Consider the following 55,381-nt stretch of genomic DNA (forward strand, 5'->3'; position numbering starts at 1 on the left):
CCAGGATCAAACTCTCCGTTGAAAAATATGACAAACCAGCAAAGCTGGAGAGCCGACAATCGAAAAGCGATCCTTTGAATCAGAAACAAAACCATTAACTGGCTTGTCATCCGTAATAATTTCAAAGGAATCCACCCACAGACAAACAACAACCCACACCCAAGATCAAAGACCCAGGGCTAGGAGAAGTCATTCAACGCCTGTGGACAGGGTTAATGCATCTTTCGGCATTGACTTTCGGCACGCTGTTGAGTTCTCAAGAATCGGACGCACACCGCAGTCTGACCTCTCGGCCAGGCTCCCGGGGCAACCTACGTTACTATACCGGAGCAGATCCACCGAGACAAGTCCCAGTTTTTCTGACCCTCCACCCGCATCCAAGCTACCGCCCCGAGTCAGACGACCCGGTTCGGCTCAGCTAGCCTTGGGGGGTTCGGAGCGACCGGCCGCTTTCGCGTCCCGCGCCTCGCTCCAACGAAGAGAACATTACGTGGCCCGCAGGTGGACGGTCAAATCGGTTCCCGGTGCGCTGAATCACAGGCCTGTAATTTGCCGTCGGCAACCCCGATGTGGGAGTGGAGCCCACTCCCACGCCGGCACCGTCAGCCCTGCGTCCGCGCGGCCAGAACCCCTGCGAACGAACGCTTCCCGCGACGCAGCACCAGCACGCCACCAGGCAGCAGGTCCTCCGCCGCCGGCACGTACTCCGCGTCCTTCACCTTCTCGTTGTTCAGGTACGCACCGCCTTCGGCGACCGTGCGCCGCGCAGCCGACTTGCTGGCCACCAGCCCCGACTTCACCAGCAGGTCGCCGTACGTCGGCATCGGCTCGCCGGCGCCCAGCTCCACATGCGGTGCTTCGCGCAGCGCCGCCACCAGGGTCGAGCCGTCCAGCGACCCCAACTCCCCTTGGCCGAACAACGCCTTTGACGCCTCCTGCACGCGCAGGGTCTCGTCGGCCCCGTGCACCAGGGTCGTCAGCTCCTCCGCCAGTGCTCGCTGCGCTTCTCGGGCCTGAGGACGTTCCGCGGTCGCCTGTTCGAGGGCGGCCAGCTCCTCCGGCGTACGGAACGTGTAGAAGCGCACGAGCTGCATCACGTCCCGGTCGTCGCTGTTGAACCAGAACTGGTAGAACGCGTACGGCGTTGTCAGCTCCCGGTCCAGCCACACCGTGCCGGACTCCGTCTTCCCGAACTTCGTGCCGTCGGCCTTGGTCACCAGCGGTGTCGCCAGCGCGTGCGCCTTGCCGGCCTCCGTACGGCGGATGAGCTCGACGCCCGCGGTCAGGTTCCCCCACTGGTCGCTGCCACCGGTCTGCAGCGTGCAGTTGTGCCGCCTGTACAGCTCCAGGAAGTCGAGGGACTGCAGCAGCACGTAGCTGAACTCCGTGTAGCTGATCCCCTGCTCCAGCCGGGCCTTCACCACTTCCCGGCCGAGCATCCGGTTCACCGGGAAGTGCTTCCCGATGTCCCGCAGGAAGTCGAGGGTGTTGAGATCCTTGGTCCACTCGTAGTTGTTGACGATCCGGGCCGGGTTCGGCAGGGACGGATCGAAGTCGACGAACTTCTCCACCTGGGCGCGGACCTTCTCGACCCACTCGTGCACGACGTCCTTCGGGTTCAGCACCCGCTCGGACGTCTCCTTGGGGTCACCGATCAGCCCGGTGGCGCCGCCGACGAGCCCGATCGGGTTGTGGCCGGCCAGCTGGAGCCGCCGCAGCGTCAGCAGTTGCAGCAGGTTGCCCATGTGCAGGCTGGGCGCGGTGGGGTCGAACCCGACATAGGAGGTGATCGGTCCTGCCGCCATCGAGGCCCGGAGAGCGTCCGGGTCGGTGGAGTGGGCGATCAGGCCACGGCTCTGCAGGTCGTCGAGCACCTGAGTGCGGCGTTCGGTCACTAGTTCTCTCCTCGAGTACGTCGGGTCGGTACCAGTGTCCTGTACGGCGGCGTACCGCGACTCAGGTGGGTTCGGGACGTGTCAGCACCGACCGGAGCTGTGGGCGCAGCGCGTGTCCGTCCGGTCCCTGCACCGTGACCGCGGTCGGTCTGTGCGGGTCATGGGCGCCGGGGTCCGTGTTCGGGACCGGGAGGCCGTGGGACAGGACCTGCTCGGCCGGTGTCAGCTGGCGGATCCCGATGGCCAGCACATGGTCCGGATGCGTCTGCGCGAAGTCGCCGTACAACTGGGGGTCGTGCTGGCCGTCGTCACCGACCAGCACCCACCGCACGGTGGGGAACTCGCGGGCCAGCCGGCGCAGTGCGGTCCGCTTGTGTTCCTGGCCGCTTCGGAACCAGCCGGTGTTCGTCGGTCCCCAGTCCGTCATCAGCAACGGGCCCAGCGGGTACCCGTGCCGGGCCAGGAAACGGGTGAGCGTCGGCGCGGTGTTCCACGCCCCGGTGGACAGGTAGAACATCGGCGCACCGGGGTGGTCCGCCAGCAGCTCCTCGTACAGACCGGCCATTCCCGGTACGACGCGGCGCGCCTGCTCGTCGCGGACGAACGTGTTCCACGCCGCGATCAGCGGACGCGGCAGCATCGTCAGGATCACCGTGTCGTCGATGTCGCTGACGAGTCCGAACGTGGCCTCGGGGTCCGGAACGAAGATCCGCGCCCGCGCCTGCCGGTCGCCGCGCACCCCCAGCACGACCTCGTGCCACCCCGGGGGCAGCACCACCGGCACGTTCAGGTCGATGAAGCCGCCGCGATCGGTCACGGTCTCGAACGTCTGCCCGCTGACCGTGACGGTGACCGGCACCTTGGTCGCCGGCGCCGTCACGAACACGCGCCAGCCGCGCACCACCTGGTCCTCGTCGTACCGCGGCTGGTTGCGTGGATCGCGGCCGAGCACCACACGGGCCAGCACCCGGACGAACTCGGTGTTGCCGTAGCCGACCTGCGGGATGATCCGCTCCTGCCAGCCACGACGCCGAAGCACCGCCTGCACCCCGAGGTTGAACCAGTCCTCGAGACGGGACGAGTAGTGCGGACGGGCCATACCAGAAACCTACCCGTCGCACGGGCCGCTAGTCGTCCTGCCTCGCGGTCCGCGGACAGCTTTCACACGTCCTTCACGAACTGTCGGTCGCGTCGCCTACCGTCTCTCCATGACCGCTCTCGGAATGTGCTTCCCGCGTACCTATCCGGCCGCGCTCGTCACCGACGTGGCGCGGCGGCTCGACCGCGGCGGCGCGGACGAGCTGTGGATCATCGAGGACTGCTTCTTCACCGCCGGCCCGTCGCTGGTGTCGGCCGCGCTGACGTCGACCGAGCGGCTGACCGTCGGGCTCGGGATCGTGCCGGCCGTCGCGCGCACGGCCGCGGTGACCGCGATGGAGTTCGCGACGCTGGAAGCCCTCGGGCCCGGGCGGTTCCTGCCGGGCATCGGTCACGGCGTGCAGGCGTGGATGGGGCAGATGGGCGTCCGGCCCAAGTCGCCGTTGACGGCGCTCGACGAGGTGACGACCAGTGTGACCCGGTTGCTGCGCGGCGAGGAGGTCAGCTTCGAGGGGACGACGGTCCACCTCGACAGGGTGAAGCTGGACGCGCCGCCGGCCGACGTACCGCCGATCCTGCTCGGGGTGCAGGGCCCGAAGTCGATGGCGCTGGCCGGGCGGGTGGCCGACGGGGTCGTCCTGGCCGAGCCCGCCACCGCGGCGTATGTGCGTCAGTCGGTGGAGCAGGCCGGATCGCCCGATGGGTTCGTGGTCGCGGTGTTCACGTCGATGTGCGTCCGCAAGGACCGCAAGACGGCGTACGAGTGGACCGCGCCGTGGCTCGGTTCGCGGATCGGCGACCGGCCGCCGCAGCTGACCGCGCTGCCGTTCTTCGACGAGATGAAGGCGCTGTACGACGCGTCCGGCGAGGCGGGGCTGGTCGGGATGCCGGCTGACTGGTGGACCGCGATCGGCGCGATCGGCACGGTCGACGACGCAGCCGAACACATCGCCGGGCTGGAGGCGGCCGGGGTGCACCATGTGGGGCTGTTCCCGGATCCGGAGGTCGAGCACGGGTTGCCGCAGCTGGACCACGTGCTCGAGCTGGCGAACCGCTAGGCGCGCTTCTTCGGGACGTGCGGGCGGTACGGCGAGACCGTCGGGTCGTTCGGGATCCAGAAGCGCCACGGGTGGTCGGGTGCTTCGCGGAGGCCGACGCGCGGGCCGGTGGCGGGTACGCCGTCGAAGCCGGGGCCGTCGAGGAGCTGGATGGACGACGTCTTCGCCAGCAGGTCGGCGCCGTTGCCCTCGCGTCCGATGCCCAGGGCAACACAGAGGCGGGCCGGGCCACGGGCGAGGTCGCGGTCCGGGTTGTTGGCGGGGCGTTTGGGGAGCGGGCCTTTGCGGACGCCGACTGATTGGTTGACGACCACCTTTTGCGGCGCTGTCTGACGGCGGCGGGCGCGGGCGAGGTCGACTCCTTCGATGACCTCGCCGGCGCGGAGCAGGACTGCCGATGGGACGCCTTCGGGGCCGGCGACGACGTTCATGCAGAAGTGCATTCCGTAGGTGAAGTACACGTACAGGAAGCCGGGCGGACCGAACATGACCGCGTTGCGCGGTGTCTCACCCCGGTAGGCATGCGAGCCGGGGTCGTTCGGCCCGTCGTACGCCTCGACCTCGGTCACCCGGACCGCAACCGTGCCCTCGTCGGTGGTGCTGCGCAGCACCATCCCCAACAGCCGCGGCGCCACCTCCAACACAGGACCCGCCAGCTGAGAACGACGCATGCGCAGCACCTTAGGCGACAGCTAGGCAGGCCGGCCCCTCGGCCGGGTCTCCCGAATCGCCGGCGAACCGCCGGTGCCTGCCGTCAGGCCAGGCGGGTGGTGTGTTCGGTGGTGCGGGCGCGGAGTTCTTTCAGTTGTTCGGCTACGCGGGGTTGGGCGGTGCCGCCTCGGGTGTTGCGGGACGCGAGGGAGCCGTCGACGGTGAGGACCGTGCGGACTTCGGGGGTCAGGTGCGGGGAAATGCCGGCCAGGTCGTCGTCGGTGAGGTCCCAGAGTTCGATGCCGCGCTTCTCGCATTCCTGGACGCAGGCGCCGGCCAGTTCGTGGGCGACGCGGAACGGGACCTTCTGGCGGACCAGCCATTCGGCGATGTCGGTGGCCAGTGAGAAGCCCTGAGGGGCGAGTTCTGCGAGGCGGTCGGCGTTGAAGCGCACCGTGCGGATCATGCCGGTGAAAGCGGGCAGCAGCACCTCGAGGGTGTCGATGGAGTCGAAGACCGGCTCCTTGTCCTCCTGCAGGTCCCGGTTGTACGCGAGCGGCTGCGCCTTCAGCGTGGCCAGCAGACCGCTCAGGTTCCCGATCAGGCGGCCGGCCTTGCCGCGGGCGAGTTCCGCGATGTCCGGGTTCTTCTTCTGCGGCATGATGCTCGACCCGGTCGAGAACGCGTCGTCCAGCTCGACGAAACCGAACTCCTTCGTCGCCCAGATGATCACCTCTTCGGCCTGCCGGGACAGGTCGACACCGATCTGCGCGGTGACGAACGCGAACTCGGCGACGAAGTCCCGCGCCGACGTACCGTCGATCGAGTTCGCCGACGAGTTCGTGAAGCCCAGCTCGTGCGCGACGAAGACCGGGTCGAGCCCGAGTGAGCTGCCGGCCAGCGCGCCCGAGCCGTACGGCGAATCCGCCGCCACTCGGGCGTCCCAGTCGGCCAGCCGGTCCAGGTCCCGGATCAACGGCCAGGCGTGGGCGAGCAGGTGGTGTGAGAGCAGCACCGGCTGCGCGTGCTGCAGATGCGTCCGCCCGGGCATCGCGACACCCAGGTGCCGCTCGGCCTGCTCTGCGAGCGTGTTGACCTGCTCCAGCAGCAACCGCCCGATGATCCGGCCGTGGTCACGCAGGTAGCTCTTGAACAGCGTGGCGACCTGGTCGTTCCGCGACCGTCCCGCACGCAGCCGTCCGCCCAGCTCAGGCCCGAGCCGGACGAGCAGACCGTGCTCCAGCGCCGTGTGCACGTCCTCGTCCTCGGCAGCGGGCTGGAACTCGCCGGACAGTACGTCGGCCAGCAGCCCGTCGAGACCCGCGAGCATCGCGTCCAGGTCCTCGTCCGTCAGCAGCCCCGCGCGGTGCAGCACCTTCGCATGCGCCTTCGACCCGGCGATGTCGTACGGCGCCAGCCGCCAGTCGAAATCCGTCGACTTGCTCAACGCCGCCAACGCCTCCGCCGGTCCGCCCGAGAACCGGGCCCCCCACAACGCGGAGTCCCGGGCGCCGCTCTCTCCAGTGCTCACAAAGTCATCCTCTCAGTCACTTGCTCAACAGCGTGCGCCAGGTCGCGGCATCGCCCGGCGCGTACGCCCGGCTGAAGCCACACCCGAACGCGTAAGGGTCTTTCAGCGGATCGGCCCCGCCCCACTGCGGTTCGCCGGCGATGAGCAGCCGGCGGCCGACGGTGTAGTCGGGGAAGTCGACGGAGACCTGGTACCCGGATCCCTGCGGTGGGGTGGCAGTCCGCACCGTCACGGTCCGGCCACCGCCGACCGGTTTGAACCACTCGTGGACCGTGAAGGTCAGCAAGTAGCTCGGGAACGCCGCGTCCGGAGCACGCACAGCCTTCTCGACAGTGCCGTCGAAGGCGAAGGCGCGCTTCTTCAGCTCCGCCGGCGAATACCCGACTGCGCAGGAGCCGGCGATCCCTTGACTCGGCCGGGGCGACGTAGCGCTCGACCGCGGCGACGTAGTGCTCGGCCGCGGCGACGTAGTGCTCGGCCGCGGAGCGCTGGATGTTGGGCCGGGGACCGCGACCGGGTCCGGTTCCGAGGTGCCACGGTGGATCGCGACGCCACCGATGACAGCGGCTGCGGTGGCCGTCGCGGCCAGAGTGGGCACGAACACCCGGCGGCGAACGGTGCGCGTACGGCGTGATCGTACGGCGGCCTCGTCAAGCTGACGGCGGGCGTGAGCGAGGACCTCCGCGGACGGCGGTGGAACCGCGCCGGCGGACTTCAGGTCGTCCCAGTGATCGGTGGGGTTCATCGGTCAGCCTCCTGTCGGGTCCTTGCGGGGTCGGTGAGGTGCTCGTCCATGCGTTGGCGGGCTCGGTGCAACCGCGAGCGGGCGGTGCCGGGTGGGATGCCGAGCACCTGCGCAGCTTCCGTCGGGGTCAGGTTCTCCCAGGCGACCAGGAGCAGCAGTTCGCGCTCGACGGCCGGCAGACCGTGCAACGCCGTACGCAGAGCCGGTCCGAGGGCAGCGGCATCCAGCCGAGCGTCGACCGCATCCGTCTCGTCCACCGGCCGCTCGAAGCCGAGGAGCCTTGGTACGCGGAGCCGGCGTTTGCGGTAGTAGCCGTGCAGCACATGCCGAGCCACTCCGAACAGCCAGGCGCGCGGGGAGCCCAGGTCGGGGTCGAACGACGAGCGACCGGCGTACGCCGCGACCCACACCTCACCGAGCAGATCGTCCGCGACCCCGCCTGCCGTACGGCGGCTCAGGTACGCGTGGATGTCACCGCCGTGCGTATCGACCTGCGCCACGAACCATTCGTCCATCGCCGCTCCCCTCCACCCACCTCACCTCGTACTTGGCGATGGTCGGCGTCAGCGTTCGCTACTTCGGTTCGCGGGCGGCGAGGGACAGGAAACGGGCGGCGAGGTCGGGGCCGCCGGTGGGGTTGCGGGAGACGACCATGACGGTGTCGTCGCCGGCGATGGTGCCGAGGACGTCGTCCAGGCCGACGTGGTCGATCGCGGACGCGAAGTACTGGGCGGCTCCCGGCGGGGTTCGCAGGATGACGAGGTTGGCGCTGCCCTCGGCGGAGACGAGCAGCTCGGACGCGACCCGGGCCAGGCGGGCCTCGAAAGCAGCCGCCTCGCCGGCGCGCGGCGTGCGGTCGCCGCCTTCGCCCGGTACGGCGTACACGAGCTGGCCGGAGGCGTCGCGGACCTTCACCGCGCCGATCTCGACCAGGTCGCGGGACAGCGTCGCCTGCCCGACGACCAGCCCGGACGCGGCGAGCAGGTCGGCCAGCTCGGTCTGCGACCGGACCGGCTGCCGGCCGAGCAGGTCGACGATCCGCTGCTGGCGGGCCGTCTTGGTGGTGGGAACCGCAACGCTCACGACGAGAAACTCCTTGCCAGCAGCCACGACAGCAGCGCCTTCTGCGCGTGCAGCCGGTTCTCGGCTTCGTCCCAGACGACCGACTGCGGTCCGTCGATCACGGCCGCCTCGATCTCCTTGCCACGATAGGCGGGGAGGCAGTGCAACACGATCGCATCGGGCTTCGCCTTGGCGAGAAGTTCCTCGGTCACGGCGTACGGCACGAACGGCGCCTCGCGCTCGGCCGCCTCGGCCTCCTGGCCCATCGACACCCAGGTGTCGGTGGCGAGCACATCGGCTCCGTCCGCGGCCGCGATCGGGTCCTCGGTCCAGGCGACCGATCCCCCGGTCGCCTCGGCGATCGCCGCCGCGCGCACAAGCACGTCCGGATCCGGCTGGTAGTCCGCGGGCGAGCCGATCACGACGTGCATGCCGGCAGTCGCGCCACCGAGCAGGTACGAGTGCGCCATGTTGTTGGCGCCGTCGCCGAGGTACACCAGCTTCAGCCCGGAGGTCCAGCCCTTGTGCTGCCGCACGGTCTGCAGGTCGGCCAGGATCTGGCACGGGTGGAACTCGTCGGTCAGTGCGTTGATCACCGGCACCGACGACGCGGCGGCCATCTCCTCGATCCGCGACTGGGCGGAGGTCCGCCAGACGATCGCCTCGACCTGCCGGTCCAGCACCCGGGCGGTGTCGGCGATCGGCTCGCCGCGGCCGAGCTGCGAGGTCTGCGCGTCGATGACCAGCGGTACGCCGCCGAGCTCGGAGATCCCGACCGCGAAAGAGATCCGCGTCCGGGTCGACGACTTGTCGAAGATCACCGCGACGGTCTTCGGACCCGCGAGCGGCTGGTGCCCGTGCCGGTCCCCCGCCAGCTGCGCGGCCAGCGTCAGTACTTCGTCCTGCTCGACCGGCGACAGGTCGTCGTCCCGCAAGAAGTGCCGGATCGTCACGGAACCTCCACCTGGTCGAGCAGCCCCGGCAGGGCCGCGACGAAACTGTCGGCATCAGCCTTGCCGAGGATGTACGGCGGCGCCAGCCGCAACGCGTCCGGGACCGGGTTGTTGATCACGAAGCCGGCGTCCAGCGCGAGTGCCGCCACCTGGTCCGACACCGGCGCGGTCAGCTGGATCGCGAGCAGCATCCCGCGGCCCCGGACGCCCGCGATCAGCGGGTGGTCGAGCGCGATGATCGACGACGCGAGGTGGTTGCCGACGGCATTCACCTGCGCGAGCAAGCCGTCCCGCTCGATCACGGTCAGCACCGCCAGCCCGGCGATCGCCGCGACCGGATTGCCACCGAACGTCGTGCCGTGGTTGCCCGGCTGGAGCAGGTCGGCCGCCGGGCCGAGCCCGACACACGCACCGATCGGGATCCCGGCGCCGAGGCCCTTCGCCACCGTCACCAGGTCCGGCGTGATGCCGTCGGTCTCGTACGCGAACCAGGTCCCGGTCCGGCCGATCCCGGTCTGGATCTCGTCGATCCACAGCAGAGCGCCGTGCTCGGACGTGATCCGCCGCGCCGCCTGCAGGTAGCCGGCCGGCGGTACGACGACGCCGTTCTCGCCCTGGATCGGCTCGAGCACCACCGCCGCCGTCTGGTCGTCGACCGCCGCGGCCAGCGCGTCCGCATCGCCGTACGGGACGAACTCGACGTCGCCCGGCAGCGGCGCGAAGGCCTCCCGGTACGCCGGCTTCCAGGTCACCGCGAGCGCACCCATCGACCGGCCGTGGAACGCCCCGACCGTCGAGACGATCTTGGTCCGGCCGGTACGCCGGGTGATCTTGAACGCCGCCTCGTTCGCCTCGGTGCCGGAGTTGGTGAAGAACACCTTGCCCGGCACGTCGAACAGGCCGAGCAGCTTCTCGGCGAGCGCGATCTGCGGCGCGGAGGCGAAGAAGTTCGAGACGTGGCCGAGCGTGGCGAGCTGCGACGTCACCGCGGACACCACGAACGGGTGCGCGTGGCCGAGACAGTTCACCGCGAGTCCGCCGAGCAGGTCGAGGTACTTGTTGCCGTCGGCATCCCACAGGTACGCGCCCTCGCCGCGGACCAGGACCCGCTTCGGCGCGCCGAAGGTGTTCATCAGGGCGCCGGAGTAGCGCGACGTCAGCGCCGCCTGGGTGCCGTCGACAGTGAGGAGTTCGGTCATGACGGGATCACCTGGGTTCCACTTCCGGCGTCGGTGAAGATCTCGAGCAGCAAGGAGTGCGGCACGCGGCCGTCGATCACGGTCGCCCGGGAGACCCCGGACTCGACGGCGCGCAGGCACGCTTCCATCTTCGGCACCATGCCGGACGCCAGCGACGGCAGCAACCGGGCCAGCTCGGCGGTGTCGATCTGGGTGATGATCTCGTCGCTGTCCGGCCAGTTCCGGTACAACCCGGCGACGTCGGTCAGGACGACGAGCTTCTCCGCGCCGAGCGCCGACGCGAGCGCCGCGGCCGCGGTGTCCGCGTTCACGTTGTGCGCCTGACCGTCCTCGTCCGGGGCGATCGTCGACACCACCGGGATCCGGCCGGCGTCGATCAGATCGATCACCGCCTCCGGGCGGACCCCGACCACGTCGCCGACCAGGCCGATGTCGACCTGCTCGCCGTCCACCAGCGCCGTCCGGCGTTCCGCGGTGAACAGGCCCGCGTCCTCACCGGACATGCCGACCGCGAACGGGCCGTGCGCGTTCAGCAGCCCGACCAGCTCCCGGCCGACCTTGCCGACCAGCACCATCCCGACGACGTCCATGGCCTCGGGCGTGGTGACCCGGAGCCCACCGCGGAACTCGCTGTCGATGCCGAGCCGGCCGAGCATGTCGCTGATCTGCGGCCCGCCGCCGTGCACGACGACGACCCGCACCCCGGCGTACCGCAGGAACACGATGTCCTCGGCGAAGGCGCGCTTGAGCTTCTCGTCGACCATCGCGTTCCCGCCGTACTTCACCACGACGGTCTTGCCGTGGAACTGCTTCAGCCACGGCAGCGCCTCGGTCAGTACGGCGGCCTTCTCGATCGCATCCGCCTGGATCATGACGAGTACGCCGAGTTCTCTTCGACGTACGCGTGCGACAGGTCCGTGGTGAGGACCGTCGCGGACGCCGGGCCGGCGTGCAGGTCGATGACCACGTCGATCTCGAGACCGCTGAGGTCCGCCTCGGACCTGTCCACGCCCTTGCCGCCCGCAACGCAGATGGCCGCGCCGTTCAGGGTGATGTCGAGCAGCGACGGGTCGAACGCCGTGGGCGCGTTGCCGACCGCCATCGCGATCCGTCCCCAGTTCGGATCGGAGGCGAAGAACGCCGTCTTGCACAGGTTGTCTTCGGCAACGATCTTGGCGGCGGCCAGCGCCTCCGCCTCGGTCGCGGCGCCCTGCACCGTGATGCTCACGTGCTTGGTGACACCCTCGGCGTCGGCCTGCAGCTGCTTCACCAGGTCAGCAGCCAGGTCCGTGAGCGCCGCCTCGAACGCCTCGGGCGTGACCGGCACGCCGGACGCGCCCGAGCTGAGCAGCAGGACGGTGTCGTTGGTCGAGGTGCCGCCGTCGACGTCGAGCCGGTTGAAGGTCTTGGCGACCGCGTTCCGCAGCGCGTGGTCGAGGTGCGGCTGGTCGAGGACGGCGTCGGTGGTGATCACGCTCAGCATCGTCGCCATGTTCGGCGCGCACATCCCCGCGCCCTTGGCGAACCCGCCGATGCTCCAGCCGTCGGCGTGCTTCAGCGCGGCCTGCTTCGGCACGTTGTCGGTCGTCATCACCGCGGTCGCGGCCGCGAGACCGGCCTCGGGCCCGTCGCCCAGAGCATCGACCGCCGCGGAGATCCCGGGAAGCACCTTGTCCATCGGAAGCCGCTCGCCGATCAGGCCGGTCGAGCAGACCCCGATCTGGGCCGCGCCGACGCCGAGCACCTCGGCCAGCGTCTCGGCGGTCGTGTGGGTGTCCTGGAAGCCTTCCGGCCCGGTGCACGCGTTGGCCCCACCCGAGTTCAGCACGACAGCCTTCAGCGCGCCGGCCGACAGCACCTGCTGTGACCACAGCACCGGCGCGGCCTTCACCTTGTTGGTGGTGAAGACGCCGGCGGCGACGTCGTGCGGCCCGTCGTTGACCACGACGGTGAGGTCCGGCGTACCGGCTGGTTTGATCCCGGCGATCACTCCGGCCGCTCGGAAGCCGGCCGGCGCGGTCACTCCGGCGCTCCGATCGACTCCAAAATTCAGCGCAGCGTCCGGTGTGATACCTACGGTCACGGGGCTACTCCTACGAGGGGCAGGGCCGTGGTCTCGTCGAGACCGGTGGCCAGGTTCATGCACTGCACGGCGGCGCCGGCGGTGCCCTTGGTGAGGTTGTCCATCGCGGCCACGACGACGGCGCGGCCGGTGCGCTGGTCGAGGGCGACCTGCAGCTGCACGGTGTTCGCGCCGAGGGTGGCCTGCGTCTGCGGCCACTGCCCCTCGGGCAGCAGGTGGATGAAGGGCTCGTCGGCGTACGCGTCCGCGTAGGCCTTCCGGAGCGTCGCGTAGTCGGTGCCGTCGGCGACCGGTGCGCTGCAGGTGGCGAGGATGCCGCGGGCCATCGGGGCGAGCACCGGCGTGAACGAGACGCTCACCGGCTGGTCGGCGTACGGCGTGAGGTTCTGCTCGATCTCCGGCGTGTGCCGGTGGACGCCGCCGACGCCGTACGCCGACGCGGATCCCATCACCTCGGCGCCGAGGAGGTGCGTCTTCGGCGCCTTGCCCGCGCCCGACGTACCGCTGACGGCGACCACGACCAGCTGGGTCGGGTCGACGAGCTTGCTCTGCACGGCCGGCAGCATCGCCAGCGTGGAGACGGTGGGATAACAGCCCGGCACGGCGACCCGGTTCGACCCGCGGAGCTTGTCCCGTTGCCCGGGGAGCTCCGGGAGCCCGTACGGCCACGAGCCGGCGTGCTCGCCGCCGTAGAACTCGGTCCACACCTCGGCCTCCGTCAGCCGGAAGTCCGCGCCGCAGTCGATCACGGTGACGTCAGCGCCGAGCTGCTCGGCGATGGCGGCGGACTGTCCGTGCGGAAGGGCCAGGAACACCACGTCGTGACCGGCGAGGTTCTCCGCCGTGGTCTCGACCAGGATGCGCCCGGCCAGCGGCACGAGGTGCGGATGGTGCACGCCGAGCGCCGTACCGGCGTTTCCTCCGGCGGTCAGGGCGCCGATCTCGACGTCCGGGTGGCCACTCAGCAACCGGAGCAGCTCACCCCCGGCATACCCACTGGCCCCGGCCACCGCCACCGTCACGCTCATGTGAATGAGTATGCCACGAACCGCATGAATATCCAACAGGTTCGGATTGAGTTGATCCACTCGCGCGCCACAGCTCATACCCCGCCACACTGAACTCCATGCGCCCAGATGTGAGCCAGGTCATGTCACAGCGCGCGGGGCGGCGCGTGTCCCCCGGGTGACGACGACTTTCGGAGGTTGGGATGGCTCGGGTTGGGATGGTGCATCGGCGAGGGCTGGTGGTGCGGCTGGTGGAGTGGGGCAGCCGGCGGAAGTTCCGGAAGGTGCCGGATCCGGTGAAGGTGGCGTTGCACAACCGGCCGGTGCTGCTGTCGACGGCGCTGCTGGAAGGTACGGCGGCGCGCTGGAAGGCGCTCGCCCCGGAGCTGAAGGCGCTCGCGGTGATGGTGGCGTCGGCGCGGATCGGGTGCAGCTGGTGCATGGACTTCGGCTACTGGGAGTTCCACCACCAGGGTGTCGACCCGGCGAAGCTGCACGATGTGCCAAGGTGGCGCGACAGCGACGTCTACACGGATCTGGAGCGCGCGGTGATGGACTACACCGAGGCGATGACGGCCACTCCACCGGAAGTCACCGACGAGCAGGTCGAGCGGCTGCGGCAGGACCTGAGCGAGGAGCAGCTCGTCGAGCTCACCGCGATCGTCGCGCTGGAGAACTACCGCTCCCGGATCAACTCCGCCCTCGGACTCACCAGCCAGGGCTTCAAGGAGTTCTGCGAACTGAGGCCGGTCCGATGACCGACGACCAACTCGCCCGCGAGTTCGCCGAGCACCGGGCGGTGCTGGTCGGCGCGGCGTACCGGGTCGTCGGCAGCGTGTCCGACGCCGAGGACGTGGTCCAGGAGGCGTGGCTGCGCTGGTCCGCGATCGAGCACGACGACATCCGCGACGTGCGGGCGTACCTGATCCGGATCACCACCCGGCTCGCGCTGAACCGGCTGCGGGAGCAGAAGGCGCGCCGCGAGCAGTACGTCGGCCCGTGGTTGCCCGAGCCGCTGGCGACCGGCGAGGACGACCCGGCGGCCGCGGCCGAGCTCGCGGACTCGGTCAGCATGGCGATGCTCGTCGTCCTCGAGACGCTGTCGCCGCTCGAGCGCGCCACGTTCGTGCTGCGCGAGGTCTTCGATCTGCCGTACGACGAGATCGCGGACACGCTCGGCCGCTCGGAGGCCGCCGTCCGGCAGCTCGCGCACCGGGCCCGCAGCCATGTGCACGCGCGGCAGCCGCGGCACCACGTCGACAAGGCGAGCCACGACGAGCTGACGATGCGGTTCATGCAGGCCGCCGGGTCGGGCGACTTCGACCAGGTGGTTGCGCTGCTCGCACCGGACGCGGTCCTGATCAGCGACGGCGGCGGCAAGAAGCGCGCCGCGCTGCGGCCGATCCAGGGCGCGGAGAAGATCGCCCGCTGGCTGTTCGCGGTGATCGCGGACAACCCGGGGTTCGAGATCCGGATGGGCACGCTGAACGGCGAGGTCGCCTACATCGCCTACGACGGCGACGAGCCGGACACGGTCGCGTTCCTGGAGGTCAGCGACGGCCTGATCAGCGACCTGTACCTGATTCGCAACCCGGACAAGCTGCGCCAGGTGAAGTGACCGCGCCGTAGACTATCTGCAACTCAGTCGCAGATGGAGGTGCGGTGAAATACCTGGTGGCGACCCCGGACGACGCGCTCGAGCCGGGCCTGCGAGCAGATCTGCTGGACACGTGGGCGGCGGCGACGAACGCGGGCGGCGCGGTCGGGTACACCGCGCCGGCTCCGGTCGGCAAGATCGCGGAGAACCTCGACGGCGCGCTCGGGCGGGTCGCGGCCGGCCTGGACCTGCTCGGCGTCCTCCATGACGGCGAGCGGTACGTCGGGATGGGCATGCTGGTCAGCCGCGGCAGCGAGCTGCAGGCGCACTGGCGCACTGTGCTGCGCGTCATGGTGCACCCCGGCAGCCAGGGCACCGGTGCGGGCCGGGTGCTGATGGAGGGGCTGCGCGGGTCCGCCGTCGATCTCGGCCTCGAGCAGTTGCAGCTGACGATCCGCGACGGCCTCGGCCTCGAGAAGTTCTACGGTCCGCTCGGCTACCGCGTCGTCGGCCGCCACCCGCGCGCCGTCCGCGTCGCCCCCGACGACTACCGCGACGAGATCATGCTCGTCAGGGATCTGTAGGCCATCACAATCGCCGGCGGCGGGCACGGGCACGCGGCGACGGCCGCCTGCGGCGCGATTGTGATGGCCTGGCGGTTCACCTGCGGGTGCGTGACAGCAGCACGAGGGTCATGCCCAGTGCGGCGAGCAGGGCGCCGAGCGTGAGGATGATGGGCGGCGATCCGCCGGTCGGTGGGAGCTCGGCGCGGTTGACGGTGCGGAGGTCCTGGGCGGGCTCGGCGCCGACGGTGAGCCTGACCGGCGCGGCGAGCGTCGCGCCGGTCTCATCGGTCCGCTCGTAGGTCACCTTCGCCGTACCGGTGAAGGCGGCCGCCGGCTTGAGCGTGACCGTGCCGTCGGTCGCGACCGACCAGGTGCCCGCGCGGTCGGTGACCTTCTTCGCACAACTGCCGGTCGCGGTGCGGAGACAGACCGAGCTCGGCTGGATCGTGCCGCTGTCGTTGAGCAGCGGGTTCACCGCGACTGGGTTGCCCGGCGTACCGGTGGCCGTGTCAGGGGCCGCCTTGGCGAGCAGGGGACCGGCGACCGCGACGTCGATGAGTGCGGTGCCCGACGTGCCGTTCGCATCCGTAACTCGGTAGACCAATGCGGTCGTCGTACCGGCGAAGCCCCGCGCCGGGGTGTACGTGACGGCGTCCGCGCCGACGACGAAGGTGCCCTCGTGCGGCACGGTCACGGTCTTCTTCTCGTGGCCGTCGGCCGGATCCCGCAGGACGACCGATCCCGGGCGGAGCGGTGCGGACGGGTCACCGGCCTTGTCGTTGGCGAGCACGTTCACGGTGACCGCCGTGCCGAACGCCGTCTTCGCGCTGTCGTCGGCGACGACCGGGCGCACCGGCAGCACCGTGACGGTGACGGTGGACCGCGCCGAGTTGCGATTGCTGTCCTTCACGTCGTACGCCGCCGGTCGCGCGGTGCCCGTGAACGCCGACTCCGGCGTGAACGTGACCTTGCCGCCGGCAACGACGTATGCACCTTGCGCGGGGATCGCCACGTGGTCGACCAGCGCACCGCCCGGCCCGACCAGCAGCACCGACGCCGGATCGAGGGTCGCGTCCGGCCCCGGCTTGTCGTTGACGAGCGGGTCGACCGTCACCGCGACGTGCTGCTTGGTCCGGGCCTCGTCCGGTACGGCGACCGGGCGCGCCTGCACCGTGATCGTCAGCGCGCCGGATCCGACCGTGCCGTTGCGGTCGGCCACCTGATACCCGACCGGGACCGCCGCCCCGGCGAACCCGTCCGCCGGCGCGAACCGGATCGCCCCGGAAGGCTGAACCGTGAACGTGCCCTCCCCCGGCACGACCAGAGCCGCCAACGGACTCCCGTTCACCGGATCGATCAGCCGCACGCCACCCGCGACGAGCGGCGCACTCGCGTCACCCGGCTTGTCGTTGGCCAGCACGTCGACGGCGATCGCGGTCTCGTACGGCGTGGCCGCAACGTCGTCCTTGATCACGGGGACGACCGGCGTGACTGTGACCGTGAAGGACGCGCTCGCCGTGTTCCCGGTCGTGTCGCTGACCCGATAGGCGACCGACACGAGCCCGCGGTACGCCGGTTCCGGGTCGAACGTGATCTTCCCGGCCTGCACGGCGAACACGCCTTGCCCGGCGATCGTCACCCGCTGCCCCCAGGTCCCGCCGAACACCTGGACCGACTTCGGATCGAGCTCGGCACCCGTGCCCGGCTCGTCGTTCGCGAGCGGATCGACGGTGACCGTCACGTTCTGCTTGACGACAAGAGCATCCGCCACGGCCGTCGGCCCCTTGCCGACCGTCAGCAGCAGCAGACCTTCCGCGGTCGTGCCGTTGGCGTCGGCGATCCGGTACGTCGTCGGCGTCGTCACGCCCTGGAACCCCTTGACCGGCGTGAAGGTCACCGCGCCGTACGCATCGACCGCATACGTGCCTTCGCCGGCCCGGGTCATCGTCTTGCCGAACTGTCCGGCCGCGTCTTTCACCACCACGCTCGCCGGCTTCAGCGGCGCCGACGCGTCACCGGGCTTGTCGTTCGCCGGCACGTTGACCGTGATCGCATGCCCGTACGGCGTGATCGCCGAGTCGTTGACCGCAACCGGGTTGACCGGCGTCACCGTCATGCTCAACGTCGAGGTCGCGTGATTGCCGGCCGAGTCGGCGACCCGGTAACTGACCGGACTCGCCTTGCCCCGGAAGCCCGGCAGCGGGTCGAACTCGACCGAGCCCGTCGGCTGCACGGTGTAGGTGCCCTGGCCGGCGATCGTCAGCTTCTTCGCCGACCCGTTCAGCTCGACCGAGCCGCGATCAAGCGTCGCGTCGGTGCCCGGCTGGTCGTTCGACAGCACGTTCACCGTCACGGTCACGTTCTGGAGCGTCGATGCGTTGTCCGCGACCGCGACCGTCGGCCGGCCGACGGTGACGGTCAACCGCGCGGTGGTCCTCGTTCCGTTGGCGTCCGCCACCTGGTACGTCACCGGCGTACCGGGACCGCGGAACGCGGCGCCGGGATCGAAGCGGACCACTCCCCCGGCGGCCGAGTATGTGCCCTCGTTGGGTATCCGCACCGTCGTCTTCAGTGCACCGTCGGCCGGATCGACGAGCAGCAGACTGCCTGGGGCCAACGGCGCCGTCGCGTCGCCGGCCTTGTCGTTCGCGAGCACCTTCACCGTGACGCTCTTGTCGTACGGCGTCCGCGCGGCGTCATCCGTCGCGACCGGCGTGATCGGCGTGATCGTGACCGTGATCGTGGACCGCGCGGTCTGACCGAACAGGTCGGCGACCCGATAGCCGACCGGACTCGCCACGCCCCGGAAGCCGGGCAGCGGATCGACGGTGACCGCGCCGTCCGGGGTGACCTGGTAGTCGGCCTGCCCAGGGATGTTGACGATCTTCTTCAGCGAACCGTCGGCTGGATCGACGAGCGCGAGGCTGCGCGGGTCGAGCGCGGTCCCCTGTCCGGCGAGGTCGTTGGCGAGCGGCGCGACGCGAGCCGTGACGTTTTGCTTCGTGGTCGCGGTATCGGGCGCGGCGGTCGGCGCGGGCGGTTTCGCGACCGTGACGGTCAGCGTCGCCGTGGCCGTCGTACCGTTCACGTCCGAGACGCGGTAGGTGACCGGCGTCGCGGCGCCGGTGAACTTCGGCAGCGGATCGACGTCGACCGTCCCGTCCACCGTCATGCGGTAGGTCGCCTGGCCGGGGATCACCAGCGTCGCGGTCGGCAGCTTCGTGGCCGGATCGATCAGCCGCACGGAGGTCGGCACGAGCGGCACCGACAGGTCGCCGGCCGTGTCGTTCGCGAGCACGGGCACCGTCACGTTGGTGTCGTACGCCGTACCTGCGGTGTCGTCGGACGCGTCCGGGACGACCTTGGTCACTCGGGCGGTCAGCGTCGACCTGCCGATCGCATTGTTGCTGTCGGCGACCTGGTACCCGACCGCGGTCGCAGTACCGCTGAACGTCGGCAACGGCTCGAACAGCACGCGGCCGTCGGCCCGCACCGAGTACTTGCCCTGGCCAGCGATAACGAGCGACAGCACGGGCTGCGTCGGTGTCAGCAGCCGTACGCTGCCCGGCTTCAGCGCCGCGCCCGTCGGCCCCGGCTTGTCGTTGGCAAGGACGGCGACCACGACAGACCGGCCCTGCAGCGTGGTGATGGTGTCCGGGTTCGCGACGGGCGGGCCGGGCGCAGCGACGGAGACGGTCAACTCGGCGCGCGCCGCCGTACCGTTCTTGTCGAGCACCTGATAGGTCACCGGCGTACCGACGCCAGTGAAGCCGTGCAGGGGCTGGAACGTCACGCTGCCGGCCGCAACCAGGTGCGTCCCCTGCCGGGCGATCGTCACGTGGTCGACGAGCTGCTCGCTGGCCGGGTCCACCAACCGGAGCGTGGCGGGCACGAGCGGTGCGTCCGGCGAACCGGGCAGGTCGTTGTCCAGCACGGGTACGACGAGGTCCGTGTCGAACGCGGTCGACACCGAGTCGCCGTTCGCGGTCGGCGTCACCGGCGTGACCGTGACGGTCAGCGTCGACTCCGCCGTCTGGCGAGTGGAGTCGGTGACGCGGTAGCCGATCGACGTACCGACGCCGGTGAACTCCGGCTTCGGGACGAAGTCCACGCCACCGCCGGGCTTCACGACGTACTCGCCCTCGCCCGCGATCACGACCTTCTTCTTGAACGTCGCGTCGGCTGGATCGCGCAGTACGACGGAACCGGGCAGGAGCTGCACACCCGCGGCGGCGCGGTCGTTGGCGAGCGGCTTGACGGACACGCTCACGTTCTGCGGAGTCGTCGCGGTGTCGGGAAGCGCGACCGGGCGGTCCGGCAGCGAGACGGTGACGGTCAGCTTCGCGGTGGCCACCGTACCGTTGCTGTCGGCAACGCTGTAGGTGACCGGCTTGGCCGGTCCGACGAAGCCGGGCACCGGCTCGACGCGGACAGTGCCGTCGGGCATGGCGACGTACTTGGCCTGGCCCACGACGTTCACCATCTGCACGCACTTGCTGCCGTCGACGAGGCAGAGCGTCCCGGGCGCCAACGGTGCACCCGGATCACCCGGCTTGTCGTTGGCGAGCACCTTGGCGACGACTGCCGTGTTGAACGCGGTCGTCGCGGTGTCGTCGATCAGGACCGGCGGTGGCGGCGGCGTGATCGCGAACGGGTAGTCCTCGACCTCGCCGGCATCGGCCGCGCCGGTCGGCTTCTCGACCTGCGCATCGCTGTACCCGACGCGCACCCGCGCGTACGACGCTCCGGCCTTCGGCGCGAGCTCGGCCCAGCGCAGCGTCACCGTGGTCTGCCCGGCGGCGACGGCGGCGCACGCCCGCTCACCCGGCTCGAACGTCCCGTTGACGTTGACGTCGATCCACGCACACGCACGCCCGGCCTTCGACGTACCCGCGAGCTGGAGGTCGGTCGTGTACGTCGTTCGGCTGGTCCGGAGCGGCTTGAAGGCGACACCGTCGTCGGCCTGATCCGCTGTCGCCGGGCCGGTCGTGCCGTTCGCGACGCCGGCATTGTCCTCGGTGACGTCCTTCCCGAGGTGTACGTCGCTCAGCGCGGACCACGCGGCGCCGTACGAGGCCGGCGCGTCGCCGAAGTCCTCGGGAGCCGACGCGACGACCGAGAACGCGTCGCCCGACGAGCCGTTGTTCACCGCGGGAAGCTTCGGGTGCTTGGTGAACAACGCTGTCACGTCGAAGCTGACCTCGGTGACGACCCCGTTCACGCGCACCGATCCGCAGGCGGCGGTCGCGGACGTGTCGAGGCCGGACGGGGACTTGGTGTTGACGCAGTTCGGACCGGAGTCGTGGTCGGCGGCGGTGATCGTGTCGCTGGTGACCGCCAGGTTGTTGCCCTGGCCGAGCTTCGTGAGGCTGAGGCCCGCCGTGCTGAGCTTCAGGACCGCATGCAGCTCGGACTGCGCGGTCGTCCGGCCGCTCACGGTCCGCGTGACCGATCCGCCGAGGCCGCCGAGGTGCAGGACCGGGTTCCGCACCGGCTGGGAGAACGCGATCGTCATGGTGCCGCGCTCGCCGCAGCCGCCGATGGACGCGCAGTCGCCCGTGTTCACCACCACGTCCTGCGCCGGAGTGCTCGTCCCGATCGCCGGCTGGTAAGTGGCCGGACCGATGCCGCGGAATCCGGCGGTCGTCGGATCGCCGAGCTGGGTCAGCCCGCTGACGGTGATCGTCTGCCGCAGTCCGGAGCCCGGCATCACCGTGGTCGCCTCGGTGAACGGAGTGGTCGGCACTTCGTAAGCGGTCGCTGTCAGAGTGCCGAGGCTCAACAGGCCGGTGGCAACAAGAATGGCCCCCGGTCGGGTTGCCCGCATCAGTCCCGCCCTTCCGAGCAATCAGGTGCATTGCTGCGGCCGCGTGGCGGGCGGGCCTGCGTAGACGTAACGGTCCACGCAGACTCTATGTTACGGGTAAATCACTCTCCGAGGTCGTAGATCCGGACCTTCCCGATGCTGTGTCGGCGGACGGCGAGCTGGTCGAGCGCGGGCGACACCGCTCCGTTGCGCAGGTCGGCGTACAGCCAGCGGACGCCGTACTCGTCGCGCATCCTGCGCAGCACCTCGGCGGTCGGGGCGGTCAGGGCCTGGTCCATGAGGGCGACGCGGTCGGGCCACGGCGACGGCTGCTCGGTGTAGCGGCGGCCGCCGGCGCCCTGCCGGGCCATCGCCTGGTTCGTGTACGCCCAGCCCTCGATCAGTGTGCGGCGGCCGGCGATACCGCTCACGAGATAGCCGCGGGCGTCACAGCCTGGCGCGGTTGAACCCGCCGGACGGCACCAGGTGTTCGTCGCCACCACATCGGTGGGGGCGGAGTTCTGCCCGAGCCACAGCGCCGCCTCGGCCTCGTCCGGGTACACCCACCACCGCACGGCCCGGTACGTCGGCGCCTTCTCGGTGTCACCCCGGATCGCGCTCTGTACGAACGAGCTGATCGGAGCGGTCGAGAGCAGCACGAGGACGACGAACATGCCGCCGCCTGCTTGTCGCAACGTCAGCCGCCACACGAGCAACAGGAACAGCGTGATGGCGAGAACGACCAGCAGCATCCGCGTGCTGAGCCACAACTGGCGACCGGTCGAGGCAGCCGGGACGCCACGGGCCCAGACCAGCAGACCGGCGTACCCGACTGAGAGCACGAAGGCAGCCACCGCGATCGGCACCGGACGGCCGGAGGCTCGCGCACTGGTCGCGGCGAACCACCCCGCTCCAGCCAGGCTGAACGGGGCGGCGGTGTAGACGAAGTACGACTCGCTGACCGACGGATGGTCGACGAGCAGGTAGCCGGCCCAGCCCGCGACCATCGCGCCGAGCAGGAACCACGCGACCGGATCCCTGCGTCCGACCACGCCGAACCCGGCCCAGGACATCGCCTGCAGAGTCAGCAGTAGTCCCAGCAACAGACTGAGCGTCCCGATCACCTCACCGTGCACGAGCGCCGGCAGGATCAGTCCACCGGCCCCCGGCTGCGTCTTGTCACCAGTGGCCGCGGTGTAGACGGGCAGCGACTTCAGTACGGCCAGAAACTGCAACCGCGAGCCGCTGGTGCTTCCTGCGACGGTCAGGAAGGTCACCGCGCCTACCACCAGCAGCACCGCCGCCGTACCGACCAGACGCCACGGAAGCCGCCGGGTTGTCACCAGGAGGTAGAGCGCGGCGAGAGCGACTGCCGCGACCAGCAATGGCAGCACGGTCGGCTTGGAGCCGCCGCCGACCACGGCGATCGGCACGATGAGTAGCCAGAGCCGGTGGCTGCCGTTCTTGAACAGGAGCTCGATGAGGAAGACGGCTGTGGTGACAGCCGCGACCATGCCGAAGGTCTGCGACGGGCTGAGCAGGCTCACCGGTGGTGCGAGGTTCACACTCGTGTCGACGAGCAGGAACAGCTGCGGCGCGGCCAGCGCAAGCGCGGCGAGCACGCCGGTCCACCAGGTGCGGCTGACGATCCGGGCGAGTGTCGCGCAGACGAGCAGCGAGACAACCAGCCACGGCAGGACCCAGAGGCGGAACAGCACGATCAGCGGAGTGAGCCGCGTGACGTCGACGGCCGCGGCCATGTCGGCATTCGCGAACCAGTGGTAGTCGAGCCGCTCGCCGACGACCTGGGGAACCTCCGGCGGCACTGCGCGGGTCAGCTCGTGCACCATCGACAGGTGGTACAGAAGGTCCGGGTAGTACGCCTCGCCGTGCGGCGGCATCGGGTGGTACGCCATCACGCCGAACGTCGCCGCGCCGAGCATCACTGCCGCGGACACCGCCAGCCCGACGGTCCACGCGACCGGCAGCGGGCTGGGCTCGGCGATCCGGAAGTGCTGCCGCCCCGCGACAGCGAAACCGATCAGGACGAGCGCCGGCCACACGATCAGCCAGTCCTGCAGGCCGGCCGCGGTGAAGAGCGCCCAGCCGATCAGCTGCCACGTCGCGCCGACGACCGATCCGAGTCCGAGATCCTCCGCCCAGTTGCCCGTACTGCGCCACACGGCCCGCAGCAGCAGCGTCCCGGGCAGCGCGATCGCTCCGGCGAAGTACCCGACGTACTTGACCAGCGGACCGGCGCCGACGTCGCCGAGCGACGCGAACCCACCGGCTGCCACCAGAATCGGCAGCAGCCACGGGAGGGACCGCTTCATCTGTTGGTGGGCGTGCTCTCGTGGACGGGCTCCTGGTGCCCGTGGTCCTCGAGGCTGTCGTAGCCGACGAGGAACTGCGGTCTGCGTTGGCTCGACTGGAACAGGCGGGCGACGTACTCGCCCAGGAGGCCGAGGCAGAGCAGCTGGATCGCGCCGATCACGCTGACCGCGAGCACCGTCGATGTCCAGCCGGGGATGCTCCGGCCGGTCAGCTTGATCACGAGCGCGCCGACGACGAACAGCCCGGACATCGCGCCGCCGAGCAGACCCAGCCAGGTCGCCAGCCGCAGCGGGGCCGCCGAGAACGCGGTCACACTGTCGAACGCGAGCCGCACCATCTTGGAGACGCTGTACTTCGTGGAGCCCGCGGCCCGCTCCGCCCGGACGTACCTGACCTCGGTGCTCGGGAAGCCGAGCCACGGGATCACCAGCCGGAACACCCGGCCGTCGTCGGGCAGCGCGTTCACCGCGTCCACCACGCGCCGGGTCACCAGCCGGAAGTCGGCCGCGTCGAACGGGATGTCCTTGCCGACCAGACGGCACATCAGCCGGTAGTACAGCCGGGCCGACGTACGCTTCGCCCAGGAGTCGCTCGAGCGGTCCGAGCGCACGCCGTACACGACGTCGACGTCCTGCTCGCGGACGGCCTGCAGGAACTCGGCGATAACCTCCGGCGGGTCCTGGAGGTCGGCGTCGATCGTGACCACGTACCGCCCGCGGGCGCGGCGGAAGCCGGCCGACTGCGCTGCCTGGTGGCCGCTGTTGCGGAGCAGGCGGACCACCCGGAGCTGCGGCCAGTCCTTGGCGGCCTCCAGCAGCAGCGCCGCGGTCCGGTCCCGGCTGCCGTCGTCGACGACCAGCAGCTCGTAACTGATGCCCAGACCGTCGAGCAGCGGGTGCATCCGCTCGAAGAAGATCGGCAGCACCTCTTCCTCGTCGTACATCGGTACGACGACGGAGAGCTCGGGGTGGGTGTCCCGCATCGGCTGCCTTTCGGATCTGTCTGTGGGCTGACCTTACCGGTCAGGGTGAGATCGCCACGGCTCCGGTACGGCGCGGGTCGCCGACCGCGAGCAGACCGTCGGCCGGATCCCAGAACGCGGCCGCGACGCCGCCGAAGTACATCGAGTGCGGCGGCATCGGGCGGGACGGCAGCGCCGTCGTCCCGGACACCGGCAGGTCGTCCTCGTAGTCGACGACCACGTCCTCGCGGACACGGACGTGCAGTCGCGGATGCTCGACGGCCTCCCGCAAGGGCAGACCGCCATGGGTGTGCAGCGCGTAGACCTGCGCGAGCGCGGTCGGGATCCGGTCCGAGCCGGGCGAGCTGATCGCCAGCACGGCGCCGTCGCGGTCGCGGCGGGCGACGCTCGGGGCCATGTTCGAGGTGAGGCGGGTGCCCGGGGCCAGGCTGTGCGGTCCGCCGTGCAGGAGCTCCTGCTCGCCGAGGGCATTGTTCAGCCAGATGCCGGTGCCGGGCGTGAGGACGCCGGAGCCGTAGCCGGACGAGACCGTGATCGCGCACGCGTCGCCCTGGTCGTCGACCACCGACACGGTCGCCGTGCTCGGCGAGGTCAGCGCACGGAGGTCGCCGGCCGCTGCGAGGTCGAGCAGCTTCTGGCCCTCCAGCTTGCGGACGTCCTCCCTGTCGAGCTCGGCCAGCCGGCGCCCGAGGACCGCGTGCTGGACGTCGACCAGCCGCTCCAGCTCGGCCTGGCTCCAACTGCCGTCGGCCGGTACGCCGTCGAGCAACGCGAGCATCGCCGCCACGGCGACTCCCCCGACCGCGGGCGGCGGGTTGGTCGCGAGGCGCCAGCCGTTCTGCTCGACGACGAGCGCCGGGCGGACGACGGCCTCGTACGCGGCCAGGTCCTCGGCGGTCAGGATGCCGTCGTTGGCGGCCATGTCCCGGATCAGCATCTGCGCCAGCTCACCGGTGTACATCGTCTCGGCGCCGTCGCGGGCGATCAGCTCGAGCGCCTCGGCGAGCTCCGGGATCACGACCGTGCTGCCGGCCTTGATCACCTCGCCCTCGCCGTCGTGCACGACACCGTGGCTCGGCTGGTGCCAGCCGAAGATGATCTCGTGGGTGAAGCCCAGGTAGTAGCCCGAGGTGCGGCTGAGCGGGAAACCGTTCCGGGCGATGTCGATCGCGGGCTGGACGACCTCGTGCCACGGCGCCTTCCCGGAGCGGCGATGCGCCAGGTCGAGCGCTCTCATCCCGCCGGGCGTGGCGACGGAGCCGTGGCCGACGGTGGTCGTCGTACCGCCGCCGTAGTCGGTGGTGATGTCCCAGACGCTGCGGCCGAAGCGGTCGGCCGACAGGCCGCGGCCGGGCATCTCCACCCAGCCGTCGATGGTGACCGGGTCGCCGCCGGCGACCTGCAGCGTGACGAACCCGCCCGAGGCCGGCGACACGATGCCGACCTCGTTCACCATCGTGACGAGCGTGGCGGCGATCGCGGCGTCCACCGCGTTGCCGCCTTCCGCGGCCACCCGCACACCGGCGTCGGCGGCCGCCGCATTCGCCGCCGCGACCGCCACCCGCGGGTGACCACCTCTCATGACCGTCAGCCGACCCGCTGAACGGCGCCGAACCGGTCGACCGTGACCTGGACCGCGGCCTGCCGGGCGTCGGCGACCTCGTTCTCCTTGAGCGTCCGGTCCGGCGCCCGGAACCGCAGCGCGAACGCCAGCGACTTCTTGCCCGCCCCGATCTGCTCACCGGTGTACACGTCGAACAGCCGCACCGACTCCAACAGCTCGCCCGCACCCTCGGCCAGCGCCACCTGCACGTCCGCCGCCGCGACCTCGGCCGGGACGATCAGCGCGACGTCCTCCTTGGCCACCGGGTACGACGAGAACGGATGCGCGGTGATCGACTCCGGACCCGCCGCGATCAGCGCCTCCAGATCCAGCTCGGCCGCACTCGACCGGGCCGGCAGGCCGAACGCCTGGCAGACCTTCGGGTGCAGCTCGCCCGCGTGCCCGACGACCTTCCCGTCGACCGAGAACTCCGCACACCGGCCCGGGTGCCACGGCGCGAGCTCGGCGTTCTTCACGACCGGCGCGACACCGACCGCGGACGCGATCAGCCGCGCGATCTGTACGGCGTCGGCCCAGCCGGCCGGGCGGCCCTTGCCCCACCAACCGGTCGGGGTCAGCGCACCGGTCAGCACCACGCCGACGTGCAGCGGCTGGTCCGGGAGCGCGTCGTACAGCGACTGGACCTCGGCGTTGCTCGGCCGGTGCTCGACCGACGGGAGCGGCGCGGGCTTCGTCTCCGGCTTCGGGTGGAAGACCAGGCCGGTCTGGAAGATCGCCAGGTCGTTCGCGCCGCGGCCGACGTTGCGCTCGGCGGTCCGGAGCAGCGTCGCGAGCAGCGTGGTCTGCATCGACGGCTCTTCGTCGGACAGCGGGTTGACCAGCTTGACCGTCGTACGGCGGGAGTCGTCGGCCGGGATGCCCATCGCGTCGAAGTCGGCCGCACCCGTGAACGGGTACGAGACGACCTCGGTCAGCCCCGCGCCGACGAGCGCGGTCGCGACCTTCCGCCGGCGCTTCTGGGACACGGTCAGCCCCTGCCCACCCGGCGCTGGCGGCAGGATCGACGGCACATTGTCGTACCCGAACAGCCGGATGACTTCCTCGGCGAAGTCGTTGGGGTCCCGAAGGTCAGGCCGCCACGAAGGCGGCGTCACCGTCAGCAGGTCGTCCCCCTCGATCCGGGTGGAGGCGACAGTGGTGGTGCCGGCCTCGGCCAGCGCGGGAGCGTGCGCACCGGCAGCCAACGGAGCGGCGACCGCATCCGCCGCGGCAACCTCGATCGTGCAGCCCACGGACTCCAGATGCCGGACCGTTTCCTCGACGGTGATCGGGGCGCCTGCCACGCGGGCCGCGTGGTCCGCGCGGAGCGTGACCGGCGACGGCTGCGGGTGGGTGTCGACGACGGTCTCCTCGGCGAGGATCGTGCCGCCGGCGTACTCGGCCAGCAGGTCGGCGACGCGCTGCGCGGCGTACCGCGGCAGGTTCGGGTCGACCTCGCGCTCGAACCGGCGCGACGCCTCCGACGACAGCTTGTGCCGCCGCGACGCCCGCGCGATCACGATCGGGTCGAAGTGCGCGGCCTCGATCACCACGTCCGTGGTGGCCTCGGAGATCTCGGTCGACGCGCCGCCCATCACCCCGGCGATGCCGATCGGGCCGGAGTCGTCGGTGATCAGCAGGTCCTCGGCGTCCAGCTCGCGCGTCTGGTCGTCGAGCGTCATCAGCTTCTCGCCGGCGTTCGCCCGGCGGACGACGATCTCGCCGGACAGCCGCGCCTTGTCGTAGCCGTGGATCGGCTGGCCCAGCTCGAGCATCACGTAGTTCGTGACGTCGACGCCGATCGAGATCGGCCGCATCCCGGAGGCGAGCAGCCGCTTCTGCATCCACCGCGGCGACAGCGACTTGGCGTCGATCCCGGTCACCGTCCGCGTGACGAACACGCTGCACGCCTTGGCGTCGTCCACCCGCACCGGATACCCGCCCTCGCCGGACCCGTTCAGCGGCAGGTCGGCCGGGTCCTTCAGCGGCACGCCGTACGCCGTGGCGGCCTCGCGCGCGACGCCCCGGATCGACAGGCAGTACCCACGGTCGGGCGTCACCGCGATGTCGAGCACGTCGTCGCGCAGCGCCAGCAGCTCGATCGCGTCGTCGCCCGGGGTGGCCTCGCCCGGCTCCAGCACGACGATGCCGTGCGTGCCGTCGTCGCCGAGACCGAGCTCGGCGCTGGAGCAGATCATGCCGTTGGACACGTGGCCGTACGTCTTGCGCGCCGCGATCGCGAACCCGCCGGGCAGCACCGCACCCGGCAGCACGACCACCACGAGGTCGCCGACCTCGAAGTTGTGCGCACCGCAGACGACCCATTGCGGCTCGTCCTTGCCGATGTCGAGCGAGCACCAGCGGATGGTCTTGCCGTTCTTCTGCGGCTCGTTCTCGTACGTCAGCACCTTGCCGACCACGAGCGGACCGGTCAGGTCGGACTCCTCGACCGTCTCCACCTCGAGACCGGCCCGGATCAGCTGCTCCGCGACCTGGCGGCCGGTGACGTCACCCGGCAGGTCGACGTACTCACGAAGCCATGACAGTGGGACCCGCATCAGATCTCCATCCCGAACTGGCGGCTGAACCGCAGGTCACCCTCGACCATGTCCCGCATGTCCTCGACGCCGTTGCGGAACATCAGCGTCCGCTCCAGGCCCATGCCGAAGGCGAAACCGGAATACCGATCGGTGTCGATGCCGCAGGCCTGCAGGACCCGCGGGTTCACCACGCCGCAGCCGCCCCACTCGATCCAGCCCTCGCTGCCGCAGGTCCGGCACGGGCGGTCCGGGTTGCCGACCGACGCGCCGCGGCAGACGAAGCACTTCAGGTCCACCTCGGCCGACGGCTCGGTGAACGGGAAGAAGTTCGGCCGCAGCCGGGCCTCGAGGCCCTCGCCGAACATCGAGACGACGAAGTGGTCGAGCGTGCCCTTGAGGTGTGCCAGCGTGATGCCCTCGTCCACGACCAGACCCTCGACTTGGTAGAAGACCGGCGTGTGCGTCGCGTCCAGCTCGTCGGTGCGGAACACCCGGCCCGGGCAGATCACGTAGATCGGCGGCTTGCGGGTCAGCATCGACCGCGCCTGCACCGGCGACGTGTGCGTCCGCAGCACCTTGCCGGAGCCGGCCGGCTCGACGAAGAAGGTGTCCTGCATCTGCCGCGCCGGGTGGTCGGGCTGGAAGTTCAGCGCATCGAAGTTCAGCCACTCGGCCTCGACCTCGGGACCCTCGGCGACGTCCCAGCCGAGCGCGGTGAACACGTCCGCGACCTGCTCGGAGATCAGCGACAGCGGGTGCCGCGCGCCGAGCTCCGGGGTGTGCCACGGCAGCGTCACGTCGACCCGCTCGGTGGCCAGCATCTGCTCCTCGTGCTCGGCTTCGAGCACTGCGAGCCGGGACGCGAACCCCTCGTTGATCGCCTTCCGGGCGGCGCCGATCCGCTGGCCGGCCTCCTTGCGGGCCTGCGGCGGCAGCGCGCCGATCTCCCGGTTGGCCAGCACGATCGGCGACTTGTCGCCGAGATGGGTGGACTTGGCCTCCTGCAGGGCGGCCAGATCGGCCGCCCCGGTGAACGCCGCCAGCGCCTCGTCGCGGGTCCGCTCCACCTCTTCGGCGTGCAGCGGCGTCACTTCGACCGGGTCGTAATCAGTGTTGGGACCGGACATGGCTCGCTCTCGGGTTGGTACGTCTGCGGATTGCAGTCTAGAAACCCCAGCCCCAAGACCGTGAATCGGCCGTCCACAATCCCCTCCCCGCATCCCGGGTCGGGGAGGATCTTGCCCCCGTATCGGGACGAGATCCTCCCCGGCCCGGCTAGGTGACCGGGCAGGTGGCGGAGCATGCACGGGGGGTGCCCGTCCAGCCGCGGAGGCGTAGGGCGGCGACAACTTGTGCGGCTGCGGCACACGGTTCGCCGACCAAGTGGTACCCGAATCGCAGCGTCAGCTTCCCGGACATCGCGGCGGCGTTGTCCCGGGTCATGTCACGCCAGCGGCTGGTCGTCTCCGCATGGCCGATCTGACCATCCAGTTCGACGAGTACGCCGTACGGCGAGTACTCGTTGTCCCGGTAGACGACAGCACCCCCCTCGACGGCGCGGACCTGCCGACGCGCTCGCGGTAACCCGTGCGCGCGCTCGACACGTCGGAGGTACGCCTGCTCGAGGAACGACTGCACACCCTCGGCCGCCTCGCCCAGGATCCGCCGGAGGATCCTGCGGCCGGGTAACTCCGGGAGCGAATCCAGTTCAGCCAGCAACCGGACGGCTGTCGTGCGGCGCTGCCGGCACGCATCGAACAGTACGGCGGCCCGCCGCGAAACATCCTGCTCAGCGCCGGCGGTCACCAGCAGCGCGACCTCCAATCGCACGGCCGGCGGTTCGCGGGACGCCTGTACGAGCGCGGACAGGTGCCGGTGGCGCGTGACAACGACTCCAGATTTCGGCTCGACCCGGCGCGCGTGCGGTACCGCGACGTGGATCCGCTCGTCCGACCAGCTCCCGGCAACGCCGTACCGGCGGAGCGCGCTCGTACCCGTCAACGCCGCTCCCGGTCCACAGGCCAGCAACGCCGCCCACATCCTCGTCTCCCACGGCAGTGGCCCAGTGAAGTCGACGTACACGCCTACATGAACCCGCTGCAACTGCCGCGCCCGCCGACGCCCGAGCAACACCTTGTCGGTGATTCCGTGAGCCATCGCCTGCGCCCGGGTGAACGCCCCCGCCTGCCGCGCCCGCAACTCCGCGAACGCCCCGTACCTCTCGCGACTGACTTCCACGCCCAAGAACATGCACGCGCCGTACCACTCCGCCATCGCCCACTTCTCCCCTGTGGACAGCGAGCTCGGGGAGGATCCCTTCCCGATTCGGGACGAAATCCTCCCCATGCCAGGCAATCAGCTAGGGCCCAGGCGGTGCCGGGCGCGGGTGGCCGCGACCAGGAGGCCCAGGCCGGCGACGAACGCGCCGACGCCGATCGGGAGGTAGAAGGACGGGTCGTCGACGGCGCCGGGCGGCGGCAGCCACGACGGCTGGCCGGCGCGCGGCTCGGCCCGGAGGAGGAAGACTGCCCCGGCCAGGTCGTAGGCGACCGCCAGGACGATCGTCGCGACGGCCAGGCCCCGGGCCCATTTCAGGACGTACCGGTTCCCGCGCGAGCGGCCGCTCAGCATGACTCCGAGGGCGATCGGGAGCAGCAGGAGCATCGCCATCATGACCAGATTCGCGATCTCCTGCTCAGTCACGGCCCGCCGACCAGAACTGGTGCCGGGTCGACGGGTCGATCAGCCACCGTCGCGTCATACCGCAAATGCTGTCAGTGCACCGGGTCGTCCACCGACTGTACGGCGTCCTGCACCTTCTTCTCGCCCTTCGGCAGGATGGCCAGCGCCACGACCGCGCCGGCGACGGCGCCGATCGCGCCGACCGTCATCGCGATCGACATGGCGTCGACAAAGGCGTGCTTGGCGGCGGCGAGGAAGTCCGGGCCGAGCGCGAGCGTGTCCGCGATGGACTTGCGCGCCGCCTCCGGGACCGAGTCCGGCAGGGCCGACGAGTACGCCGCGGCGAGGACACTGCCCAGCACGGCGACCGACAGCGCGGCACCTGTCTGCTGGACGGTGTCGTTCATCGCCGAGCCGACCCCGCGGTGGTCCGGCGGAACGGCCTGCATCAACAGCGTGTACGCCGCCGGGCCGGCCAGGCCGCCGCCGACGCCCATCACCAGCAGGCCGACGATCAGCAGCCCGTATCCGGTCGAGTCGGACACCTGGGTGAGGATCGCGAAGCTGCCCGCGATGATCAGCAGACCCAGCGAGATCAGCGTCCGGTCCGCGATCTTCTTCCCGAGCGTGGCGCCCAATCCGTTGAACAGCGCCGCCGACACGGCGTACGGGATCAGCGCGAGCCCCGCCTTCAGCGGCGAGTACCCGAGCGCGAACTGCAGGTACTGCGTCAGCGCCAGCAGCAACCCGCCCGCGGTGAACGACAGCAGCACGATCGACAGACTCGTCCCGCTGAACCGCCGGTCCTTGAACAGCGCCAGCGGCACCATCGGGTGCGCGCTGCGCTTCTCCCACAGGGCGAACGCCGCCAGTGCGACGACGCCGACGGTCAGCGCACCGAGCACCCGGGCGGATCCCCAGCCGTGCAGCGGGATCGACACGATCGCCCACACGATCGACGCCATCCCGACGATCGTCAGCACCGCGCCCGCCGGGTCGACGGCGCGCGCCGGGCCCTTCGACTCCGGGATCAGCGCCAGCGTGCCGATGATCGCCAGGATCGCGATCGGCACGTTCAGCCAGAAGATCGAACCCCACCAGAAGTGGTTCAGCAGGACGCCGCCGACCGTCGGGCCGGCCACCACGCCCACCATCGCGACCATCGACCAGCCCGCCATCGCCTTGCGCTGCTCGTCCGGCGGGAACACCGTGAACAGCAGCGACAGCGTGCTCGGCATCAGCAGCGAGCCGCCGACGCCCATCAGGCCGCGGCAGGCGATCAGCTGCCACGGATTCTCGGCCAGGGTCGCGAGCAGCGACGCCACGCCGAAGATCACCAGTCCGAGCAGCAGCATCTTCCGCCGGCCGAAGCGGTCCGACAGGCTTCCGGCGGTCAGCAGCAGCCCGGCGAAGGCCAGGATGTAGGCGTCGATCACCCACTGGATGTCCGCGGGCGTCGCGCCCAGGTCGCGCATCAGCGACGGGATCGCCAGGTTCAGGACGGTGTTGTCGACGACCAGCACCATCAGGCTCAAGCAAAGGATCAACAGGATCCACCAGCGACGAGGGTGCCCCTCGGTGGTGGACTCGAACGGTGTACTAGTCACTCGCACACTGTACGACCTACTCGAACGGCGTGCGAGTCCTTTTTGTAGGATGGGTGTCATGAAGGACTGGATCTGGACCCGGGAGCGCAAGGCCTCCCCCGCCCGGGAGACGCTCAGCCGGGAGCAGATCGTGGCCGCCGCGATGACGATCCTCGACACCGACGGCGTCGCCGGGCTCAGCATGCGCAAACTGGCCGCGAAGCTCGACGCCGGCGCGACCAGCCTGTACTGGCACGTGCCGACCAAGGACGACCTCGTCGACCTGCTGATCGACGAGGTCTGGGGCGAGATCGACGTACCCGAGCCGGAGCTCGCCGGATGGCGGGCCGGCGCGCTGCTGTTCGGGCACAGCCTGCGGTCCGCCGTCCTGCGGCACCCGTGGCTGCCCGAGGTGATGTACACCCGCCCGAGCATCGGCCCGAACGCGATGTCGCTCGGCTCCCGCGGCCTGGTGCTGTTCGGCGCCGCCGGGTTCACCGAGCACGAGATCGATCTGGCGATGAGCAGCGTCATGTCGTACGTCCTCGGCACCGTCAGCGCCGAGGTCGCGACCCGCGAGATGGTCCGCAAGTCCGGCTGCTCCGAGGACAACTGGGTCACCGAGATGGTCGAACAGGCCGAGGCCGTCGCCGGCGACTACCCCGAGATGCAGGCCTCCGTCCGCCGCCGCACCGCCGTAGGCCTCGACGCCGGCCTCACCCAGAACTTCGTCTTCGGCCTCGACGCCCTCCTCGACGGCCTCGAGGCCCGCGTCAAACGCTGACCGGGTAGATCGGGTTCGTCCAGGCTCGACGGCCGGACGCATCTTCGACCGTGACGCGGCAATGGGTCGCGCGGAAAAGCCTCAGGGGGAACGTGGCCTCGGTGAGGTCGGTGCCCTCGGCCCACTCGGCGCCGGGGTGGCCTCCGCTCAGGAGGATCTTGGCCGCGGGTGAGCACTGCACCGTGATCGTGTCGCCTTCGATGCGTACGTCGTACAGCTCGGGGCCGGTGCTGGAGTAGAAGTGGCCGGCTTTCAGAGCGGTGAGGAGAGCGTCGGGCTCGAGGGATTCAGCGCGGACCCGGACCCAGGCCTGGCACGATGGCGGGTCCTGGGGCTGCAGATGCGCGTCGTCCGCGGCGTACGTCGTGAGCCGGTGGCCGCGGTTCAGCAGGACGTCGGCGAGGTGCCAGCTGTCGCCGCGGTTCTCGCGGTCGGAGAGCGCGTTGTAGACCTCGATGGAGTGCGCCGCGTCGAGGCTCTCGGCGTCGGCCGCGGTCAGGAGGGACGCTGACGGGTGGGCCATGCCGACGAATGCGCCGGCGGAGCGGGCTCGGCGGGCCAGCTCAGGACCGGTTTCAGAGGCGGACGGCGGCGCGAAGTCCAGCGGGAGACCGACTGCGACGATGTGCCATTGCTGGCCTGCTTCGGTGCGCGGGGCGTGCAGTTCGGCGCCGATGATCGTGGTGAAGCCGGCTGTGCGGAGGTCTCGGGTGTCGCTGATCGGGAAGCCGTACTCGGCGCGGAAGTGGTCGGTGATCGACACGAAGTCGTAGCCGGCGCCGCGGTACACGTCGGCGGTCTCGGCCGGGGTCAGCGCTCCGTCGGAACGGTTCGAGTGGGTGTGCAGGTTGCCACGCCAGAACCGTCCCGGCAGGTCGAAGATCATCGGCGCTGCTCCCGGGCGGACGCGTAGAGACAGATGGCCGCGGCGGTGGCCAGGTTCAGGGACTCGGCGCGGCCGTAGATCGGCACCTTGACCGAGTGGTCGACGAGCGCGTTGATTCCGTCCGGCAGACCGTGCGCCTCGTTGCCGAACAGCCACACGGTGGGTTTCGCGAGGGTGCCGTCGTCGATGCAGGTGTCCAGATCGGTCGCGCCGTACCCGTCGGCGGCGAGCACCTGCAGGCCCTGCTCACGCCAGGTGCGGACCGCCTCGCCGAGGTCGACGTCCGTGCTGATCGGCACATGAAAGATGCTGCCGACGCTGGCCCGGACCGCCTTCGGGTTGTGCGGGTCGACGGATTCGGTCGTCAGTACGACGGCATCGGCGCCGGCAGCGTCCGCCGTCCGAATCAACGTACCGACATTGCCGGGGTCGCGGACCTGGACGCCGGCGGCGACGAGCTGCAGGGAGCCGGCCGGCAGCGGGACGGTCACCAGCGAGCAGACGGCGACGACGCCCTGCGAGGTGACGGTCTCGCTCAACGCCTCGACGGCGGCACGATCGACCTCGAACCACGGGACCCCGGCGGTCACGGCGAGGTCGTGGAGATCGCGATGCCGGGTCGCGACGGCCGGCTCGGCGTACACCTCGACGACGAGCTCGCGGTGCTCCAGCGCCTCCCGGACAGCCTGCGGGCCCTCGACCAGGAAGCGTCCGGACTTGCGCCGGAACGAACGAGTGGCGAGCCGCCGAGCCTGCTTGATCCGCGCGGATTGCGCGGTCAACAGACCGGGACTCGCCACTTCGCAGCTACGGGTGGTGCTCAGGCCGCGTCGGTCTTCGGCGCGTTCACGTCCGCCGGCAGGGCGGCCTTGGCCACCTGCACGAGCGCGGAGAACGCGGCCGGGTCGTTGACCGCCAGGTCGGCGAGGATCTTGCGGTCCACCTCGACCTCGGCCAGGCGCAGGCCCTGGATGAAGCGGTTGTAGGTCAGGTCCTCGGCGCGGACCGCGGCGTTGATGCGCTGGATCCACAGCTTCCGGAAGTCGCCCTTGCGCGCCTTGCGGTCACGGTAGGCGTAGACGAGCGAGTGGGTGACCTGCTCCTTGGCCTTGCGGTACAGCCGCGAGCGCTGACCGCGGTAGCCGCTGGCCTGCTCGAGTACGACCCGGCGCTTCTTGTGGGCGTTGACTGCCCGCTTCACGCGTGCCATGAGGTGTTACTCCTTGTATTTCTGCGCCGGAGCCGGACGGAGTCCACTCGGCGGGGGATGTTCGGGGGGTGGGGCGGGGAGGGGGGCGAAAGCTGGCTCAGATGCCGAGAAGCTTCTTGGCCTTCTTCACGTACGCCGGGGCGACCTCGACGGTGCCGGACAGGCGGCGCTTGCGCTTCGAGGTCTTCGCCTCGGCGAGGTGGCGGACACCGGTCTGCTCACGACGGATCTTGCCCGACCCGGTGACCCGGACCCGCTTCTTCATCCCCGAGTGGGTCTTCATCTTCGGCATGGCTGTTCAGCTCCTGGTTGTTTCTTCGTTGACTCGAACTTCGGTGCGACGGCTCCGGCCCGTCACGAGCCGGAGCGTGACGTCACTCCGGGTCGAGGTTGTCGGCCGGACCCTTCGGCTTCTTGGTGACACCGGCGGCGCGCTGGGCCTCGTGGGCCTGAGCCTGCTCGGCGCGCTCCTGGCGCTCCGCCTGCTCCTCGGCCTCGCGCTCGGCCTTCCGCTGCGCCTTCTCGGCTTCCACGTCCACGCGCGCCTCGGACTTCTTCTTGTGCGGTCCGAGCACCATGATCATGTTCCGGCCGTCCTGACGCGGCGAGGACTCGACGAAGCCGAGCTCGCTGACGTCCTCGGCGAGCCGCTGCAGCAGCCGGAAGCCGAGCTCCGGCCGGGACTGCTCACGACCGCGGAACATGATGGTGATCTTGACCTTGTCCCCGGCCTTCAGGAACCGCACCACGTGACCCTTCTTGGTCTCGTAGTCGTGCGGGTCGATCTTCGGCCGCAGCTTCATCTCTTTGATGATGGTGTTGGTCTGGTTCCGGCGGGACTCGCGCGCCTTCTGCGCGGTCTCGTACTTGTACTTGCCGAAATCCATCAACTTGCAGACCGGAGGCCGTGCGGTCGCCGCGACCTCGACCAGGTCGAGGTCGGCCTCCTGGGCCAGCCGCAGTGCGTCCTCGATCCGGACGATGCCTACCTGCTCACCGTTCGGTCCGACCAGCCGCACCTCGGGAACGCGGATGCGCTCGTTGACGCGCAAATCAGTGGTGATGGGTCCTCCTGGGTTGAACTCGTACTGGATGCCACCTCGTGATCACCGCGAGCCCCCTGGAAAACACGAAGGCCCTCGTGCGATCACACGAAGGCCCAATTCCCAGCGGTACGACGTCCCGACCCGGGCGGGTGGTACGCCGTACTGTTGACCGGGACCCGCCGACTGTTCATCGACTGGGTGGGAGGTGGCCCTCCGCTTAGACTCGAACGGCTGGCGAACCTGAGGTATTCCACTCAGGGGTCACCAACAGACCGGGTCGGTCGCCGTGCAAGAGTAGCAGCATGACCGACGCAGATGCCACTTCACAGCCTGCCCCCCACCAGGACGCCCAGTCTGACCCCCAGCCGGGCCCGCTCTCGACCGCGTCCCGCGACATCGCCGAGGTCCCCGCCGTGGAGATCATCTCCACCGCCGCGCTGCACCTGATGAGCGCCGCCGCCGTCAACCTCGGCCTGGCCGCGGACCTGCCGGACCACAAGGACCTCGACGAGGCCCGCTCGCTGATCGACTCGCTGGCCGGTCTGCTCGACGCCTCCGCCCCGGCCCTCGGCCACCACCACGCCGCGCCGCTGCGCGACGGCCTGCGCTCGCTCCAGCTCGCGTTCCGCGAGGCCAGCAGCATCCCGGACGAGCCCGGTCAGGGCCCTGGCGAGAAGTACACCGGCGCGGTCTTCCCCTCGGCGACGCACAGGTCTTGAGCTGGAGCGCGGTCCAGCTCCTAGCGTCGGGGAGATGGACTACAGGAACCTGGGAACGACCGGCCTGAAGGTCAGCGAGCTCTGCCTGGGCGCGATGATGTTCGGCGACCGGACCGACGAGCAGGACAGCCGCAAGATCCTCGAGACGTTCACCGACGCCGGCGGTACGTTCATCGACACCGCCGACGTGTACGGCGCGGGCGCGTCCGAGGAGGTGCTGGGACGATGGCTGAAGACGCAGCGGCGCGAGGACTACGTCATCGCGACGAAGGTCTACTGGCCCACCGGCCCGGGCCCGACCGATCAGGGCCTGTCGCGTAAGCACGTTCTCGACGCGGTCGACGCAAGCCTGCGCCGGCTCGGAACCGACTACATCGACCTGTACCAGCTCCACCGCTGGGACGACAGCACTCCCCTCGGCGAGACCTTGTCGACGCTGGACAGCCTCGTGCAGGCTGGCAAGGTCCGCTACATCGGCGTCAGCAACTTCCGCGGCTGGCAACTGCAGAAAACCGTCGACCTGTGCGCGCAGAACGGATGGCAGCCACTCGCCAGTCTTCAGCCCCTCTACACCCTGCTGGACCGCTCACCCGAGTGGGAGCTGCTCCCGGTCTGCCAGAACGAGGGTCTCGGCGTCATCACCTGGTCTCCCCTGCGTTCGGGCTGGCTGTCCGGCGCGTTCCGGCGCGGCATGACCGCACCGCCCGCGGACAGCAAGGTGTCCACGCCCGGCACCCACGACTGGGATCGGTACGCGAACGAACGCACCTGGCGCGTCATCGACGAACTGACGGCGGTTGCGGCCGAGACCGGGCACACGATGCCGCAGGTCGCGGTCCGCTGGCTGATGCAGCGGCCCGGCGTGACGGCACCGATCATCGGTCCGCGGACGCCGGCGTACCTCGACGACCTGCTGGGCGCCGCGGACTTCATCCTGGCCCCGGAGCACCAGGAGCGGCTCGACGACGCCAGCCGGCCGGAGCCGGTGCCTTACCCCTACTTCTTCGACTGACCGTCCTGGGCGCCGTAGTAGGCGATCTTGTCGTCCAGTACGCCGAGCGCGAGGTTCATCTTCGCAACCTCGTCGCGCAGCCGGGCCCGGTGCTCCTCGAGCAGTTCGACCAAGCCTGTCGGGCCGCTCGAGCGGTCCCGCATGCGGCCCATGAACTGCTGGAGGTCACTGATCCCCAACCCCGCGTTGCGCAGGCACACCAGGAGGCCGACCCACGCCACGTCATGGTCGCTGTAGACACGGCGTCCGGCGGTGTCCCGGTGGACCGGACCGAACAGTTCCAGGCGTTCGTAGTAGCGCAAGGTGTCCAGGCTCAGACCGGTGCGCTCGGAGGCCTCGGCCGGTGCGTACGTAGTCATGCCCTCCATCCTCCGACCTGGAGTGCACTCCAGGTCAACTACTGTCGGGTGTCGTGAGTCCTGACGGCGTACCCGCTCCGGTGGCGAAGCTCGACGCACAGCAGTTGCTGCGGGACGTCAACGACGCCACCGGCGCCGGACTGGAGTTCCTGGGGCAGGCCGCGGCGGGCGAGGTCGGGGCCGCGTTCGTGCGGTGGCCGGACGGGCGGGACGGCGTCCTCACCCGCGGATTCGGCTCGGCGGCCGACCTCTGGCGTACGGCGGAGGTCCTCGACGCGGCGCGGCAGGACGGCCTGCCCGTCCCGCGTTACGACTTGCTGGCCGAACTTCCCGGCAGCGTCGGTGTCGTGCAGGAGCGCCTGCCGGGGCAGGTGCCGCAGACGGTCGACCAGGCGCTGCTGGAGTCGATGATCGCGCTGACCGACCAGTTCGCCGACCGGGGCGGAAGCCTGCCGGTCCCGTCGCTGTACCTGCTCGAGAGCGGCCCGGGCTTCTGCCTGCACGAGTCGCTCCAGGTGTACGACGACCGCACGCGGAAACTCCTGGACCGCCTGCATGAGATCGGGCGCGCCGAGCCGGGCGGCATGGCGGGCGACGACCTCGTGCACCTCGACTTCCACACCGGCAACGTGCTGACCGACGCCGGCCGGATCACCGGGATCGTCGACTGGGACGGGATCGGGCGCGGCGATCGCCGGTTCGCCCTGGTCACGTTGCGGTTCGACGCGCACGTCCGGCTGCCCGGCGCGGACCTGGCGTGGTTCGACGACCTCCTGGAGACCAGGCTCGACCCCGCCGTACTGCGCCTCTACTGGGCCCACATGACGCTCCGCCTGGTGGACTGGTCGATCCGCCACCACACACCCGCAGACACCGCCCGCTGGCTCGACTTCGCCGAACCGCGGCTGCACTGATCAACCCTTTTCGGCCCAGCCCGAAACTGGATCGAACACCCTGCCTGCACAGGGTCATCGCCCCTACCTTCGACAGTGAGACCTCCGACCGGAGGTCACCACTCGGGAGGGACAAAGATGCGCAAGATTGCTATGACTGCTGCCGGCATCGCCGCCGCTGTGATCGGTACCGGGATGGCGCTGGCGCCGACGGCCAACGCGGCGTCGACGGCGTCGGCAGGGGCCGCGGCGACCATGGGCACGACGGCGACCTGCCCGTCGGGCGCCGTGTGTCTGCGGGAGCCGAACGGCAGCATCCTGAGCAAGAACATCTGGTACAGCTACGGCGCGCACAACCTGCAGAACGTGACCGGCTACAAGGTCCTGATCAACAGTCAGACCGGTGGCGCCGGCTTCCAGATCTGCAAGGGCTACAACGGCACGAACTGCTACCCGGTGCAGCGCTACACCGGTGAGTACGCGTCGTACGACTTCACGCCGATCAACTCGATCGTGCTGGTGAAGTAGTCCGGCAGCACGCGACCGGGCTCCGGCCACCGCGGGGCCGGAGCCGGGTCGCGTCAGCCCTTGACCGCGCCTTCCTCGACGCCCTTGAAGAAGAAGCGCTGCAGAGTGGCGAAGACGATCACGATCGGGATGAACGCGATCATCGTGCCGGCCGCGATCAGCCGGGGGTTGTTGCTGAACGTGCCGGACAGGTACTGCAGGCCGACGGTCAGCGTGTACTTGTCCGGATCGGTGAGCACGATCAGCGGCCAGAGGAAGTCGTCCCAGGCGCCGATGAACGCGAAGATCGCGATCACGCTGATCGTCCCGCGCACCGACGGCAGGCCGATGTACACGAACCGCTGCCACGCGTTCGCGCCGTCCACGATCGCCGCCTGGTCGACCTCGAGCGGCAGCGCCCGGAACGCGTTGTACATCAGCAGCACGTTGAGGGCGCCGATCATGCCCGGCAACGCGACACCGAACAACGTGTTCGCCAGCCCGAACTCCCGGACCGTCACGTACTGCGAAATGATCGTGACCTCACCCGGCAGGACCAGCGTCGCGAGGAACAGGCCGAGGACGATCTTGCGGCCGCGGAACTGCAGCCGGGAGATCGCGAACCCGGCCAGCGACGCGCCGACGATGTTGCCGCCGACCACCAAGAACGCGACCACGAGCGAGTTCCGCGCGTAGTCCCAGACCGGGATCGTGTCGGTGACCGCCTTGTAGTGGTCGAACGTCGGTTGCGCCGGCAGCAGCCGCGGGATCCGGGTGTAGATGTCCTCCCCGGATCCCTTCAGCGACGTCGACAGCTGCCAGAGGAACGGCCCGATCGTGATCAGCAGCACGAACACCAGCAGGACGTACCGCGCGACCTTCTCCCGCGGCGAGACCGAGTTGAACCCGAACGATCCCTTGCGCCGGACGGGCATCGGCGCCTCCGGAGCAACGGCCGGACGCGCCGGATCGGTGACAACACTCATGCTTCTGCTCCCCGGCGGTTGAGACGGGCCAGCACCAGCATCGGGACGACCGTGACGAAGAACAGCACGATCGACAACGCGGACGCGTACCCGAGGTTGCCCTCGAAGCCCTGGCTGTACTGCTGGATCAGCATCACCACCGAGTTGTCCCGGCCGCCCGGTCCGCCCTTGCCGCCGCTCAGGATGAACAGCTCCGAGAACACCCGCAGCGCGGACACCGAGATCAGGATCGAGATCAGGATCATCGTCCCGCGGACGCCCGGGATCGTCACGTGCAGGAACCGCCGCAGCGGCCCGGCGCCGTCGACCGCGGCCGCCTCGTGCAGCTCGCGCCCGACGTTCCCGAGAGCGGCCAGGTAGATGATCATGTAGTACCCGAGCCCTTTCCAGATCGTCAGGCTGATCGCGCTCAGCAGCAACAGCCACTGGTCGGACAGGAACGGCAGCGGCCCGGAGATGACCCCGAGCTTCTCGGCCAGCCCGTTGACCAGGCCGCGGTCGTCCAGGATCCACTGCCAGATCAGCGCCACCACGACCGCCGACGCCACCACCGGTGTGTAGAACGCGGTCCGGAAGAACGTCATCCCGGGCAGCTTCTTCTCCACGAGTACGGCGAGCAGCAGCGGAAGGACGGTCAGGAACGGCAGGCAGACCACCATGTAGATCACGCTGTTCAGCAGCGCCCACCGCAACTGCTCGTCGTGCAGCAGGGTCTCGAAGTTCTTCAGGCCGACGAAGGTCCCGCCACCCAGCGGCTTGGCGTTGGTGAACGACAGGATGACGGTGTTGATCGACGGCCAGAGGTTGAAGACCAGCAACCACGTGAGTGCTGGGATCACCAGCACCCACGGGGTGAACCACCGGTTGGAACGCATCACTGGGTCAGCAGCTGGTTGGCCTTGGCCACCGCGGCGTCGAGGGCTGCCTGCGAGGAGATCTTGCCGGAGATCGCCAGCGAGATCTGCTGCCCGATGAAGTCGTTGGTCGCGCCGCTGATCACCGGCGGCTGCAGCACCTTGGCCTTGGCCAGCGACTCGAACGCGAGCACCTTCGCGTCACTCTCCGGCGTGCCGTCGGACTTCGAGAAGTACGGGTCGGACGCGGACGCCTTGGTGGAGGGGAAGATGTTCACGATCTTCGCGAACGCGGCCTGGTTCTCGGCGTTCGTGACGAACCGGGCGAGCGCGATTGCCGCAGCCTGGTTCTTGGTCTTGGCCGAGACCGACAGCCCCTGCACGTACAGCGGCGGGGTGTCGAGCGCCGGAGACGGGACGACCTTGCCCTTCAGCGACGGGTTGTCCTTGTTGAAGTCCTGGATCGCGTTGCCGCCACCGGTGGTCCAGGCGACCTTGCCCTGGGTGAAGAGCTTGGAGTTGCCCAGGTACTCGTTGGTCAGGATGTCGCGCGGCATGTACCCGGCCTTGTAGGCGTCGCGGTACTTGTCCAGCAGCGCGGCGGCCTCGGGCGTGTTGAAGACGAACTTCTTGCCGTCTTCGGACAGGATCTTGACGCCGGCGTTGGTGAAGTCACCGATACCAGGCAGCCGGCTCATCAGGTATTCCTTGCCGCCGGTCTTGTCGTGCATCGTCTTCGCGGCCGCGAGCAGCTCGTCGAAGGTCTTCGGCGGGTTCTTCGCGTCCAGGCCGGCCGCGGCGAACTTGGTCGCGTTCCAGTAGTCGATGTCGGTGTTCAGGTACCACGGGTAGCCGAAGGTGCCGTCCATGCCCTGGTACTGGTACGCCTGCACGCCGCCCTCGACGTACTCCTCGCTCAGCTTCGGGTCCGCGGCGGCCACGTCGAGCAGCATGTTCTGCTTGGCCAGGCTCAGGGCGAAGTCGGGCGGCAGGTTCGTGACGTCCGGGAGCTGGCCGGCCGACGCCTGGCTCAGCACCTTCTTGTCGTAACCGTCGCCGGGCTGGTCCAGCCAGGTGACGTGCGTGCCCGGGTACTTCGCCTCGAACGCCTTGATCACGCCTTCGACGTACGACGTGAACTTCGGCTTCAGCGCCCAGGTCTGGAAGCTGACCTCACCGGTCACCTGGGCGTTCGCGTCGACGGTCGGCTTGGCACCGCCGCTGCCGCCGGAATCCTCGGAACCGAGGCCGCATCCGGCGAGGGTGAGAGCGGCGGCGGCAAGACTGGCCACGAGCGCCGAACGGCGTCTACGCATGGGATCTCCTGGATTTGATAAACCGGTATAGCTCCCGAACTATCCACATCGTAGAATCCGCTGTCAAGGGCAGGAGGTACGAGATGGCGAGACCGACGATCGCGGACATCGCGACCAGGGCCGGGGTGTCCAAGGGCGCGGTGTCGTTCGCGCTGAACGGACGGCCGGGTGTCAGCGACGCGACCCGGGAGCGGATCCTGAAGATCGCCGAGCAGATGAGTTGGCGGCCGCACAGCGCGGCGCGCGCGCTCGGTGCGTCGCGAGTCGACTCGGTCGGCATGGTGATCGCGCGGCCGGCCCGGACGCTCGGCGTCGAGCCGTTCTTCGCGCACCTGCTGTCCGGCGTCCAGTCGGGCCTGTCCGCGGAGTCGATCTCGCTGCAACTGCTGATCGTCGAGGACACCGCGGCCGAGATCGAGGTGTACCGGCGCTGGACGTCGGAGCACCGGGTCGACGGCGTGATCCTGGTCGACCTGACCGTGAAGGACCCGCGGGTCGAGGCACTGAAGGCGCTCGAACTGCCGGCCGTGGTGATCGGCGGCCGCGGCGGCAAGGGCGCGCTGGCCTCGGTCTGGGCCGACGACCGGGACGCGATGCTCTCGATCGTGGAGTACCTGGCCGCGCTCGGTCATCGCCGGATCGCCCACGTCGCCGGTACGCCGAACTTCCAGCACACCCAGCGCCGGATCCGGGCCCTCCGCGACGCCGCGCCCCGGCTCGGGCTGGTCGACGCACCCTCGCTGACCACGGACTTCAGCGACGCGGAGGGCGCCGCGATCACCCGTAAGCTGCTCTCCCAGCCGGACCGCCCGACCGCGATCGTCTACGACAGCGACGTGATGGCGGTGGCCGGGCTCGGCGTCGCGATGGAGATGGGCGTGTCGGTCCCGGGCGACCTGTCGATCGTCGCGTTCGACGACTCGATCCTCACCCAGCTCATGCACCCGGCGCTGACGGCGCTGTCCCGCGACACCTTCGACTTCGGCCGCCAGGCCGCCGAGGTGCTGCTGCAGACCATCGCCGACCCCGGCACGGTGATCAACCGCCGCTCCGCCGACCCGGTCCTGACCGTCCGTGAGTCGACCGCTCCCCCGGCCTGATGTTGCCCTGACGGCCTAAACCGATTTAGCATCCTCCGCATGGCTTCGGAGACCGTCGTGCCCAGGTTCGGTGCGAACTACGTGCCCTCGGCGGGATGGTTCTACAGCTGGCTGGATTACGACGGCGACGCGGTTCGCCGGGACTTCGCGGACCTGGCCGGGCTCGGCCTGGACCACGTCCGGGTGTTCCCGGTCTGGCCGTGGATCCAGCCGAACCGGGCGATCATCCGCGAGCGCGCGATCGCCGACCTGCTGGACACCATCGACGCGGCCGCCGAGCACGGGCTGAGCGTCGCGGTCGACCTGATCCAGGGGCACCTGTCCAGCTTCGACTTCCTCCCGTCGTGGGTGCTGACCTGGCACAAGAGCAGCCTGTTCGAGGACAGCACGGTCCGCGACGGCCTCACGGCGTACGTCGACGTCGTGGCCCGGGCGGTCGCCGCGAAGCCGAACGTCTTCGCGATCACGCTCGGCAACGAGGTCAACAACCTCTGGCCGGACAGCCCGACCACGCCGGAGGCCTCGACCGCGTGGGCGCAGGCCCTGCTGGCCACGCTGAAGAAGGCCGCGCCCGGCGTCCTCGCGCTGCACTCGGTCTTCGACGACGCCTGGTACAAGGGCGACCATCCGTTCCACCCGGTCGACGCGGTGGATGTCGGGGATCTGACCACTGTCCACTCGTGGGTTTTCAACGGGGTCTCACGAGTGGACGGTCCCCTCGGCCCGGCCACCCTCACGCACGCCGACTACCTGATCGAGCTCGCGAAGTCCCTGGCGCCGGAGCGCCCGGTCTGGCTGCAGGAGATCGGCGTGCCCGGGCCTGACATCCCCGTCGAACTGCAGGCCGAGTTCACCAAGCGGACCGTTGAGACAGTCCTGGGCAACCCGGCGCTGTACGGCGTGACGTGGTGGTCCTCGCACGACATCGACCGCCGCCTGCTCGACTTCCCGGACCGCGAGTACGACCTCGGCCTGTTCACCGTCGACCACCGGCGCAAGCCGGCCGCCGACGCGCTCGCCGACCTGATCGCGACGGTGCGCGCGCACGGCGTACCGGCGCAACCACCCGCCACCACGCTGACCGCGCCGATCAACCTCCGCACGGAGCCCGCCCGCCGCGCGGAAGTTGCCCCCGGCAGCGAGTTCCACCTCCGGTGGGTCGAGGCCCGCACCGAGGGGCCGGTACGGATCGCGCTGCCTTGATCGTGTGCCAGGTCGACAGGACGTCTCGGCGCGCTGCGGCACCGACGCCCGCCGGCTGAGCGTGAGACCGGCCGACTGGTTGCGACACGTCCTGTCGAGATGACACACACACCTAGGACTGCTTGGCGATCAGTACCTCGATGCCGTCGAGGATGCGGGCCAGCCCGAACTCGAGGTCGTCGTCGAGCTCGTCCTCGTACTCGTGGTTGAGGTACAGCGACGTCAGCGTCGGGTAGCCGCCCTCGATCAACCGCGGCACCAGGAACTTGCCGACCTGCTCGGCCTGGACCGGCGTGGTATCACTCGCTCCGAGCTGACGGGCCAGGGTCGCGTAGTTCCGTGACCAGCCGTCCAGCAGCACCAGACAGCCGAGATTGTCGTGCTGGCTGAGCCCGGTTTCGGCGAGGGCCGCGAGCATCGCCTCGACCCAGCGCAGCAGGTTCGGCGTGACGGGCGCGCCCCGGATCGGTACGTCGAGCAGCCACGGGCGCTCGGCGTACAGCTTGACCTGCGCGTCCACCCACGCGATCGCGGCGGCGCGCCAGCCGGACGGCAGCTCGGGCGGCAGACCGACCGCCTTGTCGTGGACGAGCACGATCAGCTCTTCCTTGGACCGCACATAGCGGTACATCGCGTTCGTGGTGACGCCGAGGTGCGCCGCGATCCGCTGCAGCGAGACCGCCTCGAACCCGTACCGGTCGCCGAACTCGATGCCGGTGGCCACGATCTGCTCGATCGACAGCGCCGGCTTCGGCCCGCGCCGCTGCACCGGCAGCACACCCCACGACAGGGCCAGCCCCGGCGGCAGGTCCGCGTGGTCCTCGGTCATGTCTCCCATCCTGACGTACGCCGTGGCGGGCAGGACAGGGGTGTTAGCACCACCGCGGAAACGGGTCCTGAGCAGCGCGCGCCGAAACTGTGCAATCCATACGCTTTTTACATCGGAACCCGCTGAAAGGACCAACGACCATGAACACGATCCTCGAACCGCTGCTGACCCCCGACCAGGTCCAGCTCACCGACGCCGACCGGCGCGCGGCGATCTCCAAGCTGGAAAGCGCCGTCCGGCAGGCCGCGCTGACCCCGGCCCAGGCGAGCGACCGGCAGGACCGCGTGCTCGCGGCCCGGACCCGCGGCGAGCTCCGGATGATCCTCGCCGGCGTCGCGGACGCGGCCCCGCCGCGCGGGCTGACGACTGCGCTCCGTGTCGCGACCGGCGTCTGGCTGGTCACCTGTGTGGTGCAGTTCGTGGTCTGGGCGTCGCTGGCGATGTTCGGCCACTTCGACAGCCCGTGGTGGCTCTGGTCAGACCTCGGGCTCGGCGCGGTCGTCGCCATGTTGTGGTGGACGAACGAGTCCTACCACCGCAAGTCCGACGTACTGGTTACCCAGTGATCTACTCCGTGACCTCGACCCACGCGTAGCCGCCGTCTTCCAGCCGCACCACCTGGAAGCCGGCGGCCAGGCGGCGTACGTCGTCGGTCTCGATGACGCCCGCGGCCGGGCCGGCGATGTCCAGCACGATCGCGGCCGCGCCTTCCTGGATCGCCGCCGTGGCGACCAACTGCGCCTGGGCCGGCATCGGGCGCGCCTCCGGACTCCAGCGCGCCAGGCTCTCGGTGCCCGTGAACGCGAGCAGCGCGTTCCGCCCATCCTGGCCCTGGAGCAGCGCGACAGCCATGTCCGACGTCTTGTCGTGCGCCAGCCCGTTCTCGTCGTACTCCACCTCGCCGAGCATCGCGACGACCGGCACCAGCAGCCGTGCCTTGGTGAGCGCCGCGAGCACCGCTCCCCCGTCGCCGGTGGCGAGCGCGGTCGCCAGCGCCGGGTCCGCCGACCCGTCGTCGTCGTCGAACCCGGTGAACGCCAGTCTCCGCTGTGGTGGTTGCACGGGTTCATTGTCCCCGGACCGGGGTTTCAGGGGTCCGTCAGGGCTGTTCCCCTCTTGGATCGCGGTCCAACTGTGCGAGCCTGGGTATGTGCCTGACTTCAACGATTTGACGCTGCTGCCGTTCTGCGTAGGGCTCACGCTGCTCGGTCTGATCGGCTCGTGGGCCGCGTGGCGGCGCCGCGGGGTCGCGGCCGGCACACGCGGTGTGGCCTGGTCCCTGCTGCCGGTCTCGCTGTACCTGACCGGGCTGCTGGAGCTGGTCTGGGACGTGGTCCGCTCCTCCGTGAGCTGGGTCACGCACCTGATCTTCTCGCCGACCGTCTGGGCCGGTGTCGCGCTGTTCGGCGTCTCGGTCGTGCTGTACGTCGTGTCCGGTGTAGCCCGCGGCCGCGGTGGGAACCAGAAGAAGGCAGAGAAGAAGCCCGCCTCGCCCGCGGGAGAGCTGACGAGCACAGGCCCAGCGCCGGCGTCGGCCGCCACCGCCAAAGCTGCCAAGCCGTCAAAGGGGAAGGCGAAGCAGCAGGAATCGTCTGAGTTCGACGAGATCGAGGACATCCTGAAGCGCCATGGAATCAACTGACAAGGCCCCTGACCACGGCCCCACGCCCCTGACCATCGACTCGCTCCTGGACAACGTCCAGGCCGGATCACCCCATCTCGGCCGCACCCGGCTGATCGGCATCGACGGACCGGCCGGCTCCGGAAAGACCACCGTCGCCGCCCACGTCGAGGCCCGCGCGAAACTGCGCGACCTGAACACGTACGTCATCCACATGGACGACCTGTACGACGGCTGGACCGGTGCGGAGCGCGGCTTCGCCCTGCTCCGCGACCACGTCCTGCAGCGGCTGGCCGACGGCCGCGAGGGACGCTACCGGCGGTACGACTGGTACCAGGGCGCGTACGCCGAGCTGCACGTCGTACCGAGCACCGTCGATCTGCTGATCGTCGAAGGCGTCACCGCCTGCGACCGGGACGCGGCGCACTGGCAGTCGCTGCGCCTGTGGGTCGAGACGTCGAACGAGGTCCGGCTGGACCGCGGCATCGATCGCGACGGCGAGGCCCTGCGCGACCACTGGCTGGAGTGGATGCGCTGGGAGCGTGACCATTTCGCCGAGCAGGCCACCCGCTCCCGCGCCCACGTCATCGTCGACGGCAACCCGTCGACACCCTTCGACCCCGCGCTCGAGCTGGTCGCCACGTCGGTGGCGCTACCGCCTCACGACTCAGCCGCGTCCTGACGTCCGTCCCACGACCACTGGGTGACGACCTGGCCGTCGTCGATGTCCTCGGCGTTGTGCCGGTACATCGTGTTGAAGGTGGTCCAGGAGAAGTAGTCGTGCAGCACCGAGCGGACCCGCTCGTCGTCGATGCCGGCATCGACCAGCGCCGCGTCGAAGCAGTCGATCGCGCGATGGTTCATCTCGTCGTGTTCACCGTTCCCCGCGTGCCGGCGCTGGACGGATGCCTCGCTGCCGTAGGACTCGGTGTAGACGGACGGTCCGCCCAGGGCCTCTCCCCAGTACGCCGCGAGCCGCTCGGTGTGATCCGGCCGCGCCCCGCCGTGAAAGGCGTGGCTGACGACCTCGTCCGCCATCACCCGCTCGTGCCATGCCGCAGCCAGCCGCAGCATGCCGTCGGCCCCGCCCGCCGCTTCGTAAACGGTCTCCATGGCGTCAGTCTGCTGCAACGCGGCAAGCCGGTCACGGATCTGAGCTCGTTCCGGCTCGGAACCGGCCAGCGCAAGTGCGTGCTGGTAGGCGGTGATCGCCTCGGGCACCTGTCCGAGGCGCTGCAGGAGGTCCGCCCGCGCCAGCGCGAACGGGTGGTAGTCCTGGAGGCGGGGTTCGGCGGCGAGCTCGTCGAGGAGTTGGAGGCCGGCGGCGGGTCCGTCGCGGAGCGCGATCGCGGCGGCGCGGTTCAGCGCGACCACCGGGGACGGGTCGAGGTCCAGCAGGACGTCGTACAGCTGGACGATCTGCGGCCAGTCGGTGCCGGCGAAGTCGGTCGCCTCGTCGTGCACGGCGTTGATCGCGGCCTGGACGGCGTACGGTCCGGGCGGTCCGCCGGTGAGGGCGGCGACGACCAGGTCGCGCCCTTCGGCGATCATGTCGTGGTCCCAGCGGCCGCGGTCCTGGTCCTCGAGCAGCACGATCTCGCCGTCCGGGCCGGTGCGGGCGTCGCGGCGGGCGTGGATCAGCAGCATCAGGGCGAGCAGGCCGGTGACTTCGCGCGCGTCGGGGAGCAGCCGGTGCACGATGCGGGCCAGGCGGATCGCTTCCTCGGCGAGGTCCAGGCGTTGCAGGTACGGGCCGGCGCTGGCGGCGTACCCCTCGGTGAAGACCGAGTAGATCACCTGCAGGACACCGGGCAGCCGCTCCGGCAGCTCGTCCGGCCCGGGCACCCGGAACGGGATCCGCGCCTCCCGGATCTTCTTCTTCGCGCGGACGATCCGCTTCGCCATCGTCGCGGTCGGGACCAGGAAGGCCCGCGCGACCTCCGGCGTGGTCAGCCCGGCCAGGCAGCGCAGGGTCAGCGCGCCGCGGTCCTCCGGGGCGAGCGCGGGATGCGCGCAGGTGAAGAACAGCTGCAGCCGCTCGTCGGGCAGGTCGTCCCCGGCGGCCTGCGGCGCGGACCGGTCCGCCTCGACCTGCAGGATCGCGAGTTTGGCGGCGTACACCTGGTCCCGCCGGAGCCGGTCGACCGCCTTCCGCCGGGCGGTGGTCATCAGCCAGCCGCCCGGGTTCGGCGGGACGCCGTCGACCGGCCAGCGGGTGAGCGCCGTCTCGATCGCCTCCGACGTGACCTCCTCGGCCAGGTCGAGGTCCCCGAAGCGCCGGGCGAGCGCGGCCAGCAGCCGGCCGCGCTCCTCCCGGAAGACCGCCTCGACCTGCTCCATCAGAACTCGGCGACCGGCCGGACGATCACGGATCCGCCGCCCCGCGACCCCGGGCACTTCGCGGCCCAGTCGAGCGCGACGTCCAGGTCCGGTACATCGATCACGTAGAACCCGCCGAGCACCTCCCGGGTCTCCGCGAACGGCCCGTCGGTCACGGTCCGCCGGCCGTCGTTGGCCACCTCGACCCGGGTCGCGGTGACCAGATCGGCCAGCGACTCGGACGCGACCACCACGCCGGCGTCCTGGATGTCCTTGTCGAACCGCATCCAGTCCTCCGGCTCGCACCCCACCGGCGCGTCCTGCAGGTCCAGCTCACCGGCGTTGATCAGCAGCATGTACTTCACGTCGTACCTCCTGTCAGCGTGTCTACAGCATCACCACGAACGGGGTCGCTCCCGATGGACAGGTCGGTGAGGATGGACCCATGAACGTTTTGCCATCGGGTGAACAGTGGGTCCTTCGCGGCGGCGGGTTCGAGGCGACCGTGGTGAGTGTCGGGGGCGGGGTGCGGGAGCTGACGTATGACGGGCGGCCGGTCCTGCTCGGGTACGCCGAGGACGAGGCCGCGCATGCCGGGCTCGGGCAGCACCTGTTCCCGTGGCCGAACCGGATCACCGACGGGCAGTACACGTTCGACGGCGCCGACCAGCAGCTGTACCTGACCGAGCCCGCCCGGCAGAACGCCATCCACGGGCTGACCCGCTGGGCCAACTGGACCCGCGCCGACGACGGCTCGGACCCGGCGGTCGTCGTCGCCACCCACCGCCTGCACGGGCAGCCCGGCTACCCCCACCAACTCGACCTACGCCTCACCTACCAGCTGACCGACCGCCTCACGGTCACCGCTGTCGCCACGAACATCGGCAAGAGTGCGGCGCCGTACGGCTACGGAGCACATCCGTATCTGACGGTCGGACGTGTGATCGACGACTGTGTCCTCGAGTTCACCGCCGCCGACCGCCTGGAAGTGTCTGCGGACCAGATGACCCCGACGGGCCTTGCGCCGGTCGCCGGGTCGCCGTACGACTTCAGCGGTGGCCGCCTGATCGGGGAGACCTCGATCGACAACGCCTTCACAGGGCTGGATGCCGAGTGGTCCGTTGCCCTGACCGACCCGGACAGCGGCGCGCGGTCCGTGCTGACGGGTGACACGCCGTGGATGCAGCTGTTCACCGGCGAAGCGGTCGGCCGTACGGCGCTCGCGGTCGAGCCGATGACCTGCCCGCCGGACGCGTTCCGCACCGGTCAGGACCTGGTCGTCCTCGCGCCGGGCGAATCGCACACGACTAGTTTTCAGGTGTCGGTCTAGGACCCGCGCCGTGCTCGCGGGCGACCGCTGCCAGTTGCTTGGCGGCCCGGGTCGCCCGCGCGCCCTCGGCGGCCTGGACCGCGAGGATGCCGATCCGGTTGTCGTCGGCATCGAACAGCTGCAGCCACGCGTCCCCGGGCCGGAAGCGCAGCGCGGTGACCTCTGACCAGGTCAGCGTGTAGGACTTGAACACGTTCCGGATCCGCAGCCGGTCCGGGTACGCGGTCACCCGCAGCGTCGACATCCGGTAGAGGATCCAGAGCACGGCGCCGAAGAACGCCAGCAGGGTGATCCGCTGGAACCAGTCGAACGTGGCGCGGTCCTCCGGCGACAACCGGAACCAGATCACCCCGAACACGGCGATCAACGACAACCCCATGCCGGCCGCCATCGCCGCCACGATCCGCGGATGGAACGCGTACACCCTGTCTGTCGACCCGGACATGACCGCAGGCTTCAGATCCGGCACGCGTGGATGTCGGTGGTGAGGATCGCGCGGGCGCCGACCTCCCAGAGCTGGTCCATCAGCCGCTGCGCCTCGGCCCGCTGGACCATGACGCGGACGGCGACCCAGCCCTGCCGGTGCAGCGGCGAGACGGTCGGCGACTCCAGACCGGGCGCGACCGCGGTGGCCGCGTCCACGTCCTCGGCGCGGATGTCGTAGTCCATCATCACGTAGTTGCGCGCGATCAGGACGCCCTCGAGCCGGCGGACGAGCTGCTGCAGGCCGTTCGGCGGGGTCTCCACGCCGTGCCGCTTGATCAGCACGCCCTCGGACTGCAGGATCGGCTCCCCGAACACCTCGAGCCCGGCCTGGCGCAGCGTCGTCCCGGTCTCCACGACGTCCGCGATCACGTCCGCGACGCCCAGTTGGACGGCCGTCTCCACGGCGCCGTCGAGACGCACGACCGACGCGTCGACCCCGTTCTCGGCCAGGTGGTCCTGCAGCACCCCGGCGTACGACGTGGCGATCCGCTTGCCGGCCAGGTCCTTCACGGAGTCCGCGACCCCGGGCCGCCCGGCGAACCGGAAGGTGGACGAGCCGAACCCGAGGCCCATGATCACGTCCGCATCGGCGTGCGAGTCGAGCACCAGGTCGCGGCCGGAGATGCCGACGTCGAGCGTGCCCTCGCCGACGTACACGGCGATGTCGCGCGGGCGAAGGTAGTAGAACTCGACCTCGTTGGCCGCGTCGGTGAGCGCGAGGTCCTTGGTGCTCCGGCGCTGCTTGTAGCCGGCCTCGACGAGCATCTCGGTGGCGGCTTCGCTCAGCGAGCCCTTGTTCGGTACTGCGACGCGCAGCATGGCGACTGACCCTTTCTGGGGTTGTGAACCGGTGATCTGCGGGAGGTGCTCCTACAGATGTCGGTACACGTCGTCGAGCTCCAGGCCGAGCGCGTGCATCATCACCTGGGCGTGGTAAAGCAGCTGGGACAGCTCCTCCGCCGCCCGCTCCTTGCTCTCGTACTCGGCGGCCATCCAGGACTCGGCGGCTTCCTCGACCAGCTTCTTGCCGATCGCGTGCACGCCGGCATCCAGCGCCGCCACGGTCCCGGAACCCTCCGGGCGTGTCGCCGCCTTCTCACCCAGCTCGGCAAACAGCTCCTCGAAACTCTTCATCGCGCGCCCAGCCTACGGGTCCCGGTCGCGCGGCCCGCCGCCAGGTCCGGTGGGCGGACCTTCGCCGTGCGTTACTGGGGCATGGACAAACCGACGCAGATCTCGGTGATGCTGGCGGTATCCGACGCCCCGGCCGCCGCACGCTGGTACGCACAGGCGCTCGGCGCCGTCGAACTGTGGAACCTGGGCAGCGTGATCGGGCTGAGTATCGGCGGCGCCCCGCTGTTCCTCGGCGAGCCCGGGAACAACATCTGGAACACGCCCGCGGCGACCGGCGCCCCCACGGTGCGGGTCGAGGTGTTCGTGGACGACCCGGACGGCTTCGTCCAGCGTGCCGTCGAGGCGGGCGCGGACGGGAGCTTCGACCCGGTGCGCGATCACGCCGTGCCCTGGGGGACGCATCGGCAGGGGTCGTTCCTGGACCCCTTCGGGCATCTGTGGTTCGTCGGCGACCGGTCGCCGCTAGGGCATGTCTGACAATCCAGCGCCGTCGCGAGGAGGTGCTCGGTGCGGTAGCTCGGCGTGCGGGAGCGAAGGTCTCGATGCGGCGCATCGTGGCCTTTGCTCACGTGCGGCGAGATGCCGTGCCGAGTGCCCCGCAGTAGGCGCTGGATTGTCAGACATGCCCTAGGACCCGGCGAGCGCGGCTGAGCGGCTGCGGGGCGGTGAGTGGGCGTCGACGTACCAGTCGTGCCGCTCGGACAGCAGCTGCTTGATCATCGCGTAGTCGACCGTGTCGTCGGGGGTGCGCAGGTGGTACGGCGGCGGGTAGAACGCGTCGCCGAGGAGGGCGACACCGTCGGCGATGACGATGAGGGAGTCGGGCGCGTGGTTGCCGCCGACATGCCGCAGTACGACGTCGTTGGGCAGCCTCAGCGTGTCGTCGAAGGTTTCGTCCGGGAGGACGACGCGGAAATCGGTCCAGTCGGGGACGGCCAAGGCGCGGGCGCGGAAGCTCGGGCCGAGTTTCGGGTCGGCCTCGACCTGGTCGTGCAGGTAGCGGTGGCTCCAGGGGCGCTCGGACTCCTTTGCCAGCAGGTCGACAGCGCTGGAGTGCGCGATGACAGTCACGTCCGGCCAGACGCAGGCGCCCCAGGTGTGGTCCCAGTGATGGTGGGTGTAGACGAGCCACCTCGGCGCGGGCAGTCCGGCCGCCTCGATCGCCGTACCGATGGCGCGGGCGTGCTCCGGACTGTTGCCGGCGTCGACGAGCACGCTGCCGCCGTCGTCGGCGATCACGGCGACAGACGGGCGGATCGCGTCCGGATCCGCGTCGTGCGGGTAGATCCAGACCCGGCCGGCCAGGTGCTGCAGCATGTGGCCGACGATAGCTGGATGCACAGTCCACGGAGAGCCCGCGAACTCGGTGTCGTCGTCGGAACGCTGCCCACCGGGCCGCTCAACGCGATCACCGACGTACCCGGCGTGCTCGTCGGCCAGACCACGATCACCGGCGACGGACTGAACACCGGCGTGACCGCGATCGTCCCGGCCGGGTGGGCGGACGGGCTGCCGGCCGCGGTTGCTGTCGGCAACGGGTACGGGAAGCTGGTCGGGACGACGCAGATCGACGAGCTCGGCGTGATCGAGACGCCGATCCTGCTCACCGGGACCCTCAGCACGTTCCGCGTCGCCGACGCGCTGATCACCTGGCTCCTGGACCGCAACCCACGAGCCACCAGCCTCAACCCGGTAGTCGGCGAAACCAACGACGGCCACCTCTCCGACATCCGCCGCCGCCCCATCACCCCGGCCCACGTCCACCACGCCCTCGACACCGCCTCGTCGGCCCTCCCGGCCGAAGGATGC

The 55,381-nt window shown here is 70.1% G+C and carries 55 protein-coding genes (1 of these 55 cut by a window edge); 17 read left to right on the forward strand and 38 right to left on the reverse strand.

What is annotated here, in order from left to right; all coding sequences use genetic code 11:
• Positions 1-602: 602 nt before the first annotated feature.
• Both tyrS and AB0I12_RS41010 read right to left on the reverse strand, forming a co-directional pair.
• Positions 603-1,895 (reverse strand): tyrosine--tRNA ligase, encoded by a 1,293-nt coding sequence (tyrS, locus tag AB0I12_RS41005; protein WP_359941402.1) that lies wholly within the window; start codon positions 1,893-1,895, stop codon positions 603-605.
• Positions 1,896-1,956: 61 nt separating this feature from the next.
• Positions 1,957-2,994 carry a phosphatase domain-containing protein gene (locus AB0I12_RS41010; RefSeq protein WP_359941405.1) on the reverse strand — a complete coding sequence of 346 codons (1,038 nt, stop codon included), beginning with the start codon at positions 2,992-2,994 and terminating at the stop codon, positions 1,957-1,959.
• 109 nt (positions 2,995-3,103) lie between these two features.
• On the opposite strand from AB0I12_RS41010, the gene AB0I12_RS41015 reads away from it, so the two are divergent.
• Positions 3,104-4,051, forward strand: coding sequence for an LLM class flavin-dependent oxidoreductase (locus tag AB0I12_RS41015; RefSeq protein ID WP_359941408.1), 948 nt, complete (start codon positions 3,104-3,106; stop codon positions 4,049-4,051).
• On the opposite strand, the gene AB0I12_RS41020 is transcribed toward AB0I12_RS41015, so the two are convergent.
• The 10 genes from AB0I12_RS41020 to argC form a co-directional block, all read right to left on the reverse strand.
• On the reverse strand, positions 4,048-4,722 hold the full coding sequence (locus tag AB0I12_RS41020) for a DNA-3-methyladenine glycosylase (protein ID WP_359941411.1): 675 nt from the start codon (positions 4,720-4,722) through the stop codon (positions 4,048-4,050). The two genes, AB0I12_RS41015 and AB0I12_RS41020, sit on opposite strands and share 4 nt — an antisense overlap.
• 83 nt (positions 4,723-4,805) lie before the next feature.
• Complete coding sequence (argH, locus tag AB0I12_RS41025; protein ID WP_359941414.1) at positions 4,806-6,233, reverse strand: argininosuccinate lyase; 1,428 nt, start codon at positions 6,231-6,233, stop codon at positions 4,806-4,808.
• A 16-nt stretch (positions 6,234-6,249) separates the two neighbouring features.
• Positions 6,250-6,978, reverse strand: coding sequence for a hypothetical protein (locus tag AB0I12_RS41030; RefSeq protein WP_359941417.1), 729 nt, complete (start codon positions 6,976-6,978; stop codon positions 6,250-6,252).
• The gene (locus AB0I12_RS41035; protein WP_359941420.1) at positions 6,975-7,493 is read right to left on the reverse strand and encodes a sigma-70 family RNA polymerase sigma factor; all 519 of its coding nucleotides are present in this window, start codon (positions 7,491-7,493) and stop codon (positions 6,975-6,977) included. Before AB0I12_RS41035 ends, AB0I12_RS41030 begins: the two co-directional genes overlap by 4 nt.
• Positions 7,494-7,551: 58 nt before the next feature.
• The gene (locus AB0I12_RS41040; RefSeq protein WP_355699061.1) at positions 7,552-8,061 is read right to left on the reverse strand and encodes an arginine repressor; all 510 of its coding nucleotides are present in this window, start codon (positions 8,059-8,061) and stop codon (positions 7,552-7,554) included.
• On the reverse strand, positions 8,058-8,987 hold the full coding sequence (gene argF / locus AB0I12_RS41045) for an ornithine carbamoyltransferase (RefSeq protein ID WP_359941669.1): 930 nt from the start codon (positions 8,985-8,987) through the stop codon (positions 8,058-8,060). The genes AB0I12_RS41040 and argF overlap by 4 nt, the downstream gene beginning before the upstream one ends.
• Positions 8,988-8,989: 2 nt before the next feature.
• On the reverse strand, positions 8,990-10,192 hold the full coding sequence (locus tag AB0I12_RS41050) for an acetylornithine transaminase (protein ID WP_359941423.1): 1,203 nt from the start codon (positions 10,190-10,192) through the stop codon (positions 8,990-8,992).
• Complete coding sequence (gene argB, locus AB0I12_RS41055; RefSeq protein WP_355699059.1) at positions 10,189-11,064, reverse strand: acetylglutamate kinase; 876 nt, start codon at positions 11,062-11,064, stop codon at positions 10,189-10,191. Before argB ends, AB0I12_RS41050 begins: the two co-directional genes overlap by 4 nt.
• Positions 11,061-12,275, reverse strand: a complete 1,215-nt coding sequence (gene argJ / locus AB0I12_RS41060) for a bifunctional glutamate N-acetyltransferase/amino-acid acetyltransferase ArgJ (protein WP_359941426.1) — start codon at positions 12,273-12,275, stop codon at positions 11,061-11,063. The genes argB and argJ overlap by 4 nt, the downstream gene beginning before the upstream one ends.
• Positions 12,272-13,303, reverse strand: a complete 1,032-nt coding sequence (argC, locus tag AB0I12_RS41065; protein WP_359941428.1) for an N-acetyl-gamma-glutamyl-phosphate reductase — start codon at positions 13,301-13,303, stop codon at positions 12,272-12,274. The genes argJ and argC overlap by 4 nt, the downstream gene beginning before the upstream one ends.
• A 182-nt stretch (positions 13,304-13,485) precedes the next feature.
• On the opposite strand from argC, the gene AB0I12_RS41070 reads away from it, so the two are divergent.
• The 3 genes from AB0I12_RS41070 to AB0I12_RS41080 are packed head-to-tail and all read left to right on the forward strand — an operon-like array spanning position 13,486 to position 15,463.
• A complete protein-coding gene (locus tag AB0I12_RS41070; protein ID WP_359941430.1) occupies positions 13,486-14,040 on the forward strand; it encodes a carboxymuconolactone decarboxylase family protein in 555 nt (184 codons plus the stop codon).
• A complete protein-coding gene (locus tag AB0I12_RS41075) occupies positions 14,037-14,900 on the forward strand; it encodes an RNA polymerase sigma-70 factor (RefSeq protein WP_359941432.1) in 864 nt (287 codons plus the stop codon). Before AB0I12_RS41070 ends, AB0I12_RS41075 begins: the two co-directional genes overlap by 4 nt.
• Before the next feature lie 44 nt (positions 14,901-14,944).
• Positions 14,945-15,463 carry a GNAT family N-acetyltransferase gene (locus AB0I12_RS41080; protein WP_359941434.1) on the forward strand — a complete coding sequence of 173 codons (519 nt, stop codon included), beginning with the start codon at positions 14,945-14,947 and terminating at the stop codon, positions 15,461-15,463.
• Positions 15,464-15,539: 76 nt separating this feature from the next.
• Here the strand turns inward: AB0I12_RS41080 and AB0I12_RS41085 are convergent, their stop codons facing one another.
• The 9 genes from AB0I12_RS41085 to AB0I12_RS41125 all read right to left on the reverse strand — a co-directional run bounded on the left by AB0I12_RS41085 (position 15,540) and on the right by AB0I12_RS41125 (position 32,999).
• Positions 15,540-21,191, reverse strand: a complete 5,652-nt coding sequence (locus AB0I12_RS41085) for an Ig-like domain-containing protein (protein WP_359941437.1) — start codon at positions 21,189-21,191, stop codon at positions 15,540-15,542.
• A 182-nt stretch (positions 21,192-21,373) separates the two neighbouring features.
• Positions 21,374-23,584: a hypothetical protein gene (locus AB0I12_RS41090; RefSeq protein ID WP_359941440.1), complete on the reverse strand. Its 2,211-nt coding sequence runs from the start codon at positions 23,582-23,584 to the stop codon at positions 21,374-21,376.
• A complete protein-coding gene (locus tag AB0I12_RS41095) occupies positions 23,581-24,567 on the reverse strand; it encodes a glycosyltransferase family 2 protein (protein ID WP_359941442.1) in 987 nt (328 codons plus the stop codon). The genes AB0I12_RS41090 and AB0I12_RS41095 overlap by 4 nt, the downstream gene beginning before the upstream one ends.
• A gap of 40 nt (positions 24,568-24,607) precedes the next feature.
• Positions 24,608-26,149 (reverse strand): gamma-glutamyltransferase, encoded by a 1,542-nt coding sequence (locus AB0I12_RS41100; RefSeq protein ID WP_359941444.1) that lies wholly within the window; start codon positions 26,147-26,149, stop codon positions 24,608-24,610.
• Between the two features lie 5 nt (positions 26,150-26,154).
• A complete protein-coding gene (gene pheT, locus AB0I12_RS41105; protein WP_359941447.1) occupies positions 26,155-28,728 on the reverse strand; it encodes a phenylalanine--tRNA ligase subunit beta in 2,574 nt (857 codons plus the stop codon).
• Positions 28,728-29,837: a phenylalanine--tRNA ligase subunit alpha gene (gene pheS / locus AB0I12_RS41110; protein ID WP_359941450.1), complete on the reverse strand. Its 1,110-nt coding sequence runs from the start codon at positions 29,835-29,837 to the stop codon at positions 28,728-28,730. The genes pheT and pheS overlap by 1 nt, the downstream gene beginning before the upstream one ends.
• A gap of 148 nt (positions 29,838-29,985) precedes the next feature.
• Positions 29,986-30,984 carry a type IV toxin-antitoxin system AbiEi family antitoxin domain-containing protein gene (locus tag AB0I12_RS41115; protein ID WP_359941453.1) on the reverse strand — a complete coding sequence of 333 codons (999 nt, stop codon included), beginning with the start codon at positions 30,982-30,984 and terminating at the stop codon, positions 29,986-29,988.
• An 81-nt stretch (positions 30,985-31,065) separates the two neighbouring features.
• Positions 31,066-31,413: a hypothetical protein gene (locus AB0I12_RS41120; RefSeq protein WP_359941456.1), complete on the reverse strand. Its 348-nt coding sequence runs from the start codon at positions 31,411-31,413 to the stop codon at positions 31,066-31,068.
• A 71-nt stretch (positions 31,414-31,484) separates the two neighbouring features.
• A complete protein-coding gene (locus AB0I12_RS41125; RefSeq protein ID WP_359941459.1) occupies positions 31,485-32,999 on the reverse strand; it encodes an MFS transporter in 1,515 nt (504 codons plus the stop codon).
• Positions 33,000-33,057: 58 nt separating this feature from the next.
• On the opposite strand from AB0I12_RS41125, the gene AB0I12_RS41130 reads away from it, so the two are divergent.
• Positions 33,058-33,762 carry a TetR/AcrR family transcriptional regulator gene (locus tag AB0I12_RS41130; protein ID WP_359941462.1) on the forward strand — a complete coding sequence of 235 codons (705 nt, stop codon included), beginning with the start codon at positions 33,058-33,060 and terminating at the stop codon, positions 33,760-33,762.
• Here the strand turns inward: AB0I12_RS41130 and AB0I12_RS41135 are convergent.
• From AB0I12_RS41135 to infC, 5 genes are all read right to left on the reverse strand, one after another.
• Entirely contained in the window at positions 33,752-34,648 is an 897-nt protein-coding gene (locus AB0I12_RS41135) for a CehA/McbA family metallohydrolase (RefSeq protein WP_359941465.1), read from the reverse strand. The genes AB0I12_RS41130 and AB0I12_RS41135 overlap by 11 nt on opposite strands.
• Positions 34,645-35,448, reverse strand: a complete 804-nt coding sequence (locus tag AB0I12_RS41140) for an RNA methyltransferase (protein WP_359941468.1) — start codon at positions 35,446-35,448, stop codon at positions 34,645-34,647. The genes AB0I12_RS41135 and AB0I12_RS41140 overlap by 4 nt, the downstream gene beginning before the upstream one ends.
• Before the next feature lie 20 nt (positions 35,449-35,468).
• Positions 35,469-35,858, reverse strand: coding sequence for a 50S ribosomal protein L20 (gene rplT / locus AB0I12_RS41145; RefSeq protein WP_131296281.1), 390 nt, complete (start codon positions 35,856-35,858; stop codon positions 35,469-35,471).
• Positions 35,859-35,955: 97 nt separating this feature from the next.
• Positions 35,956-36,150: a 50S ribosomal protein L35 gene (gene rpmI / locus AB0I12_RS41150; protein ID WP_184842517.1), complete on the reverse strand. Its 195-nt coding sequence runs from the start codon at positions 36,148-36,150 to the stop codon at positions 35,956-35,958.
• Between the two features lie 82 nt (positions 36,151-36,232).
• On the reverse strand, positions 36,233-36,910 hold the full coding sequence (gene infC, locus AB0I12_RS41155) for a translation initiation factor IF-3 (RefSeq protein WP_355475946.1): 678 nt from the start codon (positions 36,908-36,910) through the stop codon (positions 36,233-36,235).
• Positions 36,911-37,206: 296 nt separating this feature from the next.
• Here infC and AB0I12_RS41160 point away from each other — a divergent pair, with 296 nt between their 5' ends.
• Together AB0I12_RS41160 and AB0I12_RS41165 are read left to right on the forward strand one after the other, a co-directional pair.
• Positions 37,207-37,623, forward strand: coding sequence for a DUF1844 domain-containing protein (locus tag AB0I12_RS41160; RefSeq protein WP_359941473.1), 417 nt, complete (start codon positions 37,207-37,209; stop codon positions 37,621-37,623).
• A 34-nt stretch (positions 37,624-37,657) separates the two neighbouring features.
• Positions 37,658-38,635: an aldo/keto reductase gene (locus tag AB0I12_RS41165; RefSeq protein ID WP_359941476.1), complete on the forward strand. Its 978-nt coding sequence runs from the start codon at positions 37,658-37,660 to the stop codon at positions 38,633-38,635.
• On the opposite strand, the gene AB0I12_RS41170 is transcribed toward AB0I12_RS41165, so the two are convergent.
• Positions 38,620-38,994 (reverse strand): MerR family transcriptional regulator, encoded by a 375-nt coding sequence (locus AB0I12_RS41170; RefSeq protein WP_359941479.1) that lies wholly within the window; start codon positions 38,992-38,994, stop codon positions 38,620-38,622. The two genes, AB0I12_RS41165 and AB0I12_RS41170, sit on opposite strands and share 16 nt — an antisense overlap.
• 53 nt (positions 38,995-39,047) lie before the next feature.
• Here AB0I12_RS41170 and AB0I12_RS41175 point away from each other — a divergent pair, with 53 nt between their 5' ends.
• Both AB0I12_RS41175 and AB0I12_RS41180 read left to right on the forward strand, forming a co-directional pair.
• Positions 39,048-39,908 carry a phosphotransferase gene (locus AB0I12_RS41175; RefSeq protein WP_359941482.1) on the forward strand — a complete coding sequence of 287 codons (861 nt, stop codon included), beginning with the start codon at positions 39,048-39,050 and terminating at the stop codon, positions 39,906-39,908.
• A 117-nt stretch (positions 39,909-40,025) separates the two neighbouring features.
• Complete coding sequence (locus tag AB0I12_RS41180; protein ID WP_359941485.1) at positions 40,026-40,415, forward strand: hypothetical protein; 390 nt, start codon at positions 40,026-40,028, stop codon at positions 40,413-40,415.
• A gap of 53 nt (positions 40,416-40,468) precedes the next feature.
• Here AB0I12_RS41180 and AB0I12_RS41185 read toward each other — a convergent pair whose 3' ends face one another.
• Genes AB0I12_RS41185 through AB0I12_RS41195 form a run of 3 tightly spaced genes read right to left on the reverse strand, consistent with a single transcriptional unit; the run spans position 40,469 to position 43,550 of the window.
• Positions 40,469-41,380 carry a carbohydrate ABC transporter permease gene (locus AB0I12_RS41185; protein WP_359941488.1) on the reverse strand — a complete coding sequence of 304 codons (912 nt, stop codon included), beginning with the start codon at positions 41,378-41,380 and terminating at the stop codon, positions 40,469-40,471.
• The gene (locus AB0I12_RS41190; RefSeq protein ID WP_359941491.1) at positions 41,377-42,255 is read right to left on the reverse strand and encodes a sugar ABC transporter permease; all 879 of its coding nucleotides are present in this window, start codon (positions 42,253-42,255) and stop codon (positions 41,377-41,379) included. The genes AB0I12_RS41185 and AB0I12_RS41190 overlap by 4 nt, the downstream gene beginning before the upstream one ends.
• Entirely contained in the window at positions 42,255-43,550 is a 1,296-nt protein-coding gene (locus AB0I12_RS41195) for a sugar ABC transporter substrate-binding protein (RefSeq protein WP_359941494.1), read from the reverse strand. Before AB0I12_RS41195 ends, AB0I12_RS41190 begins: the two co-directional genes overlap by 1 nt.
• Positions 43,551-43,633: 83 nt before the next feature.
• Here AB0I12_RS41195 and AB0I12_RS41200 point away from each other — a divergent pair, with 83 nt between their 5' ends.
• Together AB0I12_RS41200 and AB0I12_RS41205 are read left to right on the forward strand one after the other, a co-directional pair.
• The gene (locus AB0I12_RS41200; protein ID WP_359941497.1) at positions 43,634-44,650 is read left to right on the forward strand and encodes a LacI family DNA-binding transcriptional regulator; all 1,017 of its coding nucleotides are present in this window, start codon (positions 43,634-43,636) and stop codon (positions 44,648-44,650) included.
• A gap of 39 nt (positions 44,651-44,689) precedes the next feature.
• A complete protein-coding gene (locus AB0I12_RS41205) occupies positions 44,690-45,853 on the forward strand; it encodes a glycosyl hydrolase (RefSeq protein ID WP_359941500.1) in 1,164 nt (387 codons plus the stop codon).
• A 112-nt stretch (positions 45,854-45,965) separates the two neighbouring features.
• Here AB0I12_RS41205 and AB0I12_RS41210 read toward each other — a convergent pair whose 3' ends face one another.
• Positions 45,966-46,682: a TetR/AcrR family transcriptional regulator gene (locus AB0I12_RS41210; protein WP_359941503.1), complete on the reverse strand. Its 717-nt coding sequence runs from the start codon at positions 46,680-46,682 to the stop codon at positions 45,966-45,968.
• A 140-nt stretch (positions 46,683-46,822) separates the two neighbouring features.
• On the opposite strand from AB0I12_RS41210, the gene AB0I12_RS41215 reads away from it, so the two are divergent.
• The gene (locus tag AB0I12_RS41215) at positions 46,823-47,248 is read left to right on the forward strand and encodes a DUF1707 domain-containing protein (protein WP_359941505.1); all 426 of its coding nucleotides are present in this window, start codon (positions 46,823-46,825) and stop codon (positions 47,246-47,248) included.
• A 1-nt stretch (position 47,249) separates the two neighbouring features.
• Here the strand turns inward: AB0I12_RS41215 and AB0I12_RS41220 are convergent, their stop codons facing one another.
• Positions 47,250-47,744, reverse strand: a complete 495-nt coding sequence (locus AB0I12_RS41220; RefSeq protein ID WP_359941507.1) for an SseB family protein — start codon at positions 47,742-47,744, stop codon at positions 47,250-47,252.
• Positions 47,745-47,832: 88 nt separating this feature from the next.
• On the opposite strand from AB0I12_RS41220, the gene AB0I12_RS41225 reads away from it, so the two are divergent.
• Both AB0I12_RS41225 and AB0I12_RS41230 read left to right on the forward strand, forming a co-directional pair.
• Positions 47,833-48,324, forward strand: coding sequence for a hypothetical protein (locus tag AB0I12_RS41225; protein WP_359941510.1), 492 nt, complete (start codon positions 47,833-47,835; stop codon positions 48,322-48,324).
• Positions 48,311-48,985 carry a hypothetical protein gene (locus AB0I12_RS41230; protein ID WP_359941513.1) on the forward strand — a complete coding sequence of 225 codons (675 nt, stop codon included), beginning with the start codon at positions 48,311-48,313 and terminating at the stop codon, positions 48,983-48,985. Before AB0I12_RS41225 ends, AB0I12_RS41230 begins: the two co-directional genes overlap by 14 nt.
• Here AB0I12_RS41230 and AB0I12_RS41235 read toward each other — a convergent pair.
• Together AB0I12_RS41235 and AB0I12_RS41240 are read right to left on the reverse strand one after the other, a co-directional pair.
• Positions 48,964-50,643 carry a DUF6596 domain-containing protein gene (locus AB0I12_RS41235; RefSeq protein ID WP_359941516.1) on the reverse strand — a complete coding sequence of 560 codons (1,680 nt, stop codon included), beginning with the start codon at positions 50,641-50,643 and terminating at the stop codon, positions 48,964-48,966. The genes AB0I12_RS41230 and AB0I12_RS41235 overlap by 22 nt on opposite strands.
• Entirely contained in the window at positions 50,643-50,978 is a 336-nt protein-coding gene (locus AB0I12_RS41240) for a YciI family protein (RefSeq protein ID WP_359941672.1), read from the reverse strand. The genes AB0I12_RS41235 and AB0I12_RS41240 overlap by 1 nt, the downstream gene beginning before the upstream one ends.
• A gap of 89 nt (positions 50,979-51,067) precedes the next feature.
• Here AB0I12_RS41240 and AB0I12_RS41245 point away from each other — a divergent pair, with 89 nt between their 5' ends.
• Positions 51,068-51,952, forward strand: a complete 885-nt coding sequence (locus tag AB0I12_RS41245; RefSeq protein ID WP_359941519.1) for an aldose 1-epimerase family protein — start codon at positions 51,068-51,070, stop codon at positions 51,950-51,952.
• Here AB0I12_RS41245 and AB0I12_RS41250 read toward each other — a convergent pair.
• Genes AB0I12_RS41250 through AB0I12_RS41260 form a run of 3 tightly spaced genes read right to left on the reverse strand, consistent with a single transcriptional unit; the run spans position 51,930 to position 53,572 of the window.
• Positions 51,930-52,397 (reverse strand): PH domain-containing protein, encoded by a 468-nt coding sequence (locus tag AB0I12_RS41250; RefSeq protein WP_359941522.1) that lies wholly within the window; start codon positions 52,395-52,397, stop codon positions 51,930-51,932. The two genes, AB0I12_RS41245 and AB0I12_RS41250, sit on opposite strands and share 23 nt — an antisense overlap.
• Positions 52,398-52,408: 11 nt before the next feature.
• Positions 52,409-53,257 carry an ATP phosphoribosyltransferase gene (gene hisG, locus AB0I12_RS41255; RefSeq protein ID WP_359941525.1) on the reverse strand — a complete coding sequence of 283 codons (849 nt, stop codon included), beginning with the start codon at positions 53,255-53,257 and terminating at the stop codon, positions 52,409-52,411.
• Positions 53,258-53,308: 51 nt separating this feature from the next.
• The gene (locus AB0I12_RS41260) at positions 53,309-53,572 is read right to left on the reverse strand and encodes a phosphoribosyl-ATP diphosphatase (protein WP_355475986.1); all 264 of its coding nucleotides are present in this window, start codon (positions 53,570-53,572) and stop codon (positions 53,309-53,311) included.
• A gap of 81 nt (positions 53,573-53,653) precedes the next feature.
• Between AB0I12_RS41260 and AB0I12_RS41265 the strand changes: the two genes are divergently transcribed.
• Positions 53,654-54,049: a VOC family protein gene (locus AB0I12_RS41265; RefSeq protein ID WP_359941528.1), complete on the forward strand. Its 396-nt coding sequence runs from the start codon at positions 53,654-53,656 to the stop codon at positions 54,047-54,049.
• Positions 54,050-54,199: 150 nt separating this feature from the next.
• Here AB0I12_RS41265 and AB0I12_RS41270 read toward each other — a convergent pair whose 3' ends face one another.
• Positions 54,200-54,889 carry an MBL fold metallo-hydrolase gene (locus tag AB0I12_RS41270; protein WP_359941531.1) on the reverse strand — a complete coding sequence of 230 codons (690 nt, stop codon included), beginning with the start codon at positions 54,887-54,889 and terminating at the stop codon, positions 54,200-54,202.
• 18 nt (positions 54,890-54,907) lie between these two features.
• On the opposite strand from AB0I12_RS41270, the gene AB0I12_RS41275 reads away from it, so the two are divergent.
• Positions 54,908-55,381 carry the 5' end (the start) of a P1 family peptidase gene (locus AB0I12_RS41275; RefSeq protein ID WP_359941534.1) on the forward strand. 549 nt of this gene lie beyond the right edge of the window, so 474 of the gene's 1,023 nt are visible here — the first part of the coding sequence; its start codon is at positions 54,908-54,910; the stop codon falls past the right edge of the window.

Source organism: Kribbella sp. NPDC050459, assembly GCF_040655315.1.
Lineage (GTDB): Bacteria > Actinomycetota > Actinomycetes > Propionibacteriales > Kribbellaceae > Kribbella.

What these genes read in the sequence shown, in the direction of transcription:
- AB0I12_RS41010 (WP_359941405.1), bottom strand. Translation starts at nt 2,994, where the DNA reads ATGGCCCGTCCGCACTACTCGTCCCGTCTCGAGGACTGGTTCAACCTC.
- AB0I12_RS41015 (WP_359941408.1), top strand. Translation starts at nt 3,104, where the DNA reads ATGACCGCTCTCGGAATGTGCTTCCCGCGTACCTATCCGGCCGCGCTC.
- AB0I12_RS41020 (WP_359941411.1), bottom strand. Translation starts at nt 4,722, where the DNA reads ATGCGTCGTTCTCAGCTGGCGGGTCCTGTGTTGGAGGTGGCGCCGCGG.
- AB0I12_RS41030 (WP_359941417.1), bottom strand. Translation starts at nt 6,978, where the DNA reads ATGAACCCCACCGATCACTGGGACGACCTGAAGTCCGCCGGCGCGGTT.
- AB0I12_RS41035 (WP_359941420.1), bottom strand. Translation starts at nt 7,493, where the DNA reads ATGGACGAATGGTTCGTGGCGCAGGTCGATACGCACGGCGGTGACATC.
- AB0I12_RS41050 (WP_359941423.1), bottom strand. Translation starts at nt 10,192, where the DNA reads ATGACCGAACTCCTCACTGTCGACGGCACCCAGGCGGCGCTGACGTCG.
- argB (WP_355699059.1), bottom strand. Translation starts at nt 11,064, where the DNA reads ATGATCCAGGCGGATGCGATCGAGAAGGCCGCCGTACTGACCGAGGCG.
- argC (WP_359941428.1), bottom strand. Translation starts at nt 13,303, where the DNA reads ATGAGCGTGACGGTGGCGGTGGCCGGGGCCAGTGGGTATGCCGGGGGT.
- AB0I12_RS41070 (WP_359941430.1), top strand. Translation starts at nt 13,486, where the DNA reads ATGGCTCGGGTTGGGATGGTGCATCGGCGAGGGCTGGTGGTGCGGCTG.
- AB0I12_RS41075 (WP_359941432.1), top strand. Translation starts at nt 14,037, where the DNA reads ATGACCGACGACCAACTCGCCCGCGAGTTCGCCGAGCACCGGGCGGTG.
- AB0I12_RS41090 (WP_359941440.1), bottom strand. Translation starts at nt 23,584, where the DNA reads ATGAAGCGGTCCCTCCCGTGGCTGCTGCCGATTCTGGTGGCAGCCGGT.
- AB0I12_RS41095 (WP_359941442.1), bottom strand. Translation starts at nt 24,567, where the DNA reads ATGCGGGACACCCACCCCGAGCTCTCCGTCGTCGTACCGATGTACGAC.
- AB0I12_RS41100 (WP_359941444.1), bottom strand. Translation starts at nt 26,149, where the DNA reads ATGAGAGGTGGTCACCCGCGGGTGGCGGTCGCGGCGGCGAATGCGGCG.
- pheT (WP_359941447.1), bottom strand. Translation starts at nt 28,728, where the DNA reads ATGCGGGTCCCACTGTCATGGCTTCGTGAGTACGTCGACCTGCCGGGT.
- pheS (WP_359941450.1), bottom strand. Translation starts at nt 29,837, where the DNA reads ATGTCCGGTCCCAACACTGATTACGACCCGGTCGAAGTGACGCCGCTG.
- AB0I12_RS41115 (WP_359941453.1), bottom strand. Translation starts at nt 30,984, where the DNA reads ATGGCGGAGTGGTACGGCGCGTGCATGTTCTTGGGCGTGGAAGTCAGT.
- AB0I12_RS41130 (WP_359941462.1), top strand. Translation starts at nt 33,058, where the DNA reads ATGAAGGACTGGATCTGGACCCGGGAGCGCAAGGCCTCCCCCGCCCGG.
- AB0I12_RS41135 (WP_359941465.1), bottom strand. Translation starts at nt 34,648, where the DNA reads ATGATCTTCGACCTGCCGGGACGGTTCTGGCGTGGCAACCTGCACACC.
- rplT (WP_131296281.1), bottom strand. Translation starts at nt 35,858, where the DNA reads ATGGCACGCGTGAAGCGGGCAGTCAACGCCCACAAGAAGCGCCGGGTC.
- rpmI (WP_184842517.1), bottom strand. Translation starts at nt 36,150, where the DNA reads ATGCCGAAGATGAAGACCCACTCGGGGATGAAGAAGCGGGTCCGGGTC.
- AB0I12_RS41160 (WP_359941473.1), top strand. Translation starts at nt 37,207, where the DNA reads ATGACCGACGCAGATGCCACTTCACAGCCTGCCCCCCACCAGGACGCC.
- AB0I12_RS41165 (WP_359941476.1), top strand. Translation starts at nt 37,658, where the DNA reads ATGGACTACAGGAACCTGGGAACGACCGGCCTGAAGGTCAGCGAGCTC.
- AB0I12_RS41170 (WP_359941479.1), bottom strand. Translation starts at nt 38,994, where the DNA reads ATGACTACGTACGCACCGGCCGAGGCCTCCGAGCGCACCGGTCTGAGC.
- AB0I12_RS41180 (WP_359941485.1), top strand. Translation starts at nt 40,026, where the DNA reads ATGCGCAAGATTGCTATGACTGCTGCCGGCATCGCCGCCGCTGTGATC.
- AB0I12_RS41185 (WP_359941488.1), bottom strand. Translation starts at nt 41,380, where the DNA reads ATGAGTGTTGTCACCGATCCGGCGCGTCCGGCCGTTGCTCCGGAGGCG.
- AB0I12_RS41190 (WP_359941491.1), bottom strand. Translation starts at nt 42,255, where the DNA reads ATGCGTTCCAACCGGTGGTTCACCCCGTGGGTGCTGGTGATCCCAGCA.
- AB0I12_RS41195 (WP_359941494.1), bottom strand. Translation starts at nt 43,550, where the DNA reads ATGCGTAGACGCCGTTCGGCGCTCGTGGCCAGTCTTGCCGCCGCCGCT.
- AB0I12_RS41200 (WP_359941497.1), top strand. Translation starts at nt 43,634, where the DNA reads ATGGCGAGACCGACGATCGCGGACATCGCGACCAGGGCCGGGGTGTCC.
- AB0I12_RS41205 (WP_359941500.1), top strand. Translation starts at nt 44,690, where the DNA reads ATGGCTTCGGAGACCGTCGTGCCCAGGTTCGGTGCGAACTACGTGCCC.
- AB0I12_RS41210 (WP_359941503.1), bottom strand. Translation starts at nt 46,682, where the DNA reads ATGACCGAGGACCACGCGGACCTGCCGCCGGGGCTGGCCCTGTCGTGG.
- AB0I12_RS41215 (WP_359941505.1), top strand. Translation starts at nt 46,823, where the DNA reads ATGAACACGATCCTCGAACCGCTGCTGACCCCCGACCAGGTCCAGCTC.
- AB0I12_RS41230 (WP_359941513.1), top strand. Translation starts at nt 48,311, where the DNA reads ATGGAATCAACTGACAAGGCCCCTGACCACGGCCCCACGCCCCTGACC.
- AB0I12_RS41235 (WP_359941516.1), bottom strand. Translation starts at nt 50,643, where the DNA reads ATGGAGCAGGTCGAGGCGGTCTTCCGGGAGGAGCGCGGCCGGCTGCTG.
- AB0I12_RS41240 (WP_359941672.1), bottom strand. Translation starts at nt 50,978, where the DNA reads ATGCTGCTGATCAACGCCGGTGAGCTGGACCTGCAGGACGCGCCGGTG.
- AB0I12_RS41245 (WP_359941519.1), top strand. Translation starts at nt 51,068, where the DNA reads ATGAACGTTTTGCCATCGGGTGAACAGTGGGTCCTTCGCGGCGGCGGG.
- AB0I12_RS41250 (WP_359941522.1), bottom strand. Translation starts at nt 52,397, where the DNA reads ATGTCCGGGTCGACAGACAGGGTGTACGCGTTCCATCCGCGGATCGTG.
- hisG (WP_359941525.1), bottom strand. Translation starts at nt 53,257, where the DNA reads ATGCTGCGCGTCGCAGTACCGAACAAGGGCTCGCTGAGCGAAGCCGCC.
- AB0I12_RS41260 (WP_355475986.1), bottom strand. Translation starts at nt 53,572, where the DNA reads ATGAAGAGTTTCGAGGAGCTGTTTGCCGAGCTGGGTGAGAAGGCGGCG.
- AB0I12_RS41265 (WP_359941528.1), top strand. Translation starts at nt 53,654, where the DNA reads ATGGACAAACCGACGCAGATCTCGGTGATGCTGGCGGTATCCGACGCC.
- AB0I12_RS41270 (WP_359941531.1), bottom strand. Translation starts at nt 54,889, where the DNA reads ATGCTGCAGCACCTGGCCGGCCGGGTCTGGATCTACCCGCACGACGCG.